The organism is Amycolatopsis sp. A133 (assembly GCF_031082405.1).
Taxonomy (GTDB): Bacteria; Actinomycetota; Actinomycetes; order Mycobacteriales; family Pseudonocardiaceae; genus Amycolatopsis.
On sequence record NZ_JAVHJU010000066.1, the window covers coordinates 56,756 to 112,956 of the forward strand.

Annotated in this window: 53 protein-coding genes (1 of these 53 cut by a window edge); 26 read left to right on the forward strand and 27 right to left on the reverse strand. The window is 71.2% G+C overall.

Annotated elements, in window-relative coordinates; genetic code table 11:
* Together Q5425_RS38735 and Q5425_RS38740 are read right to left on the reverse strand one after the other, a co-directional pair.
* Positions 1–810: the 5' portion of a homoserine O-acetyltransferase gene (locus Q5425_RS38735; protein WP_308677392.1), read on the reverse strand. It extends 309 nt beyond the left edge of the window; the window shows 810 of its 1,119 coding nt (coding positions 1–810); the start codon lies at positions 808–810; its stop codon lies off the left edge, out of view.
* The gene (locus Q5425_RS38740) at positions 807–2,111 is read right to left on the reverse strand and encodes a bifunctional o-acetylhomoserine/o-acetylserine sulfhydrylase (RefSeq protein WP_308677393.1); all 1,305 of its coding nucleotides are present in this window, start codon (positions 2,109–2,111) and stop codon (positions 807–809) included. The genes Q5425_RS38735 and Q5425_RS38740 overlap by 4 nt, the downstream gene beginning before the upstream one ends.
* Before the next feature lie 160 nt (positions 2,112–2,271).
* On the opposite strand from Q5425_RS38740, the gene rdmE reads away from it, so the two are divergent.
* The 3 genes from rdmE to Q5425_RS38755 all read left to right on the forward strand — a co-directional run bounded on the left by rdmE (position 2,272) and on the right by Q5425_RS38755 (position 6,530).
* A complete protein-coding gene (gene rdmE / locus Q5425_RS38745) occupies positions 2,272–3,834 on the forward strand; it encodes an aklavinone 12-hydroxylase RdmE (protein ID WP_308677394.1) in 1,563 nt (520 codons plus the stop codon).
* A gap of 54 nt (positions 3,835–3,888) precedes the next feature.
* The gene (locus Q5425_RS38750) at positions 3,889–5,445 is read left to right on the forward strand and encodes a helix-turn-helix domain-containing protein (protein WP_308677395.1); all 1,557 of its coding nucleotides are present in this window, start codon (positions 3,889–3,891) and stop codon (positions 5,443–5,445) included.
* A gap of 164 nt (positions 5,446–5,609) precedes the next feature.
* The gene (locus Q5425_RS38755; protein WP_308677396.1) at positions 5,610–6,530 is read left to right on the forward strand and encodes a zinc metalloprotease; all 921 of its coding nucleotides are present in this window, start codon (positions 5,610–5,612) and stop codon (positions 6,528–6,530) included.
* 58 nt (positions 6,531–6,588) lie between these two features.
* Here the strand turns inward: Q5425_RS38755 and Q5425_RS38760 are convergent, their stop codons facing one another.
* Positions 6,589–6,996: a pyridoxamine 5'-phosphate oxidase family protein gene (locus tag Q5425_RS38760; protein WP_308677397.1), complete on the reverse strand. Its 408-nt coding sequence runs from the start codon at positions 6,994–6,996 to the stop codon at positions 6,589–6,591.
* Positions 6,993–7,928: a zinc-binding dehydrogenase gene (locus Q5425_RS38765; RefSeq protein ID WP_308677398.1), complete on the reverse strand. Its 936-nt coding sequence runs from the start codon at positions 7,926–7,928 to the stop codon at positions 6,993–6,995. Before Q5425_RS38765 ends, Q5425_RS38760 begins: the two co-directional genes overlap by 4 nt.
* Before the next feature lie 172 nt (positions 7,929–8,100).
* Between Q5425_RS38765 and ald the strand changes: the two genes are divergently transcribed.
* Entirely contained in the window at positions 8,101–9,216 is a 1,116-nt protein-coding gene (ald, locus tag Q5425_RS38770) for an alanine dehydrogenase (RefSeq protein ID WP_308677399.1), read from the forward strand.
* A 1-nt stretch (position 9,217) separates the two neighbouring features.
* Here ald and Q5425_RS38775 read toward each other — a convergent pair whose 3' ends face one another.
* Genes Q5425_RS38775 through Q5425_RS38785 form a run of 3 tightly spaced genes read right to left on the reverse strand, consistent with a single transcriptional unit; the run spans position 9,218 to position 12,422 of the window.
* A complete protein-coding gene (locus tag Q5425_RS38775; RefSeq protein ID WP_308677400.1) occupies positions 9,218–10,348 on the reverse strand; it encodes an acyltransferase in 1,131 nt (376 codons plus the stop codon).
* A gap of 45 nt (positions 10,349–10,393) precedes the next feature.
* Positions 10,394–11,752 carry an ATP-binding protein gene (locus Q5425_RS38780; protein ID WP_308677401.1) on the reverse strand — a complete coding sequence of 453 codons (1,359 nt, stop codon included), beginning with the start codon at positions 11,750–11,752 and terminating at the stop codon, positions 10,394–10,396.
* Complete coding sequence (locus Q5425_RS38785; protein ID WP_308677402.1) at positions 11,745–12,422, reverse strand: response regulator transcription factor; 678 nt, start codon at positions 12,420–12,422, stop codon at positions 11,745–11,747. The genes Q5425_RS38780 and Q5425_RS38785 overlap by 8 nt, the downstream gene beginning before the upstream one ends.
* Positions 12,423–12,841: 419 nt before the next feature.
* Between Q5425_RS38785 and Q5425_RS38790 the strand changes: the two genes are divergently transcribed.
* The 5 genes from Q5425_RS38790 to Q5425_RS38810 all read left to right on the forward strand — a co-directional run bounded on the left by Q5425_RS38790 (position 12,842) and on the right by Q5425_RS38810 (position 23,251).
* A complete protein-coding gene (locus tag Q5425_RS38790; protein ID WP_308677403.1) occupies positions 12,842–13,897 on the forward strand; it encodes an ABC transporter ATP-binding protein in 1,056 nt (351 codons plus the stop codon).
* A complete protein-coding gene (locus Q5425_RS38795) occupies positions 13,897–14,778 on the forward strand; it encodes an ABC transporter permease subunit (RefSeq protein WP_308677404.1) in 882 nt (293 codons plus the stop codon). Before Q5425_RS38790 ends, Q5425_RS38795 begins: the two co-directional genes overlap by 1 nt.
* Before the next feature lie 98 nt (positions 14,779–14,876).
* Entirely contained in the window at positions 14,877–18,623 is a 3,747-nt protein-coding gene (locus Q5425_RS38800; protein WP_308677405.1) for an ABC transporter ATP-binding protein, read from the forward strand.
* A 169-nt stretch (positions 18,624–18,792) separates the two neighbouring features.
* A complete protein-coding gene (locus Q5425_RS38805) occupies positions 18,793–19,326 on the forward strand; it encodes a DUF4291 family protein (protein WP_308677406.1) in 534 nt (177 codons plus the stop codon).
* A gap of 190 nt (positions 19,327–19,516) precedes the next feature.
* Positions 19,517–23,251, forward strand: a complete 3,735-nt coding sequence (locus Q5425_RS38810) for a multifunctional oxoglutarate decarboxylase/oxoglutarate dehydrogenase thiamine pyrophosphate-binding subunit/dihydrolipoyllysine-residue succinyltransferase subunit (RefSeq protein WP_308677407.1) — start codon at positions 19,517–19,519, stop codon at positions 23,249–23,251.
* A 61-nt stretch (positions 23,252–23,312) separates the two neighbouring features.
* Here Q5425_RS38810 and Q5425_RS38815 read toward each other — a convergent pair whose 3' ends face one another.
* Positions 23,313–24,008, reverse strand: a complete 696-nt coding sequence (locus Q5425_RS38815; RefSeq protein WP_308677408.1) for a hypothetical protein — start codon at positions 24,006–24,008, stop codon at positions 23,313–23,315.
* Between the two features lie 92 nt (positions 24,009–24,100).
* On the opposite strand from Q5425_RS38815, the gene Q5425_RS38820 reads away from it, so the two are divergent.
* From Q5425_RS38820 to Q5425_RS38830, 3 genes are read left to right on the forward strand one after another with little or no spacing between them, the layout of a single operon-like run.
* Positions 24,101–24,619, forward strand: coding sequence for an N-acetyltransferase (locus Q5425_RS38820; protein WP_308677409.1), 519 nt, complete (start codon positions 24,101–24,103; stop codon positions 24,617–24,619).
* 15 nt (positions 24,620–24,634) lie between these two features.
* Positions 24,635–25,615: an LLM class flavin-dependent oxidoreductase gene (locus Q5425_RS38825; protein ID WP_308677410.1), complete on the forward strand. Its 981-nt coding sequence runs from the start codon at positions 24,635–24,637 to the stop codon at positions 25,613–25,615.
* Positions 25,616–25,673: 58 nt separating this feature from the next.
* Positions 25,674–26,276 carry a LysE family translocator gene (locus tag Q5425_RS38830; protein WP_308677411.1) on the forward strand — a complete coding sequence of 201 codons (603 nt, stop codon included), beginning with the start codon at positions 25,674–25,676 and terminating at the stop codon, positions 26,274–26,276.
* Here the strand turns inward: Q5425_RS38830 and Q5425_RS38835 are convergent.
* From Q5425_RS38835 to Q5425_RS38850, 4 genes are read right to left on the reverse strand one after another with little or no spacing between them, the layout of a single operon-like run.
* A complete protein-coding gene (locus tag Q5425_RS38835; RefSeq protein ID WP_308677412.1) occupies positions 26,273–27,145 on the reverse strand; it encodes an ABC transporter substrate-binding protein in 873 nt (290 codons plus the stop codon). The two genes, Q5425_RS38830 and Q5425_RS38835, sit on opposite strands and share 4 nt — an antisense overlap.
* Complete coding sequence (locus tag Q5425_RS38840; protein WP_308677413.1) at positions 27,142–27,825, reverse strand: ABC transporter permease subunit; 684 nt, start codon at positions 27,823–27,825, stop codon at positions 27,142–27,144. Before Q5425_RS38840 ends, Q5425_RS38835 begins: the two co-directional genes overlap by 4 nt.
* Positions 27,822–28,490, reverse strand: coding sequence for an ABC transporter permease subunit (locus Q5425_RS38845; protein ID WP_308677414.1), 669 nt, complete (start codon positions 28,488–28,490; stop codon positions 27,822–27,824). The genes Q5425_RS38840 and Q5425_RS38845 overlap by 4 nt, the downstream gene beginning before the upstream one ends.
* A complete protein-coding gene (locus Q5425_RS38850; RefSeq protein ID WP_308677415.1) occupies positions 28,487–29,572 on the reverse strand; it encodes an ATP-binding cassette domain-containing protein in 1,086 nt (361 codons plus the stop codon). The genes Q5425_RS38845 and Q5425_RS38850 overlap by 4 nt, the downstream gene beginning before the upstream one ends.
* A 92-nt stretch (positions 29,573–29,664) precedes the next feature.
* Here Q5425_RS38850 and Q5425_RS38855 point away from each other — a divergent pair, with 92 nt between their 5' ends.
* Positions 29,665–31,074 carry a bis-aminopropyl spermidine synthase family protein gene (locus Q5425_RS38855; protein WP_308677416.1) on the forward strand — a complete coding sequence of 470 codons (1,410 nt, stop codon included), beginning with the start codon at positions 29,665–29,667 and terminating at the stop codon, positions 31,072–31,074.
* 84 nt (positions 31,075–31,158) lie between these two features.
* Here Q5425_RS38855 and Q5425_RS38860 read toward each other — a convergent pair whose 3' ends face one another.
* The gene (locus tag Q5425_RS38860; RefSeq protein ID WP_308677417.1) at positions 31,159–32,340 is read right to left on the reverse strand and encodes an NADP-dependent malic enzyme; all 1,182 of its coding nucleotides are present in this window, start codon (positions 32,338–32,340) and stop codon (positions 31,159–31,161) included.
* A gap of 359 nt (positions 32,341–32,699) precedes the next feature.
* On the opposite strand from Q5425_RS38860, the gene rfbC reads away from it, so the two are divergent.
* Positions 32,700–33,305: a dTDP-4-dehydrorhamnose 3,5-epimerase gene (gene rfbC, locus Q5425_RS38865; RefSeq protein WP_308677418.1), complete on the forward strand. Its 606-nt coding sequence runs from the start codon at positions 32,700–32,702 to the stop codon at positions 33,303–33,305.
* Between the two features lie 81 nt (positions 33,306–33,386).
* Positions 33,387–34,055, forward strand: coding sequence for a hypothetical protein (locus tag Q5425_RS38870; RefSeq protein ID WP_308677419.1), 669 nt, complete (start codon positions 33,387–33,389; stop codon positions 34,053–34,055).
* On the opposite strand, the gene Q5425_RS38875 is transcribed toward Q5425_RS38870, so the two are convergent.
* Positions 34,052–34,525 (reverse strand): hotdog fold domain-containing protein, encoded by a 474-nt coding sequence (locus tag Q5425_RS38875; RefSeq protein WP_308677420.1) that lies wholly within the window; start codon positions 34,523–34,525, stop codon positions 34,052–34,054. The two genes, Q5425_RS38870 and Q5425_RS38875, sit on opposite strands and share 4 nt — an antisense overlap.
* Before the next feature lie 83 nt (positions 34,526–34,608).
* On the opposite strand from Q5425_RS38875, the gene Q5425_RS38880 reads away from it, so the two are divergent.
* Both Q5425_RS38880 and Q5425_RS38885 read left to right on the forward strand, forming a co-directional pair.
* Positions 34,609–35,196, forward strand: coding sequence for an acid phosphatase (locus tag Q5425_RS38880; RefSeq protein ID WP_308677421.1), 588 nt, complete (start codon positions 34,609–34,611; stop codon positions 35,194–35,196).
* 1 nt (position 35,197) lies between these two features.
* The gene (locus tag Q5425_RS38885; protein WP_308677422.1) at positions 35,198–35,680 is read left to right on the forward strand and encodes a GNAT family N-acetyltransferase; all 483 of its coding nucleotides are present in this window, start codon (positions 35,198–35,200) and stop codon (positions 35,678–35,680) included.
* Positions 35,681–35,822: 142 nt separating this feature from the next.
* Here Q5425_RS38885 and Q5425_RS38890 read toward each other — a convergent pair whose 3' ends face one another.
* On the reverse strand, positions 35,823–36,293 hold the full coding sequence (locus Q5425_RS38890) for a hypothetical protein (RefSeq protein ID WP_308677423.1): 471 nt from the start codon (positions 36,291–36,293) through the stop codon (positions 35,823–35,825).
* 312 nt (positions 36,294–36,605) lie between these two features.
* Between Q5425_RS38890 and Q5425_RS38895 the strand changes: the two genes are divergently transcribed.
* Together Q5425_RS38895 and Q5425_RS38900 are read left to right on the forward strand one after the other, a co-directional pair.
* Complete coding sequence (locus Q5425_RS38895; protein ID WP_308677456.1) at positions 36,606–37,586, forward strand: diacylglycerol kinase family protein; 981 nt, start codon at positions 36,606–36,608, stop codon at positions 37,584–37,586.
* A 274-nt stretch (positions 37,587–37,860) separates the two neighbouring features.
* The gene (locus tag Q5425_RS38900; protein ID WP_072481920.1) at positions 37,861–38,115 is read left to right on the forward strand and encodes a WhiB family transcriptional regulator; all 255 of its coding nucleotides are present in this window, start codon (positions 37,861–37,863) and stop codon (positions 38,113–38,115) included.
* 377 nt (positions 38,116–38,492) lie between these two features.
* Here Q5425_RS38900 and Q5425_RS38905 read toward each other — a convergent pair whose 3' ends face one another.
* On the reverse strand, positions 38,493–40,013 hold the full coding sequence (locus Q5425_RS38905) for a histidine kinase N-terminal domain-containing protein (RefSeq protein WP_308677424.1): 1,521 nt from the start codon (positions 40,011–40,013) through the stop codon (positions 38,493–38,495).
* 4 nt (positions 40,014–40,017) lie between these two features.
* Positions 40,018–40,230 (reverse strand): biotin/lipoyl-binding carrier protein, encoded by a 213-nt coding sequence (locus Q5425_RS38910; protein WP_308677425.1) that lies wholly within the window; start codon positions 40,228–40,230, stop codon positions 40,018–40,020.
* A gap of 99 nt (positions 40,231–40,329) precedes the next feature.
* On the opposite strand from Q5425_RS38910, the gene Q5425_RS45935 reads away from it, so the two are divergent.
* Complete coding sequence (locus Q5425_RS45935) at positions 40,330–40,404, forward strand: 50S ribosomal protein bL37 (RefSeq protein WP_098515123.1); 75 nt, start codon at positions 40,330–40,332, stop codon at positions 40,402–40,404.
* A gap of 63 nt (positions 40,405–40,467) precedes the next feature.
* Here the strand turns inward: Q5425_RS45935 and rsrA are convergent, their stop codons facing one another.
* Both rsrA and Q5425_RS38920 read right to left on the reverse strand, forming a co-directional pair.
* Positions 40,468–40,788 (reverse strand): mycothiol system anti-sigma-R factor, encoded by a 321-nt coding sequence (gene rsrA / locus Q5425_RS38915; RefSeq protein WP_308677426.1) that lies wholly within the window; start codon positions 40,786–40,788, stop codon positions 40,468–40,470.
* Positions 40,785–41,408 (reverse strand): sigma-70 family RNA polymerase sigma factor, encoded by a 624-nt coding sequence (locus Q5425_RS38920; protein ID WP_308677427.1) that lies wholly within the window; start codon positions 41,406–41,408, stop codon positions 40,785–40,787. The genes rsrA and Q5425_RS38920 overlap by 4 nt, the downstream gene beginning before the upstream one ends.
* Positions 41,409–41,600: 192 nt before the next feature.
* On the opposite strand from Q5425_RS38920, the gene ybaK reads away from it, so the two are divergent.
* Complete coding sequence (gene ybaK, locus Q5425_RS38925; protein WP_308677428.1) at positions 41,601–42,077, forward strand: Cys-tRNA(Pro) deacylase; 477 nt, start codon at positions 41,601–41,603, stop codon at positions 42,075–42,077.
* Positions 42,078–42,215: 138 nt separating this feature from the next.
* Here the strand turns inward: ybaK and Q5425_RS38930 are convergent, their stop codons facing one another.
* Together Q5425_RS38930 and Q5425_RS38935 are read right to left on the reverse strand one after the other, a co-directional pair.
* A complete protein-coding gene (locus tag Q5425_RS38930; protein WP_308677429.1) occupies positions 42,216–42,824 on the reverse strand; it encodes an alpha/beta family hydrolase in 609 nt (202 codons plus the stop codon).
* Entirely contained in the window at positions 42,821–43,579 is a 759-nt protein-coding gene (locus Q5425_RS38935) for an SOS response-associated peptidase (protein ID WP_308677430.1), read from the reverse strand. The genes Q5425_RS38930 and Q5425_RS38935 overlap by 4 nt, the downstream gene beginning before the upstream one ends.
* Positions 43,580–43,696: 117 nt before the next feature.
* Here Q5425_RS38935 and rsgA point away from each other — a divergent pair, with 117 nt between their 5' ends.
* The 3 genes from rsgA to Q5425_RS38950 all read left to right on the forward strand — a co-directional run bounded on the left by rsgA (position 43,697) and on the right by Q5425_RS38950 (position 46,523).
* Complete coding sequence (rsgA, locus tag Q5425_RS38940) at positions 43,697–44,719, forward strand: ribosome small subunit-dependent GTPase A (RefSeq protein WP_308677431.1); 1,023 nt, start codon at positions 43,697–43,699, stop codon at positions 44,717–44,719.
* Between the two features lie 101 nt (positions 44,720–44,820).
* Complete coding sequence (locus Q5425_RS38945; RefSeq protein ID WP_308677432.1) at positions 44,821–45,705, forward strand: hypothetical protein; 885 nt, start codon at positions 44,821–44,823, stop codon at positions 45,703–45,705.
* Positions 45,706–45,776: 71 nt separating this feature from the next.
* Entirely contained in the window at positions 45,777–46,523 is a 747-nt protein-coding gene (locus tag Q5425_RS38950; protein ID WP_308677433.1) for a hypothetical protein, read from the forward strand.
* A gap of 12 nt (positions 46,524–46,535) precedes the next feature.
* On the opposite strand, the gene Q5425_RS38955 is transcribed toward Q5425_RS38950, so the two are convergent.
* On the reverse strand, positions 46,536–47,027 hold the full coding sequence (locus tag Q5425_RS38955) for a DUF6912 family protein (RefSeq protein ID WP_308677434.1): 492 nt from the start codon (positions 47,025–47,027) through the stop codon (positions 46,536–46,538).
* Positions 47,024–48,430, reverse strand: coding sequence for a wax ester/triacylglycerol synthase family O-acyltransferase (locus Q5425_RS38960; protein WP_308677435.1), 1,407 nt, complete (start codon positions 48,428–48,430; stop codon positions 47,024–47,026). The genes Q5425_RS38955 and Q5425_RS38960 overlap by 4 nt, the downstream gene beginning before the upstream one ends.
* Before the next feature lie 34 nt (positions 48,431–48,464).
* Here Q5425_RS38960 and Q5425_RS38965 point away from each other — a divergent pair, with 34 nt between their 5' ends.
* Positions 48,465–49,226, forward strand: coding sequence for an RNA methyltransferase (locus tag Q5425_RS38965; RefSeq protein ID WP_308677436.1), 762 nt, complete (start codon positions 48,465–48,467; stop codon positions 49,224–49,226).
* Between the two features lie 2 nt (positions 49,227–49,228).
* On the opposite strand, the gene Q5425_RS38970 is transcribed toward Q5425_RS38965, so the two are convergent.
* Positions 49,229–49,603, reverse strand: coding sequence for an HAD-IA family hydrolase (locus Q5425_RS38970; RefSeq protein WP_308677457.1), 375 nt, complete (start codon positions 49,601–49,603; stop codon positions 49,229–49,231).
* A 210-nt stretch (positions 49,604–49,813) separates the two neighbouring features.
* Here Q5425_RS38970 and Q5425_RS38975 point away from each other — a divergent pair, with 210 nt between their 5' ends.
* On the forward strand, positions 49,814–50,266 hold the full coding sequence (locus Q5425_RS38975) for an Rv3235 family protein (protein ID WP_308677437.1): 453 nt from the start codon (positions 49,814–49,816) through the stop codon (positions 50,264–50,266).
* Between the two features lie 298 nt (positions 50,267–50,564).
* On the opposite strand, the gene Q5425_RS38980 is transcribed toward Q5425_RS38975, so the two are convergent.
* The 3 genes from Q5425_RS38980 to hpf form a co-directional block, all read right to left on the reverse strand.
* Entirely contained in the window at positions 50,565–51,779 is a 1,215-nt protein-coding gene (locus Q5425_RS38980; RefSeq protein WP_308677438.1) for a cytochrome P450, read from the reverse strand.
* 57 nt (positions 51,780–51,836) lie between these two features.
* Positions 51,837–54,719: a preprotein translocase subunit SecA gene (secA, locus tag Q5425_RS38985; RefSeq protein ID WP_308677439.1), complete on the reverse strand. Its 2,883-nt coding sequence runs from the start codon at positions 54,717–54,719 to the stop codon at positions 51,837–51,839.
* A gap of 206 nt (positions 54,720–54,925) precedes the next feature.
* Entirely contained in the window at positions 54,926–55,612 is a 687-nt protein-coding gene (gene hpf / locus Q5425_RS38990) for a ribosome hibernation-promoting factor, HPF/YfiA family (protein WP_003085632.1), read from the reverse strand.
* Positions 55,613–56,201 lie beyond the last annotated feature (589 nt).

Here is a 56,201-nt window from a genome sequence, read left to right on the forward strand (position 1 = left end):
GTCCAAATAGGACTCGACGGCGAACCGGCCGCCGCGCAGGGGATCTTCGCCGTCCTGCGCGGAACGACCGAACCGCTGGGCCAGCTCGGGCTCGCTGCGGTAGGTGACGTGCGCGATCCGGCGGGCGATGCCGAGTCCGGCCACGGGCCCCGAAGGCGCCGAGTAGTAGTCGCCGCCGTGGAAGAACGGGTCGCTGCGGATCGCGTGCAGCTGCGGGGAGGCCCAGGCGATCTGCTCGGCGGACGCCCGCGCGGTCGACGCCAGCACCAGCACCGACGCCACCCGCGAGGGCAGCGACACCGCCCACTCCAGCGCGCGCATCCCGCCCATCGACCCGCCGACCACGGCCGCCCACCGCGCGACGCCGAGCGCGTCCGCCAGTACCGCCTCGGCCGCGACCTGGTCCCGCACCGTCACCACCGGGAACCGGCTGCCCCACGGCCGCCCGTCGGGCGAAGGCGACGACGGCCCGGTCGAGCCCTGGCAGCCGCCCAGCACGTTCGGGGCCACAACGAAGAACTCGTTCGTGTCCACCGCCTTGCCCGGCCCGATCAGCCCGTCCCACCAGCCCGTGCTCGGGTGCCCCGGCCCGGCGGGCCCGGCCGCGTGGCTGTCCCCGGTCAGCGCGTGCTCGACGAGGATCGCGTTGGACGCGTCGGAATCCAGCGTCCCCCACGTCTCGTACGCGAGCGAAAAGGCGGGTAGCACGCCACCGGCCTCCAGCGCGAGCGCGCCGGGGCCGGTGACGAACTTCCGGCGGCCCGGCGGATCACCGATCCGCCAGGCGCCGGTGACGGGCCCAGCCGTCACAGTTCCGCCTTGGCCGCCCGGAATCCGGCCTCCAGGTCGGCCTTGAGGTCCTCGATGCCTTCCAGCCCGACGGCGAGCCGGACCAGCCCCGGCGTGACGCCGCTGGAGAGCTGCTCCGCCGGCGTCAGCTGGCTGTGCGTGGTCGACGCCGGGTGCACGATCAGGCTGCGGACGTCGCCGATGTTCACCAGCTGGCTGTGCAGCTCGGTGCCGTCGACGAACTTGCGGCCCGCCTCGACGCCGCCGCGCAGGTCGAAGGACAGGACCGCGCCCGCGCCGCGCGGGAGGTACTTCTGCGCGTTGGCGTAGTGCGGGCTCGACGGGAGGCCGGCGTAGTAGACCTTCTCGACCTCGTCGCGCTGTTCGAGCCACGTGGCCAGCGCCTGCGCGTTCGCCACGTGCCGCTCGAGACGCAGTGACAGCGTCTCGATGCCCTGCAGGATCAGGAAGCTGTTCAACGGCGCGATCGCCGCGCCGGTGTCGCGGAGGATCTGGACGCGCGCCTTCGCCGCGTAGGCACCCGGCCCGAGCGCTTCCCAGTACTTCAGGCCGTGGTAGCTCGGGTCCGGCTCGTTGAAGCCGGGGAACTTCGCCGGGTCCTGGCCGAAGTCGAACGTGCCGCCGTCGACCAGCACGCCGGCCACCGTCGTCCCGTGGCCGCCGAGGTACTTCGTCGCCGAGTGCACGACGACGTCGGCGCCGTGCTCGATCGGGCGCAGCAGGTACGGCGTCGGCACGGTGTTGTCGACGACGAGCGGGACGCCGGCCTCGTGCGCGACGTCGGCGACGCCCCGGATGTCGAGGACGTTGCTGCCCGGGTTGGCCAGCGTCTCGGCGAAGAACAGCTTGGTGTTCGGCCGGACCGCGGCGCGCCACTGCTCCAGGTCGTCCTGGTCCTCGATGAAGGTGACCTCGACGCCGAGCTTCGGCAGCGTGTAGTGGAAGAGGTTGTAGGTGCCGCCGTAGAGCGAGGGGCTCGAGACGAAGTGGTCGCCCGCGCCGGCGAGGTTCAGGATCGCCGCCGTGGTCGCGGCCGAGCCGGACGCGAACGCGAGCGCCGCGACACCGCCTTCGAGCGCGGCGAGCCGCTGCTCCAGCACGTCCTGGGTGGGGTTCATGATCCGCGTGTAGATGTTGCCGGGCTCGGCCAGGCTGAACAGGTCGGCGCCGTGCTGGCTGTCGCGGAAGACGTACGACGTCGTCTGGTAGATCGGCGTCGCCCGCGCTCCCGTGGCCGGGTCCGGCGCGGCACCCGCGTGGATCTGCTTGGTCTCGAAGGACCACGCCGAATTCTCGGCCATCGGTTTTCTCCTTGCGGCTCAAGGGCTTCGTGAGGGCTGCCGGGACGAAGCTACTTGCGCCGAACGGCCTACCCAACCCGTCCCACCTCCTGGGAGCGGAGTCGCCTTGTCAAGTAAATCTCTCTGTGTCTAAGATATTCGCACACGGAGATTCACAGATATGGAGGTAGTCGTGGTGGAGCGGGTGCAGGTGCTGGTCGTCGGCGCTGGGCTGGGTGGACTGTCGGCGGCGTTGTTCCTGGCGCAGGCGGGGGTGGACGTGCTGGCCGTCGAGCGGCACGCGGGGACGTCGGTCCACCCGCGCGCCGCCGGGCAGAACTGGCGCACGATGGAGTTGTTCCACTGGGCGGGAATCGACCGCGAGGTGCGGGCGGCGAGCCCGCGGGCGTCGCAGGGGCTGCGGATCACCGTCGCGACCAGCCTGGCCGGCCGGGTGCTGCACCGGCTCGTCGAGGACGGCAGCGAGTTCGACGTCTCGGCCTCGACGACGCTGCCCGCCGCCATGGCCGGCCAGGACGTCGTGGAGCCGATCCTGCTGGCGCACGCGGAAAAGGCCGGCGCGCGGGTGGCGTTCCGGACCGAACTGACCGGCCTCACCCAGGACGACGACGGCGTCACCGCGACGCTGCGCCACCGCGAGTCCGGCGAGGAAACCGTGGTGCACGCGGACTACGTCGTCGCCGCCGACGGCGGGCGCAGCGGGATCCGGGAGCGGCTCGGCATCGGGACCACCGGGGTGGACGCGCTGAGCCACTGCCTCGGCGTGGTGTTCGACGCCGACCTCGGCGACCGCGTCCAGGCGGGGGTGGCCGACCTGTTCTACCTGCAGCACCCGGACTTCACCGCCGGGTTCGTCACCACCGACGTGCCGAACCGGTACGTCTTCGCCCCGGACTACTTCCCCGACCGCGGCGAACGCCCGGCCGACTTCACACACGACCGGCTCGTGGCGATGATCCGCGCCGCCACCGACCTGCCGGAACTGGACCCGGAGATCGTCTGGACCGGCTCGTGGGAAGTTGCCGCGCGGCTCTCCGACCGGTTCCGCTCCGGGCGGGTCTTCCTGGTCGGCGACGCGGCGAAGGTGACCCCGCCGACCGGCGGGATGGGCGGCAACACGGCGGTCGGCGACGCCGCGGACATCGCGTGGAAGCTCGCCGCGGTGCTGCGCGGCGAAGCGGGGCCGGCGCTGCTCGACACCTACGAAGCCGAGCGGAAGCCGATCGCGCGGATGGTCGTCGACACGTCGCTGCACAACATGAAGCAGCGCATGCACCCCGATCTCGACGTCTCCGGGCTGACGAAGGCCGAAGACCAGCTCGCGATCCTCCTCGGGTTCCGCTACCGCTCGACGGCGGTGCTCCCGGAGGAGCCGGACGACGGCGAGCGCGTCGAGGACGTGGCGTCCCCGACCGGGCGGCCCGGCTTCCGGGCGCCGAGCCTGGAGTCCACTGTGGACCTCTTCGGGCACTCGTGGGTGCTGCTGTGCGCCACCGACGGCACGCGGTGGCAGCCGGCCGCGGCGGACATCGCGGCGGAGCTGGGCGTCCGCCTCGACAGCCACGTGCTCGACGACGACGTCTTCGCCGCTCGTTACGGCCTGTCGGCGGGCGGCGCTTCGCTGGTGCGGCCCGACGGCATCGTCGCGTGGCGGTCCCCGGAACCGGCCGGGGACCCCGCCGGCGAGCTGTGGCGGGTCCTGACGGCGGTGTTGTCCCGTTAGCCGCCCTGACGACCCTACCGAGCCATTCCCCGGTTCCTCGGCGAGAATGCTCCCGTGGTTTCGGTGCGCAACGTGGTCGACCGGGTGGGGCCGACGCTGCTCCACGCGCTCCAGGTGCCCGAAGACTCGCCCGCGGTCGCCGACGTCGTCATCGCCGAACCCGGCGGTGCCCTCACCCTGGCCGCCGGCGACCTCGTCCTCGGCGTTGCCACGACCGGGCCCGAAGACGCCGCCGAACTGGTGAAGCAGAGCGCCGCACAGGGCGCCGCCGCCGTCCTGCTCAAGCCGCCGCTGGCCGCAAAACCGGCGGTGAAGCGGGCCGCGAAGGCCAGCGGGATCGCGCTGATCCAGGTGCACGCCGCGACGTCGTGGGCACAGCTGGTCTGGCTGCTGCGGACCGTCCTCGACGCCCTCGCCGACGAGTCGGAGGACCTCGACCCCGGGTCCGGCGACCTGTTCCGGCTCGCCGACGCCGTCGCAAGCGTCGTCGACGCGCCGGTGACCATCGAGGACACCAACTCGCGCGTGCTCGCCTACTCCGCGCGCCAGGACCTGACCGACCCCGCCCGCGTCGCCACGATCATGGGCCGCCGCATCCCCGACGACGTGCTCGCGCGGTTCCGGTCGCGCGGGGTGTTCCGGGAGCTCTCCCGCGGCCGGCAGACGATCTTCGTCCCGGCGCAGCGCGACGGCACGCTGCCGCGGCTGATCGTGCCGATCCGGATGGGCGGCGAGCTGCTCGGGTCGATGTGGGCGGTGGTCGCCGGGCCCGTGTCCGACGAGCGCGCGGCCGCGTTCGCCGACGCCGCCCCCGTCGTCGCGCTGCACCTGCTGCGGCGCCGCGCGCACACCGACGCGCAGCGCCGCGCGTCGGCCGAGCTGCTGCGCACGGTGCTCGAAGGCCGCGCGAACCCGCGCAAGGCGATGGCGGAGCTGGACCTGTCCGACGAGCCGCACCGCGTGGTCGTCATCGAGGTCACCGGCGGCGACGGGCGCGACGCCGAAGGGCTGCGGCTCGCCCTGCTCGAACGGATCTCCCAGGGCATCGGCAGCCGTCCGGTGGCGACCGAGCTCGCCGGGCTGCTCTACGCCGTGGTGCCCGACCGGCCGGGGCCGGGCGGCTGGGCCGAGCTGCGGCAGGCCCTGGAAGCGCAGCCGGCGTCCCGGCGCGGTGGCGCCCCGCGCGCGGCGGCGGGCGCACCCGCCGAGATCGGCGACCTCTCGGTGTCCCGCGCCCAGGCCGACGAAGCCCTCGGCCTGCTGCGCGCCGAAATCCTCGGCGAGCGCGTGATCGCCTTCGACGAGGCCTGGACGGCGTTGACGCTGCACCGCGGCGCGACGGCGGCGGCCGCGGCCAAGGTCGCCGACCTCGGTCCGCTGAGCACGCTGCGCGCGCACGACGAAGCGGGCAAAGCGGGCTACGTCGAGACGCTCTACGAGTGGCTGCGGCACCCCGGCGACCCGCGGGCGGCGGCGCGGGAGCTGCGGATCCACCCGAACACCCTGCGGTACCGGATGCGGAAGCTGCTCGAGCTGGTGCCGCTGGACCTCGACGACCCCGACGTCCGGCTGGCGCTGCTCACCCAGCTGGTCGCCATCCGCTGGAGCTGATGGGCCGTTCGGCCCAGCGTCCGGCTTATGCGTTACTCCGCATGGATCGCGCCGATCGTTCGGATTGTCTTTTCCAGCCGAAAGATGGTGGATTCGGGGGGTCGTGTGCCGCATTTTCTCTTCACCACCCCGGGTAGCCGGGTCGTTGCAAGAGGAGTTCCGCCATGAGCAGTGCGAAGCGGTTCGGCAAGGCCGTCAAGCTGGGTGCGGTGTCCGCGCTCTCCCTGGTCGCCTTGACCGTCCCGGCCGCAGGAGCCGGGAGCGCCGTCGCGGCGCCCAGCGGCGACTGCTTCACCCCCGCCCACGCCGCGGACCGCAGCAAGGACGGCCACGCCGGCACGGTGTCCCCGGCGGAGGCGGCCCGCATCGAGGCGGACATGCAGAGCAAGCTCGCCGGCAAGCGCACGGCGCGGTCGGCCGAGGTCGCCGCCGCGGTCTCGATCCCGGTGTACTTCCACGTGATCACCAGCGGCTCGGCCGGCAACCTGCCGGCGTCGGCGATCACCAAGCAGATCTCGGTCCTGAACAGCGCGTACGCGTCGAGCGGCTTCAGCTTCTCGCTCGTGAGCACGGACTACACGAACAACTCCACCTGGTACAACGGCATCACCGACGGCACCTCGGCCGAGCGCAACATGAAGAACGCGCTGCGCAAGGGCGGCAAGAACGCGCTGAACGTCTACACCGCCAGCCTCGGCGACGACCTGCTCGGCTGGGCGACGTTCCCGTCCAGCTACAACTCCCAGCCGAAGCTGGACGGCGTGGTCCTCCTCGACGAGTCCCTCCCGGGCCGGTCGGCCGCGAACTACAACGAGGGCGACACGGCCACGCACGAGGTCGGCCACTGGATGGGCCTGTACCACACGTTCCAGGGCGGCTGCTCCGGTTCGGGCGACTACGTGTCGGACACGCCGGCCGAAGCGACGGCGACGTCCGGCTGCCCGACGGGCAAGGACACCTGCACGTCGACGGGCAAGGACCCGGTGCACAACTTCATGGACTACAGCTACGACAGCTGCATGTACGAGTTCACCGCGGGCCAGACGACGCGGATGAAGAACGCTTGGTCGGCGTACCGCGCCTGACGCTCCGCTTCCCGCGGCGGAATCCGTGAAGGCCTCCTCGAGCTCTTCGAGGAGGCCTTCACGGCACCCGGTAGCTCAGGTCGTGCGCGACCAGCCGTGACGGCCGCAGGTACACCCAAACCGCGCCGACGTCCCCGTGCAGGTACTCGCGGAACCGCGGATCCCACCGCTGCTCATCGGCCCCCAGGTACCGCACCAGCTTCCGGCGACCACGCGCCACGTCGAACGGGACCAGCTCCGCGTCACCACTCGCCAAAACCTGCACCACCACGCCGGTGTCAAGCTCACAGACATCGACCGTCAGCGCAATCCGCGGCCGCTCGCGAAGAAGCGCCGGCAGGCGGGACCACGGGCCGCTGAGGATCCAGAACGCGCCGTCCTCCCAGAGGTACCACGTGGGCCGGACCGTGGGTCCGTCCGTCGCCACCCGGGCCGTGAGCGGCCGGGCCAGGAAGTCGTCGATCACGGCACCAGCAGCGTCTTTCCCACCGCCGCGCGCGACTCGATCGCCGCGTGCGCGTCCGCCGCCTTCTCCAGCGGGAACCGCTGCCCGATCACCGGCACCAACCGCCCCTCCGCCGCCGCGGCCAGTGCCGACTCCGTGAACGCACGCAGTTCCGCCGGTCCCCCGATCGACCGCACCAGCGAAACTCCGCGCGCCGCAGCGTCCTCTTCGGACACTTCGGCCCACGATCCGCCCGCCAGCCCGTACACCGCCATCCGGCCGCCCGGGCGCAGCAGCCCGAACGCCGCCGTGCCGATCTCGCCACCCACGCCGTCGAACACGATGTCCACGGAACCCACCGAGGACGTCCAGTCCGGCCGCAAGTAGTCGACCACCAGGTCGGCCCCGGGAACCCGGGCCACCTTCGCCGGCCCGCCCGCCGCGCCGATCACGAACGCGCCCGCCGCCTTCGCCAGCTGCACCAGCAGGCCGCCGACGCCGCCCGCCGCCGCCTCGACCAGGACTCGATCGCCCGGGCGCACCCTGGTCGCATGCACCAAGCCGGTCGCGGTCCGGCCGTCCGCGAGCACCGCCACCGCCGCGTCGAGCGACAGCGCGGGTGGCACCTCGAACACCGCCGCCGCGTCGACCGCGACGCGCTCGGCGTACCCACCCGACCCGCCGGTCGACGTGACCACCCGCTGCCCCGCCAGCCCGGGGTCCACCCCCGCGCCGACCGCGCTGATCACGCCGCCGACGCCGTTGCCGGGGATCAGCGGCAACGCCGCCCGGAACGGCCCCGGAGCACCCGCCCGGAACTGCGTCTCCACGAACGTGGTGTTGACGAACACCACCTCCACGAGCACCTGGCCCGGCCCCGCGACCGGGTCCGGCGCCTCCCCCGGTACCAGGACTTCCGGACCGCCGAACTCCCGCAACCACACCGCACGCATACCGACACGCTGCAACCTCAAGTGAAGTCGAAGTCAAGCGTCTTGTCCCAACAGCACTACGAATGCGGCGGAGAACTGTCCGGTCAGCACGATGACACCGCCGTCCGGGTGGTTCACCGTGAGTGGTAACACCGCACCGATTCCGGACGCAGACCGACCCAGGAGGCCGACCGTGCGTATCGCCGTTCCCCGTGAAATCAAGAAGCACGAATACCGGGTCGCGCTGACTCCGGCGGGGGTGCACGAGCTGGTCGGCCGCGGGCACGACGTCTTCGTCGAGACCGGTGCCGGGGTGGGTTCGTCGATCACCGACGAGGAGTACGTCGCCGCCGGTGCGAAGGTCCTCGCCACCGCCGACGAGACCTGGGCCGAGGGTGAGCTCGTCCTCAAGGTCAAGGAACCGATCGCCGAGGAGTACCCCCGGCTGCGGGCGGACCAGGTCCTCTTCACCTACCTGCACATCGCCGCCGACCGCCCGCTGACCGACGCGCTCCTGGCCGCCGGCACCACCGCGATCGCCTACGAGACGGTGCAGACCGCGAGCGGCGCCCTGCCGCTGCTCGCCCCGATGTCCGAGGTCGCGGGCCGGCTGGCCCCGCAGGTCGGTGCGTTCTCGCTGATGAAGCCGAGCGGTGGCCGCGGCGTGCTGCCCGGCGGCATCCCCGGCGTGCACCCGGCGCGCGTCGTTGTCATCGGCGGCGGGGTCGCGGGCCTGAACGCCGCCCGCGTCGCGCTGGGCCTCGGTTCGGACGTCGAAATCCTCGACACCAACGTCGACCGCCTCCGCCAGATCGACCACGACTTCGGCCCCGGCATCCGCACGGTGACGTCGACCCGGTTCTCGGTCGAGGAGGCCGTGCTGCAGGCCGACCTGGTGATCGGTGCGGTCCTCGTCCCGGGCGCGAAGGCGCCGAAGCTGGTCTCGAACGAGCTCGTCGCCCGCATGAAGCCGGGCAGCGTGCTCGTCGACATCGCGATCGACCAGGGCGGCTGCTTCGCCGACTCGCGTCCGACCACGCACGACGACCCGACCTACACCGTGCACGAGTCCGTCTTCTACTGCGTCGCGAACATGCCGGGCGCGGTGCCCCGGACGTCGACCTACGGCCTCACGAACGTCACGCTGCCCTACGCGGTCCAGCTGGCCGAGCACGGCTGGAAGGCCGCGCTGCAGGCGGACGCCGCGCTGGCGAAGGGTCTCAACACCCACGCCGGCGCCCTGACGAACGGCCCGGTCGCGGTGGCCCACGACCTGCCGCACACGCCGCTGGACACCGTCCTCGCCTGACCTACCTCACCCGAGCGGGTTCCTGTCGCACCGCGGCAGGAGCCCGCTCCCCTTTCTTCCGGCGAACCCCGCCCAGCAGCCGCCGCCCGAAGGCGATCGCGGGCAGCTCGACCCACCGCCGCAGCCCGCACGCGAAGAGCAGCGCGACGGCCGACGTCGCCACGGCCTTGCCCAGCCCGGTCGGGAACAGCAGGCCGGTCACGCCCGCGGCCCCGGTCTGGGTGAGGTACAGCGCGTACGACCGGTCGCCGAGGTAGGTCAGCGGACGGCTCGACAGCACCCGCCGGACCGGCCCCTGCGCGATCACCGCCACCAGCAGCAGCGCCGACCCGGCCGCGTAGATCGGCACGACGAACTGCCAGTGGCCGCCGAGCTGCTGCCCGAGCGGCTTGACCGACAGCTGCAGCACGCCGAACCCGAGCGCGACCAGCACCGCCGCGGCCGGGCTGGTCAGCGGCCGGAACACGGCGAACCCGCGCGGGTGGTGCAGCGCCAGCGCGAGCAGGCAGCCGACGACCAGCGAGCAGTAGTGCACGCTGAGCTCGGCCCACCGCTGCGACGGCGCGAGCGGCAACGCTCCGAAGAGGACACCGGTCACCACGCCCGCGGCGATCAGCAGGCGCAGCGCGGTCTTGCCGGTGCGAGCGAACGACGTCAGCACGAGCAGCGCGGGCCAGACGAGGTAGAACTTCTCCTCCACCCCCAGCGACCACGAGGTCGGGTACGGCGTGTTGTAGCCGACGAGCTCGTTGCCGAAGACCAGGTAGAACGGCATCGCGTCGGCCAGCCGGCTGCTCTGGTACGACCCGGCGAGCGTGACGGCCAGCGCCGTCAGGCCGAGCAGCAGGAAGTACACCGGCATGATCCGGAAGACGCGGCGGACGTAGAAGCCGCGCAGCGAAACGACGCCGGTGCGGTCCTCTTCGCGCAGCGCCAGCGTGGTGATCAGGAAGCCGGACAGCACGAAGAACAGCTGGACGGCGATCCAGCCCTGCAGCCGGTCGGCGACCGGGCCGCCGTAGTGGAAGAACACGACGGCCAGCGCGGCGAGCGCGCGCAGGCCGGTCAGGCCGGGGAACCACGACGAAGCCCGGTATTCGGCGTGGTCGAGGGGCCGCCAGGAGAGGGTCATGCCCGCAGCGTCGATCTTGGCCGCTGAACGGAGCCTGAAGCGCGCTTAAGACGTCTTCAGCTCCGGGAACCGGACGACGAACCGGCTCCGGTCCTCGACCGCGGCCGTGCCGCCGTGGGCCCGGGCGATGTCGGCGACGATGGCCAGGCCCAGGCCCGAACCGCCGTCGTCGCGGTCGCGGGCGTCGTCCAGCCGGACGAAGCGGTCGAAGACGCGCTCGCGGTCCGCTTCGGGGACACCCGGTCCGTCGTCCTCGACCGCCAGGACCACCTGTCCGTCCACTGCGGACACCGTGACGGCGACGCGGGAGACGGCGTGCCGCTGCGCGTTGTCGACGAGGTTGCGGACGAGCCGCTCCAGCCGCGACCGGTGGCCGCGCACCGACGGCGTCCCGGTGATCTCGACGTCGATCCCGTTCCGGCCGTCCACCACGGCACCGACCACTTCGGACAGTGCGACGGGCCGCTGCCGGTCCGGGCCTGCGTGGTCGAGCTTGCCGAGCAGGACGAGGTCGGCGACGAGGTCCTGCAGCCGGATGACGTCGAGCAGCGCGTTCCCGCAGGCCTGCTGCCAATCGATCCGGCCGGGGTGGGCCAAGAGCACTTCGAGCTGGGTCCGCAGCGAAGCGAGCGGGGTGCGCAGTTCGTGCGACGCGTCCGAGGTGAACCGGCTCTGCCGCGTGACGGCCTCGTCGAGCCGGGCGAGCATGGTGTTCATCGTCCCGGCCAGCCGCGCGATCTCGTCGCCGGTGCGCGGGTCCGGGACCCGGCGGCCCAAGTCCTGCGCGCCGATCCCGGCGACCTCGCCGCGGATGGCCTCGACCGGGCGCAGCGACCGGCGCACGGCGAGCCACGCGATGACGCCGATGAGCAGCGCGACCGCGGGCACCCCGGCCGCGAGCACGGTTTGGACGGAATCGGCCGCTGCCTGCCCCTCGGGGTCGATCTCCGCGCCGGCGAACACGTCGTACTCGCTGTCGCCGCTGTCGGCGTGCACGACGTGCAGGGTGAGGTCGTCGTCGAGCCCGCGCAGCTCGGGCGCGCAGCCGACGGACCCCTGCGCGGACCGGTCGTACTGGTAGGGCCGCAGGATGACTTCGGTGTCGTAGGCGGCCAGCGTCGCTTCCCGCAGGACCGGGCAGGACGCGACCGACACGCCCCGCTGGTCCTTGACCTCGTAGATCGAGTCGCGGACGAGCAGCGCGAGGTCGGCGGGCCGGGCGCCGGTGTTCAGCAGCTGGACGACGGCGTCGGCGTGGGCGTCGGCGAGCTGGGTGGCAGCGGTCTCGAGGCGGCTGCGCGTCTGCAGGACGAACCACACCGACACGGCGCCGAGCGCCACGGCGGAGGCGGCGAAAGCCGTGACGGCGACGCGGAACCGGGTGGAGCGCCAGAAATCAGGCACCCGCGGTCACCACGCGGTAACCGGCACCGCGGACCGTCCGGATGGTCTCGGCGCCGAACGGAACGTCGATCTTCCGCCGCAGCGCGCTCACGTGCACCTCCACCAGGTTGGCGGTCGCGGAAGCGGCGAAGTCCCACAGGTTGTCGAGCAGTTCGGCCTTGGTGACGACCTGCCCCGGCCGCTGCATGAGGTAAGCGAGCAAGGCGAATTCCTTGCCGGTGAGCGTGATGTCGGTGCTGCCGCGCCGGCAGGTCCGGCCGGCCTGGTCGAGTTCGAGGTCCCCCAGTTTGAGGACGCCCGCCCGGGTGGCTCCTCCGCGCCGGATGAGGGCACGCAGCCGCGAGAGCAGTACGCCGTAGGAGAAGGGCTTGGGCAGGAAGTCGTCGGCCCCGGTGTCGAGGGCCTCGATCTCGTCGTCTTCGCCGTCCTTGGCGGTGAGCATGAGGATGGGGGTGCTGTTGCCCTGGTCCCGCAGCCGGCGGCAGACGCGGTAGCCGTTCAGCCCGGGCAGCATGATGTCGAGGATGATGGCGGAGTAGGGATGTTCGGTGGCGTGCCACAGCGCATCCCGCCCGTTGTGGGCAACATCGACGGCGTACCCCTCGGCCGTGAGCCCGGCCCGCAGCGCCTCGGCCAGCCGCCGTTCATCCTCGACGAGCAAGATCCGCACCCACGCAACGATGCCACAGCACGCGGACACCCACAGCACGCCCGGCAGACCCCAAAGCCGCGACGAAGGCACCGTGGGGGGGTCCGGGGGGCTCGGCCCCCCGGGTAACACGACGGAGTCGAAGCGAAGCGAAGACGAAGGGGCGACCCGCTCAACCAGCCTGGGGGTCACTGGGAGCGGGCCGCCGAGTCCTAGCTTAGAGGGCTTCCGGCGAGTTGGCTGCACCGGGTCGGAAAGTCGCACGAATTCTTTACCAAGTTGATCTGACCGGAGATCAAGAATCCTCTGGTCAGCGGCCTCGGAGGCGGCACCGGCCGGTAGCGGAAAGTGACGAAAGTCGCTCTGGCGCGTTCCGTGCGCGCGAGCGACGCCGGTAGGGCAGGATGACGCCGCATCAGCGGGGAACGTTAGGGGACGGTATGCACGACGGCAGTGGCCGGATTGTGGTGCAGAACCTGAGCAAGCGGTTCGGCGCGGTGAACGCCGTGCAGAACCTCAGCTTCACGGTCGAACCCGGTTCGGTGACGGGCTTCCTCGGCCCGAACGGCGCCGGCAAGACGACGACGTTGCGCATGTTGCTCGGGTTGGTGACACCCACTTCGGGGACGGCGACGATCAACGGGCGGCCGCACTCGCAGCTGGGGAACCCGGCGCGGGTGGTCGGCTCGGTGCTCGAGAACGAGGGCTTCCACCCGGGCCGGACGGCGCGCAACCACCTCCGGGTGTACGCCGCCGCGATCGGGGTGCCGGACCAGCGGGCGGACGAGGTGCTCGGCCTGGTGGGCCTGGGCAGTGCCGCCGACCGGAAGGCGGGCGGGTTCTCCCTCGGCATGCGGCAGCGGCTGGCGCTGGCGACGGCGCTGCTGGGCGACCCGCAGGTGCTGGTGCTGGACGAGCCGACGAACGGCCTCGACCCCGAGGGCATCCTGTGGCTGCGCAACTTCCTGCGGTCGTACGCGCGCGAGCAGCGGCGGACCGTGCTGGTTTCGAGCCACCTGCTCAACGAGGTCGAGCAGCTGATCGACCAGGTCGTGATCATCAGCCAGGGCGTGACGCGGTACTACGGCCCGCTCGAGCAGCTGCGCAAGGGCCAGCAGTCGCGGGTGCTGGTGCAGCCGGCGGACCCGTCGGCGCTCGTGAAGGCGTTGCAGGAGAACGGTATCCAGCAGGTGTCGCCGACGCCGGACGGCCGGGTCGCGGTCGCCGGGTCCAGCGTCCAGCAGATCGGCGACCTGGCTGCGAAGGCCGGGATCGCGGTCTACGGGATGCAGGAGGAGCACGCCGACCTGGAGCGGATGTTCTTCCAGCTGACGCAGGGTCAGTACACCGGCGCGCCGGGCTACCCGCCGCCGCAGCCGCCGTACCAGCAGGGCCCGCCGCCCGGTTCCCCGCCGCCGCAGCACTACCAGCAGGGCCCGCCGTCGGGCCCGCAGCAGCAACAGCAGCAGCAGTACTGGGGAGGGCCGCAGCAGTGATGGGCAACCTGATCAAGGCGGAGTTCCGCAAGACGCTCTCGCTGAACACGTGGTGGGTGCTGCTGATCCCGCTGGCTCTGGTGGCGTTCTGGCTGACGTTCGTGTGGGGCAAGATCACGAACGACTTCGCGGACTTCATCGGCTCCAGCGACGCTCGCGAGGTCGCGGGCGCGGTCGGCTTGGACGCGAGCAAGCTGCCGGTCGGGCTGCTGGCGTTCGCGCACGGCGTGAACATCGCGCAGCTGATCCCCGGCCTGTTCGGCGTTTTCGCGCTGGCCGGCGAGTACCGCAGCAAGACGATCACGACGACGTTCCTGACGGCGCCGAACCGGGTCACGGCGCTGACCGCGAAGATGCTGACGTACGTGGCGTGGGGCGCGATCTACGGCCTGGTGAGCTTCGGCGTCTCGGCGGTCGCGGTGATGGCGTCGGTCGATTCCGGGCGGTGGCCCAGTGCCGGCCAGTGGCTGGCCGCGCTCGGCGGGACGATCCTGGCCTCGGTGCTGGTGACGCTGTTCGGCATCGGGTTCGGCGCGGTGCTGCGCAACGTGCCGCTGGCCGTGGTGCTGTTCCTGGTGTGGTTCCTGATCGTGGAGAACGTGCTCGTCATCGCGCTCTGGGGACCGGCCGACATCCTGGGCGGCCTGCTGCCGAACGGCACCGCCAACGGGATCGTGGGCGGGATCGCCGCGGACGCGTTCGGCATCAACTCGCTCAACCTGCCGGGCGGTGTCGACCACTGGTCGGCGCTCGGCCTGCAGCTCGCGGCGGGCGCGCCGGGCGTGATCTCGTGGTGGGCTTCGGCGCTGATCTTCTTCGCGTGGACGATGCTCTTCTTCGGCCTCGGCTGGGCGGGCAACCAGAAGCGCGACATCACGTAGTCCCTTCGCTGCCCGTGAAGGCCACCTCGAGCAGCTCGAGGTGGCCTTCTCGGCATTCAGGGAAATATTTTGTCGGTGGTGGCGCTTAGTGTGACAACGTGACCGTCGCTCCGCCCCGCTCCCGTCAAGAGCTCCCACCCACCGAGACCGCCGGCTGGATCCGCCGGCTGTCCGCCGCGGCGTGGGAGCACCGCGCACTCGTCGTGCTGTCGCTGCTCGCCGCCGCGTTCGGCGTCGGCGTGCAGGCCGCCACCCCGCTGCTGGTGCGCACCGCGGTGGACGACGCGGTGGCCGGGCAGACCGGCGGGCTGCCCGGGATCGCCGTTTTCCTGATCGCGCTGCAGCTGGTCGCCTTCGGCACCGCGTTCGCGCGCCGCTACCTCGGCGGGAAGCTCGCCCTCGACGTCCAGCACGACCTGCGCCAGCGCGTCTTCAACGCCGTTTCGCGGCTGGACGGCGGCAAGCAGGACGCCCTGCGCACCGGCCAGGTTGCCTCGCGCGCGATCTCCGACCTGCAGCTGGTGACCGGGATCCTGATGCAGGTCCCGCTGTCGTTCGGCTCGGTGGTCTTCGCGCTGCTGTCGTTCGTCGCGATGCTGTGGCTGTCCCCGGTGCTGACGCTGATCGCGCTGGTCGTCACGCCCGCGGTCGGCATCATCGTCACGCGCAGCCGCAAGCGCCTGTTCCCGGCCACCTGGTCGGCGCAGCAGCGCGCGGCGGACGTCGCGCAGCAGGTCGAGGAGACCGTCACCGGCGTCCGGGTGGTCAAGGGCTTCGGCCAGGAGACGCGGGAAGTCTCGAAGCTGGAAGGCACCGCGCGCAAGTTGTTCGGGGAGCGGCTGCGCGCGGCGAAGCTGTCGGCGATCCCGACGGCGACCACCGCCGCCCTGCCCGCCGCCGGCCAGGTCGCCGTGCTCGGCATCGGCGGTGTCCTGGCGCTGAACGGTTCCATCACCCTCGGCACGTTCCTGGCCTTCGCGACCTACCTCGCGACGCTGATCGGTCCCGCCCGGATGCTGTCCGGGCTGGTCGTGCAGGCCCAGCTGACCCGCGCCGGCGCCGAGCGGGTGTACGAGCTGATCGACGCGCAGCCGGAGGTCGCCGACGCGCCGGACGCGCGGCCGCTGCCGGACGGCCCGCTGGGCGTGGAGCTCGACGGCGTCCGGTTCGGCTACACCCGCAGCGATCCGGTGCTGGACGGCCTTTCGGTCACCGCGAACCCGGGCGAAACCCTCGCGCTGGTCGGCACCGCGGGCTCCGGGAAGTCGACGATCTCGCTGCTGCTGCCCCGCTTCTACGACGTGCACGAGGGCGCGGTGCGGGTCGGCGGCCTCGACATCCGCGGCGTGCCGCTGCGGCAGCTGCGGCAGGCGATCGGCGTGGTGTTCGAAGAGGCGTTCCTGTTCTCCTCGTCGATCCGGGACAACATCGCCTACGGCCGCCCGGACGCGAGCGAGGAGGAGATCGTCGCGGCGGCCAAGGCCGCGGAGGCGGACGGCTTCATCCGCGCTCTCCCGGACGGCTACGACACGCTGGTCGGCGAGCGCGGGCTCACGCTCTCGGGCGGGCAGCGGCAGCGGCTCGGGCTGGCCCGGGCCCTGATCACCGACCCGCGGATCCTCGTCCTCGACGACGCGACCTCGGCCATCGACACCGTCACCGAAGCGGCGATCCACGACACCCTGCGGTCGGTCACCGCGAGCCGGACCACCCTGCTGATCGCGCACCGGCGGTCCACCCTGGCGCTGGCCGACCGGATCGCGGTGCTGGACGAAGGCCGTGTCGTCGACGTCGGCACCGAGGCCGAGCTGATGGCGCGCTGCCCGCTGTTCCGCGAACTGGTGGCGGGCCCGGGCGACGACGTCGAAGAGAAGCACCGCTGCGAAGGCCTCGACTGCGGGCCGGGCGGGGTCACGCCGTCGCTGTGGCCGCGCGACGAGAGCCGCGACGAGGTCGACGCGCTGGCCGAAGCCGCGCGGATGCGCAGCGGCGATCCGAACAGCAGCGGGTTCGTCGGCGGGGGCGGCGGCCTCGACGTGCCGCCGACGCCGGAGCTGATCGAGGGCGTGCGCAAGCTCCCGGCCGCGGTCGACGAGCCGCAGCTGCCGGGCGTGGACGTCACCGCGCCCGACCCGAAGTTCCGGCTGGCGGGGCTGCTGCGGCCGGTCCGCGGGCCGCTGGCCCTGGTGATCGGGCTGGTGGCGGCGGACGCGCTGGCGTCGATCGCGCTGCCGGGGCTGTACCAGTTCGGCGTCGACCACGGCGTCCGCACCGGCGTCGAGTGGGTGATCTGGCTGGCCGCCGGCATCGGCGCGGTCGTGATCGCGGCCGACTGGCTGGTGGTGTTCGCGCAGACGCGGCTGACGTCGCGGGTGGGCGAAACGGTGCTGTACGCGCTGCGCGTCCGCAGCTACGCACACCTGCAGCGGCTCGGGCTCGACTACTACGAGCGGGAGCTGTCGGGGAAGATCATGACCCGGATGACGACGGACGTCGACGCGCTGTCGACGTTCCTGCAGACCGGGCTCGCCACCGCGGTGGTGAGCGCGCTGACGCTGGCCGGGATCACGGCCGCGCTGCTGGTCACCGACGCCGGGCTGGCACTGTACGCGCTGGCGATGGTGCCGGTGCTGGCGGTGGCCACGGTGATCTTCCGGCGGTCGGCGTCGAAGGCCTACAACGAGGCCCGCGAGCGGGTCAGCGTCGTGAACGCGGACATGCAGGAGAACGTCAGCGGGTTGCGCGTCGCGCAGGCGTACACGCGCGAAGACCGCTCCGCGGAGGCGTTCGCTTCGCGCAGCGACGACTACCGGCGCTCGCGGCTGCGGGCCCAGCGGTATGTGGCGACGTACTTCCCGCTGGTGGCGCTGCTGTCGGACCTGGCGACGACGACGGTGCTGGTGGCGGGCGCGGACCGCGTCGCGGCGGGCACGCTGTCGGCCGGTGTGCTGCTCGCGTTCCTGCTGTACCTGCAGCAGTTCTTCTCGCCGATCCAGCAGCTGTCGGCGGTGTTCGACGGCTACCAGCAGGCGAGCGTCGGCTTGAACCGGATCGGCGACCTGCTGCGGACGCCGACGTCGGTGCCGGCGGCCGAGCACCCGGTGGCGGTGCCGCCCCGGCTGCGCGGCGAGGTGTCGTTCAAGGAAGTCGACTTCGCCTACACCGGCACCGAGGGCAAAGCGCTGGAGCAGTTTTCGCTGGACGTCGCGGCGGGCGAGACGGTCGCGCTGGTCGGCGCGACCGGCGCCGGGAAGTCGACGGCGGTGAAGCTGGTGGCGCGCTACTACGACGTCACGGGCGGCGAGGTCCGGATCGACGGCACGGACGTCCGCGAGTACGAGCTGGCCGGCCTGCGGCGCCGGATGGGCGTGGTGCCGCAGGAGGCCCACCTGTTCTCGGGCACGGTGGCCGACAACGTCCGCTACGGCCGCCCGTCGGCCTCCGACGCGGAGGTCGAGGCGGCGATCCGCGCGGTGGGCGCGCTCGACGGCGTCGCGGCCCTGCCGGCGGGCTTCCTGCAGCCGGTGGGCGAACGCGGCCGGTCGCTGTCGGCGGGCCAGCGCCAGCTGGTGGCCCTGGCCCGGGCGGAACTGGTGGACCCGGACGTCCTGCTGCTCGACGAGGCGACGGCGGCCCTGGATCCGTCGACGGAGGCCGCGGTCCTGCGCGCAACGGAGACGGTCGCCCGCCGCCGCACGACGTTCGTGGTCGCCCACCGCCTGGCCACAGCGGCCCGCGCGGACCGCATCGTGGTCCTGGACCACGCCCGCATCGTCGAAACGGGAACCCACGACGAGCTCCTGGCCGCCAAAGGCCACTACGCCCGCCTCTGGGCCCTCGGCTGACGTGCGCAAAGAGGCATCACCCGTGATCAGGAAGGCATCACGCGTGATTGAGGAGGCATCACGCGAGATGCCCCTCCAATCACGGGTGATGCCCCTCCAGACACGCGTGATGCCCTCTTGCGCACGAAGTTCGTGGCCCGGCGTGGCGGGCGCTGGGAGCATGGTGGGCATGTTCGAAGAGAAGCGGGTTCCCGACCGGCAGGTCCGCGCGGCGCAGACGGAGACGACCGTCCGGGTCTACCAGGCCTGTTCGCCCGCCGTCGCCGACGTGGCGCTCGAGAAGCAGGCCTTCGAGCGGGGCGGGACGGTGCCGGTCGTACCGTCGTTCCGCTTGGCCGCCTACGGCAGCGACAACGGGCGCAAGCTCGGCCACGAGCGCGTCCTGGCGGTCGACCTCACCCGCGAAGGCTTCGAGTGGGCGCTGGCCCACCCCGGCCCGGTGCTCATCCAGTGGGACGCCGAGCGAGACCTCGACCACACCGCGCTGAACTTCCAGGCGATCCGGCTCACCCTCAGTGGCGAGGCCGTCGACCATTACGTCGGCGAGTGGATCACCGCCATCACCGATGTGACGCCGATCGTGCGCGACATCGCCGGGCTCCTGGCCACCGATCAGCTCCACCTGGCGGTCAAGCTCGTGCCGTACGAGCCGCCGTACCCGCTCGGCGAAGACCTGGCCCAGGCGATCGGGGCCACGGGTTAGGGACCCTGTACCGGGTCCGGCGCTTAAGGTTCCCTTAGCACATCTTGATCGAGTCAGTGACCGATACCCTAGTGCGCCTCGCCTCACACAGGCCGGTTCCATCACATCGCGGTCACCGAGGGGGTTAGCCTGGTAGGCGCATCATCGGATTCAAGATCGAGATCGAGACGGATAGAGGCGAGCCCCAGCCGTGTCCAGCAGCAGCCCTGCGTCACAGTTCGGCCCCAATGAGTGGCTGGTCGAAGAGATGTACGACCAGTTCCTCGCCGACCCTTCCTCAGTCGATGCCGCATGGCACGACTTCTTCGCGGACTTCAAGCCGACGCAGAGCGCGCAGGCCAAGGCGGACACCGCCCGGCAGAAGCAGGCCGAAGCCAAGCCGGCGGCGAACGGCCAGGCGGCGCAGCCCTCGGCCAAGGCCGTGCAGAACGCGGAGTCGGCGGCCAAGCAGTCGGCGACGGCGTCGGCCGCCAAGCCGGCCCCCGAGAAGGCGGCCCCGGCCAAGGCGGCCCCGGCGAAGGCCGCGCCGAAGCCGGCCGCGAAGGCCGAGCCCAAGGCCGACGCCAAGCCGCAGGCCAAGGACGAGCCGGAGTCGAAGCAGCTGCGCGGTGCCGCGGCGGCCATCGCCAAGAACATGGACGCCTCGCTGAGCGTCCCCACCGCAACCAGCGTGCGCGCGGTCCCGGCGAAGCTGATGGCGGACAACCGCATCGTCATCAACAACCACCTCAAGCGCACCCGCGGTGGCAAGATCTCCTTCACGCACCTCATCGGCTACGCCATGGTGCGGGCGCTGAAGAACTACCCGAACATGAACCGGCACTACCAGCAGATCGACGGGAAGCCGTTCGCGATCACGCCGGACCACGTGAACTTCGGGCTCGCGATCGACATGAAGGGCAAGGACGGGTCCCGCAACCTCGTCGTGGCCTCGGTCAAGTCGGTCGAGGACATGTCGTTCCTGCAGTTCTGGCAGGCCTACGAGGACATCGTCAAGAAGGCCCGCAACAACAAGCTCACCGCGGACGACTTCGCCGGCACCACGATCTCGCTGACCAACCCGGGCGGCATCGGCACCAACCACTCGGTGCCGCGCCTGCAGGCCGGCCAGGGCGCCATCATCGGCGTCGGCGCCATGCAGTACCCGGCCGCCTTCGAGGGCACCAGCGAGAAGACGCTGGTCGACCTCGGCATCAGCAAGATCATGACGCTGACCTCGACGTACGACCACCGCATCATCCAGGGTGCGGAGTCGGGCGAGTTCCTCAAGCGCATCCACCAGCTGCTGCTCGGCGAGGACGGCTTCTACGACGACGTCTTCACCAGCCTGCGCCTGCCGTACGAGCCGATCCGCTGGGTCGCCGACATCCCGGACGGCCCGGTCGACAAGACCGCCCGCGTCATCGAGCTGATCGACGCGTTCCGGATGCGCGGCCACCTGATGGCCGACACCGACCCGCTGAACTACCGCCAGCGCAGCCACGCGGACCTGGACGTCCTGTCCCACGGTCTCACCCTCTGGGACCTCGACCGCGAGTTCCCGGTCGGCGGCTTCGCCGGCCAGGAGCGGATGAAGCTGCGCGACATCCTGGGCGTGCTGCGCAACTCGTACTGCCGCACGGTCGGCATCGAGTACACCCACATCCTCGACCCCGAGGAGCGCCGCTGGATCCAGGAACGCGTCGAGATCCCGCACGAGAAGCCGGACCCCGCGGTCCAGAAGTACGTGCTCTCGAAGCTGAACGCCGCCGAGGCGTTCGAGACGTTCCTGCAGACCAAGTACGTCGGCCAGAAGCGGTTCTCCCTCGAAGGCGGCGAGACGGCGATCCCGCTGCTCGACACCATCCTCGACAAGGCCGCCGAGCACGAGCTCGACGAGGTCGTCATCGGCATGCCGCACCGCGGCCGCCTGAACGTGCTGGCCAACATCGTCGGCAAGCCGATCAGCCAGATCTTCCAGGAGTTCGAGGGCAACCTCGACCCGGGCCAGGCGCACGGCTCCGGCGACGTGAAGTACCACCTCGGCGCCGAGGGCAAGTACTTCCGGATGTTCGGCGACGGCGAGACGAAGGTGTCGCTGACCGCGAACCCGTCCCACCTGGAGACGGTCGACCCGGTGCTCGAGGGCATCGTCCGCGCGAAGCAGGACATCCTCGACAAGGGCGGCGAGGGCTACACCGTGCTGCCGGTCCTGATGCACGGCGACGCGGCCTTCGCGGGCCAGGGCGTCGTCGCCGAGACGCTGAACCTGTCGCTGCTGCGCGGGTACCGCACCGGCGGCACCGTGCACGTGATCGTCAACAACCAGGTCGGCTTCACGACCGCGCCGGAGCACTCGCGTTCGTCGCAGTACGCCACCGACGTCGCGAAGATGATCGGCTCGCCGATCTTCCACGTGAACGGCGACGACCCGGAGGCCGCGCACTGGGTGGCCAAGCTGGCCGTCGAGTACCGGCAGGCGTTCCACAAGGACGTCGTCATCGACCTGATCTGCTACCGCCGCCGCGGCCACAACGAGGGCGACGACCCGTCGATGACGCAGCCGGCGATGTACGACATCATCGACACCAAGCGTTCGGTGCGGAAGACCTACACCGAGTCGCTGATCGGCCGGGGTGACATCTCCGTCGAAGAGGCCGAGGCCGCGTTGCGCGACTTCTCGAGCCAGCTGGAGCACGTCTTCAACGAGGTCCGGGAGCTGGAGAAGCACCCGGCGAAGGCGAGCCCCTCGGTCGAGGAGGAGCAGCAGGTCCCGGCCAAGGTCGCGACGGCGATCACCAGCGAGACGCTGGAGCACATCGGCGACGCGTTCGTGAACGTGCCGGACGGCTTCACCCCGCACCCGCGCGTCAAGCCGGTCATGGAGCGCCGCCACAAGATGTCCCGCGAAGGCGACATCGACTGGGCGTTCGGCGAGCTGCTGGCGTTCGGGTCGCTGGCGATGGAGGGCCGGCTGGTCCGGCTGTCCGGCCAGGACTCGCGGCGCGGCACCTTCACCCAGCGGCACTCGGTGTTCATCGACCGCAAGACGGGCCAGGAGTACTCGCCGCTGCAGAACCTGGCCGACGGCCAGGGCCGCGTGATGATCTACGACTCGGCCCTGTCGGAGTACGCGGCCGTCGGCTTCGAGTACGGCTACTCGGTGGCCAACCCCGAGTCGCTGGTGATGTGGGAAGCGCAGTTCGGCGACTTCGTCAACGGCGCGCAGACCGTCATCGACGAGTACATCTCCTCGGGCGAGGCCAAGTGGGGCCAGCGCTCGGACGTCGTGCTGCTGCTGCCGCACGGCCACGAGGGCCAGGGCCCGGACCACACGTCCGGCCGCATCGAGCGCTTCCTCTCGCTGTGCGCGGAGGGCTCGATGACGGTGGCGGTGCCGTCCACCCCGGCGAACTACTTCCACCTGCTGCGCCGCCACGCCCTCGACGGCATCCAGCGCCCGCTGGTCGTCTTCACGCCGAAGTCGATGCTGCGCAACAAGGCTGCGACGTCGGCGACCGAGGACTTCACCGGCGAGAGCCGGTTCATGTCCGTCATCGACGACGTCACGCCGGACCCGGCGAAGATCCGCAAGGTGCTGCTGACCTCCGGGAAGCTGTACTGGGAGCTCGTGGCGGAGCGGACGAAGCGCGAGGCCGACGACGTCGCGATCGTGCGGATCGAGCAGTACTACCCGCTGCCGAAGAAGAAGCTGCTGGCGGCGCTGGAGCGGTACACGAACGCGACGCAGGTCGCGTGGGTCCAGGAGGAGCCGGAGAACCAGGGTGCGTGGCCGTTCTTCGGCCTGAACCTGCCCCGGAAGTTCCCGGAGGTGCTCTCGGGCCTGCAGGTGGTGTCGCGCCGCCCGATGGCGGCTCCGTCGGCCGGTTCGTCGAAGGTGCACGAGGTCGAGCAGAAGGCGCTGATCTCGAAGGCGTTCGACTGATCGCTTGAAGCATGACGAAGGCCTCCTCCCGGTTCGCCGGTGAGGAGGCCTTCGTCGTGTTTCAGCTGAGGGATTCCGAGGCCGCTTTGGCCAGGCTGTGCGCGTTGCGCCGGCACCGTTCGATGTTCCGGTCCGTCTTCTCGGCCGCCGTGACGATCACGGTCACGTCGACGTTGCCCTGGTAGAACCGCACGCCGCACTGCATCGTGCCGCTCTGGTCGTAGTCGACGTCCGCCGCCTTCGCCGCCCGGCCGATCTTCTCGGTGATCGGCTTGGCGCCGCGGTCGACTTCGATGTCGTAGCCCGCCTTCGCGTACCCCGGCCCCGCTCCCGAGCCGGGCTGCAGCGACTTCGCCAGCATCATCGACACCGTGCCGGACGACGAACCGGACTGCGTCCACGAGCAGCTCAGCTGGGACAGCTGGATCTTGTCGTCCGAGGTGCTCGCCGGCTCCGCCGGGGCGTCGCTCGACAGGGGCGGCAGGTTGTTCATCCGGCTGCCGACTTCGCTGCACCGCGGCAGCGAGGTGTACTTGTCCGGCTCACCCGCCACCAACGTCGAAGGCGGCGCGGCCGTGGACCGCTGGTGGTCCGCCGTCAGCAGGAAGAAGGCGCCGACGCCCGCCCCGGCCAGCACGAGCACCCCGGCCACGACGAGCACGACGATCAACGCCGTCTTCCCGCCGGGCTTCGGCGGCGGGTAGCCCGGGTACTGCTGCTGGTACGGCGGATACGGGTACTGGGGTCCTTGCTGCACGAACCGGACACTAGGCCATTCGCGCGGCGAGGGCGGGCGGTTCACCCGAAATCGATTGCCGACCGCCACCGGTTCACGGCAAGGTGACGATCATGCTGATCCGCCGCGAGACGGCCGCCGACCGGACCGCGATCCACGCCGTCCACAGCGCGGCGTTCCGGCGCGAAGAGGGCGTGACCCCGATCGAGGCGCCGCTCGTGGACGAACTGCGGGCCGAAGGCGACCTGATCAACGCGCTGTCACTCGTGGCGGTCCGCGACGGGAACGTCGTGGGGCACGTGTGCTGCAGCCGGGCCCGCCTCGGCGACGACACGACGGCCGCGGTCGGCCTCGGCCCGCTCGGCGTGCGGCCCGAGCACCAGGCCGCCGGCGCCGGCTCGGCGCTGATGCACGCCGTGGTCGCCGCGGCGGACGCCCTGGGCTACGGCCTGGTCGTCCTGCTCGGCGAGCCCGCCTACTACTCGCGGTTCGGGTTCGTCACGGCGTCGGACCTGTCGATCACCGCCCCGGACCCGCAGTGGGGCCGGTACTTCCAGGCGCGGACGCTGGCCGCGTACGAACCCACCCAGGCCGGCGCGTTCGAATACGCGCCGGCGTTCTCACGGATCTGAACAGGGAGACTGCGCATGTACGAGCCCCAGGCGTCCGTGGGTGTCCGGATCAACCGCGAGCAGCCGCCGGCCAAGCTGCGCGACCTCGCGCGCCAGGCCGAAGACGCGGGCCTCGACGAGGTTTGGCTGGTCGAGGACTGTTTCTGGGCGGCCGGCATCACCACGACCGCGACGGCGCTGGCGGTGACGTCGACGATCAAGGTGGGCATCGGCGTGCTGCCGGCGGTGGCGCGCAACCCGGCGGTCGCGGCGATGGAGATCGCGGCGCTGGCCGAGCTGCACCCGGACCGGCTGATCGCCGGGTTCGGGCACGGCGTGGCGTCCTGGATGCGCCAGATCGGCGCGTACCCGGAGTCGCCGCTGGCGGCGCTGGAGGAGACGCTGCTGGCGGTCCGCCGGCTGCTGGCCGGCGAGCGGGTCTCGATGAACGGCAGGCACGTCCACCTGGACGAGGTCGAGCTGGTGTTCCCGCCGGCATCGCCGCCCCCGCTGGTGGCGGGCGTCCGCCGCCCGAAGTCCCTGGCGGTGGCGGGCGCGGCGGCGGACGGGACGATCCTGGCCGAGCCGGCCCCGCCGGAGTTCGTCCGCACGGCGCTGGCAGGCATCGCCCCGGGCCGGGCGGCCGAGGGAGCGCCGCCGCACCACGCGGTGGTGACGTACAACTGGCTGGCCCTCGGCGACCGCGAGCGAGCGCGCCGGACGGTCGCGGAATCCCTGAACCCCGGGTCGCGGGTGCAGGTGGAGGGCCTGCCGTTCGCGTCCGAGCTCCTGGCGCTGATGGATTCGACGTCCACGGTGGACGAGCTGGCGGCGGGTCTGCGCCCGGAGTGGATCGACCGCCTGGCCATCTGCGGCGACGTCGACGAATGCGCGGCGGCGGTCCGGGCGCTGCACGAGGCGGGCAGCGGCTCGGTGGTGCTGCTGCCGTTACCGGAGGAGTCCCCGGAGCAGGCGATCGAGGACGCGGCTCGGGTGGCGGCGGCCGTGCGCGGCTGAGACCCCGGGAGCCGAAAAGGAGTTCGCGCACCGCGACCGGCGTGCCAGGATCGAGGCCATGCCGGTCGACCAGCACCTCCTTCTGGCCTTCCTCGTCACCACCGCCATCGCGATGGTGACGCCGGGCCCGGACATGCTCTTCATCCTCGGCTGCGGCATGCGCGGCGGCCCGAAGGCCGGGCTGCTCGCCACCGCCGGGGTCGCCACCAGCGAGGCCATCCACGTCGCCGTCGCCGCGGCCGGGCTGGCCGCGCTCTTCGCCGCCGTGCCCGTTGCCTTCACCGTCGTCCGCGTCGCCGGTGCCGCCTACCTCGTCTACCTCGGCGTTCAAGCCATCCGGAACCGCAAGCCGCTCGTCGAACGGAAAAGCGACCGGGCCTACCTGAGCGGCCTGCTGACCAACCTGCTCAACCCGAAGATGGTCACCTTCACCATCGCCTTCCTGCCGCAGTTCATCGACCCGGCCAAAGGCCACGTCTGGCTGCAGTTCGCCGTGCTCGGCGCGATCATGATCGTGTTCGAGTTCCTCGTCGACGGCACCGTCGGCGTCCTCGCCGGCCGCATCGGCGGGTGGGTCCGCCGCAAGAAGAACCAGCGCCGGATCGAGGTGGCCACCGGCGGCATCTTCATCGGCCTCGGCGTGAAACTGGCCCTCGACTAGGACCGGGCCAGGAAGTCCTCGGCGATGTCCAGCGGGTTGCGCTTTTCCTCGGTGAACTCGACGTTGAGGCGCGTGAGTTCCGAAGTCGTCAGCGCCGCCGACACGCGGTTCAACGCCGCCACCTCGGCCGGGGACAGCGTTCCCCGCGCCACCAGCGGCACGATGTTCTGCGCCGGGAACATGTTCTTGTCGTCGACCAGCGGCACGAACCCGTTCGCCGCGATCGTCGACGACGTGCTGAACAGGTCCGCCACCTGCACGTCACCGGACTTCAACGCGGCCACCGTCACCGGGCCGCCCGTGTCGGTCGTGCGGATCTCCTTGAACTCGCAGCCGTACAGCGACTTGATCTTGCCCTTCCAGCGGCTGCTCCACTGGCCGGGGCCGCCGAACACCAGGTCGCGGCAGCGCCGCCCCAGGTCCGAGAACGTCTTCACCCCCGAGGCGGCCAGCTGCGGGCCGACGACGAGCAGGTCCTTGTCCTCGGCCGGCGCCTGGTCCAGCACCTCGAACCCGGGCGGGACCTGCTGCCGCAGCTGCGCGTAGACGTCTTGCGACGTCGTCGCGGTGGTGTCCTTGTCGAAGTACCGCAACAGGTTCCCGCTGTAGTCCGGCACCACCGACAGCGACTTGTCCTGCAGCGCCTTGACGACAACCTCGCGGCTGCCGACCGGCGGCCGCACGGTCACGTTCGTGGCACCGGCGTTGCGCAGCGCCCCGGCGTAGATCTGCGCCAGGAGCAGGCTTTCGCCGACGTCGGACGCGCCGATGATGATGTCCCCCGACGTGCCGCCTTCGCCGCCGCCCGCGAGCGGGTTGCCGCAGCCGGCCGCCACCACCAGAACCACCAGCAAGACCAGGCGTTTCACGCCGCCACCTTCTTCACGGCCGCCGCGAGCCGGACGCCCCGGGGCACCAGTGCCCGGTTCAGCACCGCGAACAGCAGGTCGAGGACGATGGCCAGCAACGTCGTCAGCAGCGCGCCGGCGATGACCTCGGTGTAGTCCAAAATGGCCAGTCCGTCGAGCAGGAACCGGCCCAGGCCCCCGAGTCCGACGTACGCGGCCACCGCGGCGGTCGCCACGAGCTGCAGCACGGCGTTGCGGATGCCGCCGAGCACGAGCGGCAACGAGATCGGCACCTCCACCTGCCACAGCCGCTGCCAGCCGGTCATCCCGACGCCTTCCGCGGCGTCGACCACGCCGTGGTCGGTGGCCTGCAGCCCGGCGTACGTGCCGGCCAGGACCGGTGGCACGGCCAGCACGACGAGCCCGATGATCGTCGAGGTGACGCTCTCGGTGAAGAGCAGGAACAGGAACGTGACGAGCCCCAGCGTCGGCAGCGCGCGGATGGCGTTGCCCGCGCTCACCAGCGCGACGCCGCCGCGGCCGGTGTGGCCGACGAACAGGCCAAGCGGCACCGCGATGATCAGGGCGATGACCAGCGACAACGCCGTGTAGCCGAGGTGTTCCAGCAGCCGTTGCGGGACGCCGTCGGGCCCGGACCAGTGCGCCGGGTCGCCGAACCAGCGGACGAGATCGGTGATCATGCGGCTCCCGCCCGGGTCCACGGCGTCAGCAGGTTTCGCGAGCCCACCAGCACCAGGTCGACGACCAGCGCCAGCAGCAGCGTCAGCACGATGCCGACCACGATCGGGGAGAAGTACTCGCGCTGGAAGCCGTCGGTGAACAGCACGCCGAGCCCGCCGGTGCCGATCAGCGCGCCGACGCTGACCAGGCTGATGTTGCTGACCGCCGCGACCCGCACGCCGGCCGCCAGCACCGGCACCGACAGCGGCAGCTCGACGGCGAAGAACCGGCGCACCGGCTTGTACCCGACGGCGGTGGCGGCCGCGATCACCGGCGGCGGCACCGCGTCGAGTGCGTCGAGCACGGGCCGGACCAGCAGCGCCGTCGTGTAGACGGTCAGCGCGACGACGACGTTGACGCTGTCGAGGATCTTCGACCCGATCAGGCCGGGGATGACCACGAACAGGGCGAGCGACGGGATCGTGTAGAGCAGGTTGGCCAGCACCGTCAGCACCTGCCGGGCGGGCCGCCACCGGTGGCCGAGCCAGCCCGCCGCGATCGCCAGCACGATGCCCAGCACCAGCGGGAGCAGCGCCAGGTAGACGTGGTCGCCCAGATCACCGAGGATCTGACCGCGGTTGTTCCCGCTGCCCAGGTAGCGCCCGAGCTCGTCGAAGAAGCTCATGACGCCTGCGGGGACGCCTCGATCACGTCCAGCACCTGCCGCGCGACCACGGCGCCGAGCACCCGGTGGTCTTCGTCGACGACAACGCCGAGGCTGGCGGGCGAGGACAGCGCCGCGTCCAGCGCACCGCGGATCGGCGTTCCCCGCACCCACAGCGAACCGCCGGCCACGAGGTCGTCTTCGCCGAGCGGACCGTCCACAGTGGAGTTCGGCGGCAGCCAGCCGCGCGGTTGCTTCTCGGTGTTGACCGCCAGCCGCCAGCCGTCGCTCGCGGGGACGGTGGAGCCGACCTCGACCAGCTCCAGCTCCTTGACCTCGACCCCGTCGGCGGAGAGGAACGACAGGCCGCGGTAGCCGCGGTCCCGGCCGACGAACGACGCGACGAAGTCGTCCACCGGGTGCCGCAGGACGTCGGCGGGCGTGCCGTACTGGGCGAGCTTGCCGCCGACCCGCATCACCGCCACCTTGTCGCCGAGCCGGACGGCTTCGTCGATGTCGTGGGTGACGAACACGATCGTCTTGCCCAGCTGCGACTGCAGCCGCAGCAGCTCGTTCTGCAGGTCTTCGCGGACGATCGGGTCCACGGCGGAGAACGGCTCGTCCATCAGCAGCACCGGGGAATCCGCGGCGAGCGCGCGGGCGACGCCGACGCGCTGCTGCTGGCCGCCGGAGAGCTGGGCCGGGTACCGCTTGCCGAGCTCGACCGGCAGGCCGATGATCTCCAGCAGCTCGGCGGCCCGCTTGCGCGCCTTTCCCTTGTCCCAGCCGGACAGCAGCGGCACGGTGGCGATGTTGTCCAGCACCGTCCGATGTGGAAAGAGCCCGGCGTGCTGGATGACGTAGCCGATGCCCCGGCGCAGCAGGGCCGGGTCGCCCTCGGCGACGTCCTTGCCGTCGAGCAGCACCTGCCCGGCGGTCGGCTCGACCATCCGGTTGATCATCCGCAGCGACGTCGTCTTGCCGCAGCCGGACGGGCCGACGAACACGGTGATCGTGCCGTCTTCGACCGTGAGGTTCAGCTTGTCGACGGCGACCGTCCCATCCGGATACTGCTTGGTCACGTCGCGGAATTCGATGGTCACTGCCACTCCCCATGTCCCGGTGCAACCGACCGTAGCCGAGTCCGTGGTGGTTGGCACGCTGTTCCGGCAGGTGGCCACTAGGCTCAGGGCCTGTGAAGGCACTCGACGACGTCCTCGCCGCGCACGGCGTCGGCGTCCGCCCGCTGTACCGCGTCCTCGACCTGCTGCGCACCGGCGACCACGACCTCGGCGAGCTGGTGCGGCTCTCGACCGCCCCGCGGCGCAGCGTGGAGGCCGTCCTCGCCGCCCTCGGCGACGACCTGGACCGCAGCGGCGACCGCCTGCGGATCGCCCCCGGCGTCGCGGCGTCGTACCTGCAGTACCACGCGCCGCGCTACGCCGACCCGCTCGACGAAGCCGTGGCCACGCACGACTCGCTGCCGAAGGTCGCCGAGTGGGTCGCCGAGGTGCCCTCGCCGCTGGCCGCGCTCGACCACGTGCAGGCGACGCCGGAGACCGTGCTGCGCCGCGCGCTCTGGCTCGACGCGCAGTACGACCTCACCTCGGCGCGGCTGCTGTTCCTCGGGGACCACGACCTGACGTCGCTGGCGGTGCGGGCGGTCTGCCCGTCGGCGTCGCTCACGGTCGTCGACCTGGACGAGCGGGTGCTCGCCTACCTCGACGAGCGCGGCGGCCGCGAGATCCGGACCGTGCACGCGGACCTGCGCGTCGGCCTGCCGCCGTCACTCGGGGGTGGCTTCGACCTGGTGTTCAGCGACCCGCCGTACACGCCCGAAGGCATGGGGCTGTTCGCCGCGCGCGGGGTGCAGGCGCTGCGGGAGCCGAGCGAGGGACGGCTGCTGCTGGCCTACGGCTACAGCCCGCGCCACCCGGCGCTGGGTGCGCAGGTGCAGCGGTCGCTGGCGACGCTCGGGCTGACGTTCGAGGCGATCCTGCCGGGCTTCAACCGCTACTTCGGGGCGCAGGCGATCGGCAGCGCGGCGGACCTGTACGTCTGCCAGCCGACGGCGAAGGCCAAGAAGATGCGCAGCGGCAAGGCGATCTACACGCACGGGCCGCAGTCGGTGGAGGCCGCCGGGACGAAGCCGGCGCTGCTGGAGAAGCTGCGGGAGATCGCCGCGGCGGGCGGGCTTTCGCCGGAGTCGCGGCCGGTGGACTGGTCGATCTCCGGGCCGGAGGGCGACGCGGTCGCGATGGACCTTTCGGCCGACCCGGGCCCGTGGCTGCTGCGGACGCTGCTGGGCACGAACGCCCGCCGCCTGGCCCTGCTGGTGCCCAACGCCCACCCGGACCTGGCGGATCAGGTCTCCCAGGAGGCGCTCGCGTCACTCGTCCGGGGCAAGTACACCCTGCGGTACCTGCGGAGCACCCCGGACAACCGGCACGCGGTGGTGGTCGCGGAGGCGATCGAGCACCAGGACGAGGTCCTGACCCGAGCCCACGCCCGCCTGGCGAACGTCTCCCTCGACGTCCCCGAAGACCTCACGAACCTCCGCCTGGTGGACGTCCCCCGCCACCGCCTCCCCGACCTCCTGCCCTGAACCCGAGCTTTCACGTGAAAGCTCGGGTTTGCAGCACAAAGCGGAGCTTTCACGTGAAAGCTCCGCTTCGGCGGTGAGGATGGGTCAGTCGGTGACGCCGTCGGCTTCTGCGGCCTTGGCGACCGCGGCCGCGACTTCGGGGGCCACGCGCGGGTCGAGCGGGGACGGGACGATGCGGTCCGGGCCCAGGTCGTCCATCGCCACCGAGACGATCGCCTCGGCCGCCGCCAGCTTCATGTTCTCTGTGATCGCCCGCGCGCCGGAGTCCAGCGCACCGCGGAAGACGCCGGGGAACGCCAGCACGTTGTTGATCTGGTTCGGGAAGTCGCTGCGGCCGGTGGCCACGATCGACGCGTAACGCGACGCCACAGCCGGGTGAACTTCCGGGTCCGGGTTGGACAGTGCGAACACGATGCCGCCGCCCGCCATCCGGGCCAGCAGCGACTCGTCGATCGTCGCGCCCGACAGGCCGAGGAACACGTCCGCGCCTTCCAGCGCCTCCGCCAGGCCGCCCCGCAGGCCCGCCTTGTTCGTCGACGCGGCCAGCCGCTCCTTGACCGGGTTCAAGCCGCCGCGGCCGGAGTGGATGATGCCGCGCGAGTCGAGCACGGTGACGTCGCCGATGCCGGCTTCCTGGAGGATCTTCGCGCAGGCCACGCCCGCCGCGCCGGCCCCGGAGACGACCACGCGCTGGTCGGCGATCGCCCGGTCGAGCACCAGGTTGGCCCCGCGCAGCGCGGCCAGCGTGACGATCGCCGTGCCGTGCTGGTCGTCGTGCATGACCGGGCAGTCCAGCGCTTCCTTGAGCTTGTCCTCCAGCTCGAAGCACCGCGGCGCGGAGACGTCCTCCAGGTTGACGGCCCCGAACGACGGCCGCAGCCGCACCAGCGTCTCGACGATCTCGTCCACGTCGGTCGTGTCGAGCACCAGCGGGATCGAGTCGAGCCCACCGAAGGTTTTGAAGAGCACCGACTTGCCCTCCATGACCGGCAGCGACGCGCTGGCGCCGATGTCGCCGAGGCCGAGCACCGCCGTCCCGTCGCTGACCACGACGACCAGCCGGTCCGCCCACGTGTAGCGCTTGGCCTTGGCCGCGTCCTCGGCGATCGCGCGGCTCACCTTCGCCACACCCGGGGTGTACGCGATCGAAAGGTCACGCGGGCTGGAAATCGGGCGGGTGGCCGCCACCGAGAGCTTGCCGCCCTCGTGCCCGGTGAAGATCTCTTCGTCGGTGACCGGCGCGACGGCGCCGGTGGGGTCGCTCATGGGGTTTCCTGTCGTCGTTTCCGTCATTCCCCCAGTGGGAATGACGGAACTCGCGGTTCGAACGTGTGTCACTGGAATTTCTCCTGGGCCTGCGGGCTGGGACCACGGACTGCAGGGGGAATCCGTGGTGGTTCCCGGCACGGCAGCCCAGCGCGGTAGCGCCGGCCTGTCGGCGAGGCGTCACGTCGGCCATCGGTGCCGTGGGTCTGGCGATGGCCGCGGACGCGGCGGTTCGGTCATTGTGACAGGTCCCCGGCGGCCGCGGACCCCTCGGTGCGGTTGATGTCACACCAATGCCGATTTTCCGGCAATTCCCAAGACGTCCGTCCGGTTTTGTTGGCGCCCGATAAGGTGACGCCATGCAATTCCGCCGGCTGAGCGTCCCGGACGCCTACGAGTTCTCCCCCCGGGCGTTCCCCGACGACCGGGGCCTGTTCGTCGCCCCGTTCCAGGAGGACGTCTTCCGCGAAGCGGCCGGCCACCCGCTGCGGCTCGGCCAGTCGAACCACAGCGTGTCCCGCCGCGGCACGATCCGCGGCATCCACTTCGCCGACACGCCGCCCGGCCAGGCCAAGTACATCTACTGCCCGCGCGGTTCGCTGCTCGACGTCGTCATCGACGTCCGCGCCGGGTCGCCGACCTTCGGCCAGTGGGACGCGGTCAAGCTCGACTCGCGGGAGTTCCGCGCGATGTACCTCGCCGAAGGCCTCGGCCACGGCTTCGTCGCCCTCGAAGACGACACCGTGATGACGTACTTCTGCTCGGAGCCGTACAACCCGTCGGGCGAGCACGGCATCACCCCGCTGGACCCCGCGCTGGGCCTGCCCTGGCCCGCGGAGATCGAGCCGGTCCTCTCCGAGAAGGACCGCGAAGCGCCGACCCTGGCCGAGGCCCTCGAGCAGGGCCTTCTCCCGGTGTACGCCGACTGCGTCGCCTATTACGACAAGCTGCGCTCGGCCGGCTGACCCCCGTCACGACGAATTCCGGGGTTCCCCTTGGGGCGATCCCGGATGTCCCGGCCGCGTGATCCGAGCAGGCTCACCGCCATGAAACTTCTTGCACTGGGGGCGGCCGCGGTCGCCGCGGCCGCACTGGCGCTGACGCCCGGGACCGCGTCCGCCGACGAACTGCCGACGTTCGACTTCTCCGCTTGCCCGGCACCGCCCGCGAACGCCGACCCGGGCACCTGGCGCTGCGAAGCCTTTGTCTCACAAGGAAAGCTGACGATCGGAGACCAGGAGATCCCGCTCGGGGAGATGCGGCTGACGTTCAGCGAAGGCCGGGTGAACGGGCAGTACGCGCAGGTCTTCGGCGCGCTGCGGCACGAGCCGGTGCGGGTGCCCGGCCTGGCCGGCACGACGCTCCAGCTGCGTTACGGGGGCTATTCGGACTTCCAGAGCAACGACGCTCGCCGCGGCGAGCTCGACGTCTACGCCGTGCTGCGGCATCCGTTGCTGCGCCGGGAATGCAGCATCGGCACGGCGTCCGCGCCGCTGCACACCGTCGTCCACGACGACCCGGCGTGGCCGCCGACGGTGCTCTCCAAGAACCCGCCGACCTTCCACTTCGGCGTCGTCGACCCGGACCTCGCGCTGCCCGCGACGCAGGGTTGCGGCCCGCTCGGCAAGCTCGTCGACCGGAAGCTGGGGCTGCCGTCGCCGACTGGGCAGAACACGTTCCACCAGACGACGTACGTGCAGTACAAGCAGCTCTAACGCTTCTTCGGCGTTACCCAGATGGTGATGGTCCCGGTGACCACGGGCCGGCCGTTCGCGTCCGAAATGGTCACCGGGACGTCGAGGTCGAAGCCGTCGGCGCCGAACTCCGGCAGCTCGGGCAGCGCCGCCACCGCGCGCAGGCCCGTCTCGGCCTTCGCGACGTACCGGACGTTCATGCCCTTCGGCAGCCAGCGGTGCGTCGTCGGGACGGTCGCCTCGGCGAGCATGCCCATCGCGATCTCGGCGAGGTTGCAGGCCGCGATCGCATGGAACGTGCGGATGTGGTTGTAAACACCCCACCACTTCGGCGCGGTCACTTCGCAGTGGCCCGGACGCAGCTCGCGCACCGAGGGCAGCACCGTGCGGAAGTAGGGCACCCGGAGGCACATCGCGGCGCTGAACAGCTGTTTCCCCCCGGGTTTGCCGGCCAGCTTGTGCCACATCGCGAACGTCGGCGTCTGGGACATGGAGATCTCCTCGAGCTAAGCTACCGTTCAGTAGCTAAGCAGACGGCCAGCCACCGCGCAAACCGCCCGATATATTCGGGCGGGTGACCAACCGTCTCTTCCTCCTCCGGCACGGACAGACCGAATGGTCGCTGAACGGGCGGCACACCGGTCGCACGGACATCCCGCTGACACCGGCGGGCGAGGGCCAGGCGCGCGCCGCGGGCGGCACCCTCCGCAGCCTGGTGGGCGGCCCGTCGCTGGTGCTCTCGAGCCCGCGCGCCCGTGCGCTGCGCACGGCCGCGCTGGCCGGGCTGCGCGTGGACGAAGTCACCGAAGACCTCGTCGAGTGGGACTACGGCGACTACGAAGGCATCACCACGCCGCAGATCCGCGAAACCGTGCCGGGCTGGACGGTGTGGAGCCACCCGATCCCCGGCGGCGAAAGCGCTTCGGACGTATCCGCCCGCGCGGACCGCGTGCTGGAGCGCGCCCGGCGTGCCTGCGAAGCCGGCGACGTCATCCTCGTGGGACACGGGCACTTCAGCCGCGTGCTGGTGGCCCGCTGGCTCGACCTCCCCGCCACCGCCGGCGTCCACTTCGGATTGGACGCGGCCGGCATCGCGGTGCTCGGCGACGAGCGCGGTAAACCCCAGATCGAACACCTCAACCTGCTGCCCGCGGAGGACTGACGTGCCCGACGACCGCATCCGCCGGATCCGCCCCGACGACGTCGAGGCCGCCGTCCGCCTGGCGTACGACCTCGCGGAGTACGAGCGCGCGCCCGACGAGTGCCACCTGACGCCCGAGCAGCTGCACACCGCGCTGTTCGGCGCAGAGCCGAAGCTGTTCGGGCACGTGGCCGAAGTGGACGGCGAAGTGGTCGGCTTCGCGGTCTGGTTCCTCAACTTCTCGACCTGGCGCGGCGTGCACGGGATCTACCTGGAGGACCTGTACGTCCGCTCGTCCCACCGCGGTTCCGGCCTGGGCAAGGCCCTGCTGGCGGCCCTGGCGGCCGAGTGCGTCGCGAACGGCTACGCGCGGCTCGAGTGGTCGGTGCTGGACTGGAACCCGGCAACGGAGTTCTACAAGGCCCTCGGCGCGGTCCCGATGGACGAGTGGACGGTCAACCGCCTCACCGACGCTCCCCTGCAGGCGTTGGCCGCCCAGGCGTAACTCGCGTGATCCAGCCCGGATCTCGCGTGATCAAAGCCGGATCTCGCGTGATTGAAGCCGGATCTCGCGAGTTACGGCTTCAATCACGCGAGTTACGGCCTCAATCACGCCGGTTACGGGCCTGATCACGCCGGATCCGGGTTCAGTCCTCTTCGTGGCCTTCGCGCTCGGCGCGGCGGCCGGCCATCCCGCCGCGCTCGGCGGCCTCCGTCTCGGTCTCGCCTTCGCGCAGGTCCAGCGCCCAGGCCCGGGACGGGCGCCGGAACAGCAGGACCAGGGCCGCGATGCCCAGCAGCGCGATCGGCACGCCCCACAGCGGCTCGCCGGACGGGCCCAGCAGGTACCAGCCGAGCCCGATCACGATCAGCGCGATCACCACACCCGGCGAGCGCGCCCACGTCTGGCCGATGACCAGCCCGGCCGATGCGGCCAGGAACGCCAGCGCCACCACGATGAACGTGCCCGACTCGACGAAGACGTTGTTGCCCGGCTGGGCCGGCGACCGCAGGCCGTTCACCAGCACGATCACCCCGAACACCAGCAGGGCGAGCGACGGCACCGCGGTGACGGCACCGGCCAGGCGGACCTCTCGGGGAGCGGGCGAGAGCTTCACTGCGGCGGCCTTCCGGGGGTCCTTTGCGGGAGCACAGTGGACTCCACCAGGGCGAGTCACCGTGCGTGAGCTCTTTTGATCGTATGCCACCCGGTCGGCCGTTTTCGCGGGACCGCCCGGGCGTCGAAAATCGAAGTGTCGTCGATGAGCGGGCGGTCGGCCCGGGTGCACTTGTCACGACGAGCGGACACTCGCGTGCGAAGGAGGACCGCCCGGCACAGGGTCTCGAAGGTGCTGTTCCCCGGGGTTGCGCCCGTCACCATGCGGCGCCGGAAGGTTCTCGGGCCGCCGGAAGTCACTTACTCTGCGGTAATGCGCGCAATCCTCGTGGTGAACCCCCAGGCCACCTCGACCACCGCGGGTGGCCGGGACGTGCTGGCGCACGCGCTCGCCAGCCAGGTCAAGCTCGACGTGGTCGAGACGGACTACCGCGGCCACGCCATGGCCGTCGCGCGCTCGGCCGCGCGGGACGGCATCGACCTGGTCGTGGCGCACGGCGGCGACGGCACGGTGAACGAGGTCGTCAACGGCCTGCTGGCCGACGCCGTGACACCCGGGGCTCCGCCCCAGGCCGGGGGCTCCGCCGCGCGGACCCCCGGAAGAGGCGGCCCTACCCAAATCGGACACGTCCCCGCGCTGGGTGTGGTGCCCGGCGGTTCGGCCAACGTGTTCGCGCGCGCCCTGGGTATCTCCGCGGACTCCTTCGAGGCCACCCACCAGCTGCTCAACGCGCTCGAGAACGACCGCTCGCGCCGGGTCGGGCTCGGGCTGGCCGACGGGCACTGGTTCACCTTCAACGCCGGCCTCGGCTGGGACGCCGACGTCGTCGGCCGGGTCGCCAAGCGCCGCGGCAAGCAGACGACGGCGGGTCTCTACCTGCGGGCCGCCGTCCGCTCCTACTTCCGGCCGCCGCTGGGCCGGCCGGACCTCACGATCCGCATCCCGGGCGAGGAACCCGCCGAGGCGTTGACCGCTTTCGTGTCGAACACCGATCCGTGGAGCTACCTGGGCCGGCGCGCCGTTCACCTCAATCCGGGTTGCTCGTTCGAGACGGGATTGGGTTTGTTCGCGTTGAACGGTCTGGGGTTGCCCACCGTGTTCAAGCATGTACGCCAAGCTTTGGTCACCAAGAGCAACCAGCGCGGCCGGCGTCTCGTGCGTCACGATGACCTGCCGATGATCCGCATCGACGCAGCTGAACCGGTAAACTTCCAGGTGGACGGCGACCTCGTCGGCCAGCGGACCGAAGTGGAATTCTTCAGCGTCCCGAACGCACTCACCGTAATCGCGTGACAACGATGCCGCTGATCGCCTGCGGCAAAGTGCCAGGTGCCGTTCGTCGACGGAGAAGCTCCACTCAGCGCATCAGCCTTCCCTTCGGGCGGCTGCTTCGGAGAGAAACCGCAGGTCAGAGGGGTCGCTCGGCCGGGTGACCTGACTCACCGATCTTCCGGAAACCCTTGTCGAATGCGGTGCTTCGTGAAAGCATTCACAAGCACCCAAGAACACGACCGCCATTGACGACTGTGGCGCGGCCCTCCCGCGCCATATGAAGGAGCTCACGAACATGGACTGGCGCCACGACGCGGCCTGCCGAGACGAGGACCCCGAGCTGTTCTTCCCGGTGGGAACCAGCGGTCCTGCTCTGTCGCAGGTAGCTCAGGCGAAGGCCGTGTGCCACCGCTGCACCGTCGCTTCCGACTGCTTGGCCTGGGCTTTGGCCAGCGGACAGGACGCGGGCGTGTGGGGCGGAATGAGCGAGGACGAGCGACGCGCGCTCAAGCGCCGCCGTACGCACATCGGCACGCGTACCAACGCCTGAAGTTCAACAGCTTAACCAACCGAATCGCTGAGGAAATCTCCCGGTAGGCACTGCTGTGCCACGCCGTCTGGGGTGATACCTCCTCGGTTCGAGCTTAACAAGTGAGGCGAAACCACCTGGCGACGGGTGCGGTGAAACCTCACCGGGACTCCAAGTCCTCCCACGAAACGCTGAACGGCCCGGCACCACGCACCTGGTGCCGGGCCTTCAACGTCTCGTCCCCCGATCACCCGTGATGCCCCGCCGATCACGAGTGATGCCCTCCCCATCACGCGAGATGCCTCCCCAGACACGCGTGATGCCCGTTGGCGCACGCGAGCGACAGCCTGGGCACGCGAGCCGGCCCTTCAGGAATGCGAGCCGACGCCAGAACCTCGTCAGAGGCGGCGCGAAAGCGGGATCCGCAGGGCGGCTTCCGTCCCCGTGGCCCGGGGCGACGACGCCTCCGTCCGCACCTTCCGCAGCGAAAGCGAGCCCCGCAGCTCGGACTCCACCAGCGTCCGCACGATCTGCAGCCCCAGCCCGTCCGAACGCTCCAGCGAGAACCCCGACGGCAGGCCACGCCCGTTGTCGCGGATCACGACGTCCAGCCAGCGGGCCGACCGCTCCACGACCAGCTCGACCTTGCCCGACCGGCCCGCCGGGAACGCGTGCTCGATCGCGTTCTGCACCAGCTCGGCCAGCACCATCACCAGCGGCGTCGCGATCTCCGCGACCACCACCCCGAACGAGCCCTTCCGCGACAGCCCGACCTGCGACTCCGCCGTGGCGACCTCGCCGACCATCGGCAGCACGTTGTCGAGCAGCTTGTCGAGGTCGACGCGCTCGTCCACCGAGATCGACAGCGCCTCGTGCACCAGCGCGATCGACGTCACCCGGCGCACGGACTCCGCCAGGGCGAGCCGCGCCTCCTCCGACGTCGTCCGCCGCGACTGCAGCCGCAGCAACGCGGCCACCGTCTGCAGGTTGTTCTTCACCCGATGGTGGATCTCCCGGATCGTCGCGTCCTTCGACAGCAACGCCCGGTCCCGGCGCTTCACCTCGGTGACGTCCCGGACGAGCACCAGCGCGCCCGCCGCCTGGCCGGCCGGCCGCAGCGGCAGCGCGCGGAACAGCACCACGGCGCCGCGCCGCGAGTCGGCCTCCGTGCGGCTCGACGGCTTCCCGTCGAGGGCCTCGATGATCCGGTGGGACACCTCGGTCGCGTCGAACGGGTCGCGGATCAGCGACCGCGTCAGCGGCGCCAAGCGCGTCCCCACCAGGTCGGACTCGTGCCCCATCCGGTGGTAGGCGGACAGCCCGTTCGGGCTGGCGAACACCACCGTGCCGCTCGAATCGAGCCGGATCAGCCCGTCGCCGACCCGGGGCGAGGTGTGGGTGTCGGTCGCGTTGGTGCCGTTCGGCGGGAACGTGCCGTCGACGATCATCTGGCACAGGTCGCCCGCGCTGCCCAGGTACGCGATCTCCAACGGCGACGGCACGCGCGGCGCCGCCAGGTTCGTCTCGCGGCTCATCACGGCAATGACGTCGTCGTGGAACCGCACCGGGATCGCTTCGCGCCGCATCGGCAGGTCCCGGTACCAGTGCGGGTCCTCCTCACGGCAGATCCGCACCTCGCGCATGGCCTTCGCCAGCTGCGGGTGCTCCTCCACCGTGAACCGCGTGCCGACGACGTCCTCGGGGTGCGCGGTCGGCGCCGTCGTCGGCCGCGCGTGCGCGACGCAGACGAAGTCGCCGCCGTCCGGCTGCAGCTCCTCGGTCACCGGGACCCAGAGCAGGAAGTCCGCGAAGGACAGGTCGGCCAGCAGCTGCCACTCGGCGACGACGGTCTGCAGGTGGTCTGCCGCCTCCCCGGGGAGGCCGGTGTTGTCGGCGAGCAGTTCGGCGAGCGTGGACACGGCGTTACTCGACCACCCCGAGCAGGTCGCCCTGCTGGACCCGGTCGCCCTTCGCCACGGCGAGGCTGGTCAGCCTGCCCGCCCGCTCGCTCACGGCGGGTAGCTCCATCTTCATCGACTCCAGGATCAGCACGGTGTCACCGGCGTTCAGCGCGGCGCCGGGCTCGGCGACGACCTCGAGCACGGTACCGACCATTTCGGCCCTGATCTCGGCCATCGTGACCCTCCTCGCGCTCGCCCGACCACCCCATCCAACCAGAACGGGACGTCATGACACACTTGAGAGGTTGACCAGCTTTGACGACGAGGAGTGAACATGTCGAAGCGCGCCCGCAAGCGTCGCGACCGCAAGAAGAACGGCGCGAACCACGGCAAGAAGCCCAACGCCTGATTCCCGGCGTCGGCATGACGAAGGCCCCCACACGTGTGCGGGGGCCTTCGTCGTGCTCGGGCGCTACTCGGAGCGCTGCTCGAGGGTGATCTCGGTGCGTTCCACGGTGACCCCGCCGCGCGTGGCGACGGTCTGGCGGATCGACGCGCGCAGCCGGCTCTTCAGCTCGGCCGGGGCGTGGTCGCCGCCGCACTTGCGGGCCAGCAGCTGCTTGATGTGCTCGTCGATGCCGTACTCCTCGAGGCACGGCGGGCAGTCCTCGATGTGGGCGCGCAACGCGGCGTCACGTTCGGGGCTGCACTCGCGGTCGAGCAGCAGGTAGATGTCGGAGAGCGCCTCTTCGCAGCGGACCTTGTCGGACGCGCCCTCGCACATGTCGCTCATCGCCCGGCCACCTCTTCGGTGGCGGCCCGGATGAAGCCACGCTCCCGCGCGACGTCGGCCAGCAGGTCACGCAGCTGGGCGCGGCCACGGTGCAGACGGGACATCACGGTGCCGATGGGGGTGTCCATGATCTCGGCGATCTCCTTGTACGCGAAGCCCTCGACGTCGGCCAGGTAGACGGCCAGCCGGAACTCCTCGGGCAGCTTCTGCAGGGCGGCCTTGACGTCGGTGTCGGGCAGGTTGTCCATCGCCTCGACCTCGGCCGACCGCAGCCCGCTCGAGGTGTGGTTCTCCGCCTTGGCGATCTGCCAGTCGGTGATCTCCTCGGTGGGCGCCTGCACCGGCTGCCGCTGGCGCTTGCGGTAGCCGTTGATGTAGGTGTTGGTCAGGATGCGGTACATCCAGGCCTTGAGGTTCGTGCCGGCCTTGAAGGACGCGAAGGCGGCGTACGCCTTCAGGTAGGTCTCCTGGACCAGGTCCTCGGCATCGGCGGGGTTGCGGGTCATCCGCATCGCGGCCGAGTACAGCTGGTCGAGCAGCGGCATCGCGTCCCGCTCGAAACGCTCGGCGCGCTCGGCCTCGGTCGCTTCTTCCGGCGCTGAGTTCTGCGTGCTCGGCAAACCGTTCCCTTCCCGCTCGGCGTCGATGCGCGTGCGCGCATACGGCGGACCCGAGTTTACGCGGGGACCGGGCACGCCGCGGTTCGCCGGTGCCTGGGAACTGCGGCGGCTGCGTGAGCGTGTGGTGGCGAGCGTTGTGGTCACGCCCCGTACAACCGATCAGGGGGATCACGCATTCCCTAGACTTCCGCCATGGCTGGCAAGGGCACCCCGGCGACCGCGGCTCTGACGAAGCAGAAGGTGGCGCACACGCTGCACGCGTACGACCACGACCCGCGGGCCGAGTCGTACGGGCTGGAGGCGGTGGAGGCACTGGGCCTGGACCGGGCGCGGGTGTTCAAGACGCTGGTGGCGGAGGTGGACGGCAGGTTGGTGGTGGGAGTGGTCCCGGTCACCGGCCAGCTGGACCTGAAGGCGCTGGCGGCCGCGTCGGGCGGGAAGAAGGCGAAGATGGCGGACCCGGCGGCGGCTCAGCGGGCGACGGGGTACGTGCTGGGCGGGATTTCGCCGCTGGGCCACCGGAGCCGGCTGCCGGTGGTGATCGATGCGTCGGCTGAGGGGTTCGAGACGGTTTTCTGCTCGGCCGGGCGGCGGGGGTTGGAGGTCGAGGTGGCTCCGGGGGATTTGATCCGGCTCACCGGGGCTGTGGTGGCTTCGATCGCGGCCTGAGCTGGGGGAATGTGCCCCAGGGGCGGCCGGGCAGCCCCCACCCGTCCCGGGGGGCGTCCCCTGTCCAGTCTATTGGCTGTGGGGTGCAAAAACGGGTCCGCCGCAAATCTGTGGACAGCCGAACCCGTTGTGGACAACTCAGGCCAGCGGCCGCAGCACCCGGGACAACCACTCGGTCGCCGCCCGTGAAACCGACTCCAGATCCGCCGACAAACTGTGGTCGCCGTCCACCACCACGATCTCGTGGTGCGGTCCCGCGGCCGGCCGGCCGAACGGGTCCCGCTCCCCCTGCACCACCAGCACCGGTACCTCGACCGCGTCCAGCTCCGGCTGGCGCGTCTTCTCCGGCTTGCCCGGCGGGTGCTCCGGGAACGCCAGGCACAGCACCGCCACCGCCTGGCCGGCCGCCGCCGTGCGGCAGGCCACGCGGGCGCCCGATGAGCGCCCGCCGAACACGAACGGCAGGCCGTCGAAGCGGGCGGACAGGTCGTCCGCCACCGTCAGCCACGCCGTGTCCAGCTGGTTCGCCGGGGCCGGCGCCCGGCGGCCCGCCACCCGGTACGGCTGCTCGACCAGTGCCACGTGCACGCCCGCGCCCTGTGCCGCCCGCGTCACCTCCACCAGGTCCTTCGCTCCGAGGCCGCCGCCCGCGCCGTGGCCCAGCATCAGCACCGCCACGCCCTCCTCGGCGCAGTGCAGGTACACCCGCGCCGGGCCGTAGGCCGTGTCGATCGGGATGGCCGTCATGACTTCGGCACGTCGAACAGGGCGCCCTCTTGGGCCGGGTCGACCCGCTCCAGCAGCTCGGGGCCGTTGTTGCGGACGTTGTTCACCCGGCTCGAGATCGGCCGCAGCTCCAGCGACGCCACGACGTCCTCGGGCGTCGGCACCAGCAGATCCGTGACGTCTTCGCGGTCCGGGTCCAGCCAGCCGTCCCAGTGGGAGCGGGGCACGATCAGCGGCATCCGGTGGTGGATGTCGGTGAGCTGCCCGGACGCGTCGGTCGTGATGATCGAGAACGTGATCAGCGGCGACGCGTTGTCGTCGTCCTTCGGCCGCCAGGTCTCCCAGATGCCGCCGAACGCGATCGACGAATCGTCCGGGGCCGTCATGTAGAACGGCTCCTTCTCCTTGCCGGTGCGGCGCCACTCGAACCAGCCGTCGGCCGGTACCAGGCAGCGGCGGGACACCAGCGCGCGGCGGAACGCCGGTTTCTCGGCCGCCGTCTCGGCGCGCGTGTTGATCATCCGCGAGCCGACCGACGGGTCCTTCGCCCAGAACGGCACCAGGCCCCACTTCATCATTCGCAGCGAACGCTCGGCGGGCTCGTCCTCGAGGACCTGGCCGTCTTCGTCGCGCGGGTGCCGCTGCACGACCGTGACCACGTTCTTCGTCGGCGCCACGTTGTGGTCCGCCCGTGCGTGCCCCTCGGTGAGGTCGATCGCCTCGAACTCCTCGATCAGCTTCGCCGGGTCCTTCGTGGCGGCGTAGCGGCCGCACATGAGCGCCTCCTCGCATGCCGGATACGTCCGGGACGCCATCGTTACACGCAGGCCAGGGCCGTGGCGAGCGACGTGGGATCATTCGGGTGGGCACCGGTACACGAGAGGACGACGGGGTTGGCGCGCAACGACTGGAGCAAGCTGGACGAGTCCGACGTCCGCGTGCGCCCGGGCAAGGGCACCCGGCCCCGCAGCAAGCGCCGTCCCGAGCACGCCGACGCCGTCACGGCCATGGTCGTCGGCAAGGACCGCGGCCGCTGGACCTGCGCGATCGACGCCGATCCGGGCCGGCTGATCACCGCGATGCGGGCCCGCGAGATGGGCCGGACGCCGGTGGTCGTCGGCGATCGGGTCGGCATCGTCGGGGACGTCTCCGGCAAGCCGGACACCCTCGCGCGGATCATCCGGGTCGACGAGCGCACCAGCTCCCTGCTGCGCACGGCCGACGACACCGACCCGTTCGAGCGGCTCGTCGTCGCCAACGCCGAGCGCCTGCTGATCGTCACCGCATTGGCCGATCCGCCGCCGCGCACCGGCTTCATCGACCGCTGCGTCGTCGCCTGCTACGCGGGCGGCGTCGAGCCGGTGCTGTGCCTGACGAAGGCCGACCTGGCCAGCCCGGACGAGCTCTTGGCGGGCTACGCGGGCCTCGACATCCCGGTGATCGTCAGCCGGTACGACGAAGAGCCCGAAGGCCTCGACGAGCTGCTGAAAGACCGGGTGACGGCGCTGGTCGGCCACTCCGGTGTCGGCAAATCGACATTGGTCAACCGCCTGGTCCCGGACGCCGACCTGGCCGTCGGCGTGGTGAGCGGGGTCGGCAAGGGGCGCCACACGTCCGTCGCGGCCGTGGCACTGCCGCTGCCGGACGGCGGCTGGGTGATCGACACGCCGGGCGTGCGGTCGTTCGGGCTGGCCCACGTCACCGCCGACGACATCGTGGACGCCTTCGAGGAGTTCGCCGCGGCCGCCGAGGAATGCCCGTCGGGCTGCGGGCACCTGGGCCCGCCCGAGGACCCGGGCTGCGCGCTCGACGACGTCGTCACCGAAGGCAAGGCGAGCCCGGAGCGGCTCGGTTCCTTGCGGCGCCTGCTGGCCTCCCGCGGCGGCCACGATGTGACCCGCCCCACTGAGGACTGAGGCAACGGGGAACCGATCGCCGATCGTCACCGTCACATCGGTAACCAATCACCCGATCAGGCGATATGCCGAGCGGAAGATCCGACTCTGAGGGGATTTTAATGCGCAAGACCACCCTGGTCGCCGCGGGCGCCGCGCTGGTGCTCACGCTGACGGCGTGCAGCGGCAACTCCGCCACCGGCACCGCCGAACCGGCCGCCGCGAGCGGGCCGGCCCAGTCCGAGAGCCTCGCTTCGCCGTTCACCGACGCGGTCCAGCTGGCGTCGGCGTCCAAGCAGAACACCGTGAAGTCGAAGTCGGCGAAGTTCACCATGGAAGGCTCGGCCGCCGGCCAGGCCATGAACGCCACCGGCGCGATGGCCATGGACGAGACGGACACCCGGTTCTCGATGACGAGCACCTCGGCGGGTCAGACCACCGAGATGCGCCTGGTCGACAAGGTCATGTACATCAAGCTGCCCGCCGAAGAGCAGAAGCAGATGGGCACGGACAAGGCGTGGGCCAAGATTTCGGCCGACGGCAACGACCCCTTCTCGCAGGCGCTGGGCGGCGCGCTGTCGCAGTCGGCGGAGCAGAGCGACCCGAGCAAGATGCTCGACCAGATCGCCAAGACGGGCCGGATCATCTCGTCCGACCAGACCGAGCTGAACGGCCAGAAGGTCAACCACTACAAGGTGGAACTCGACGTCGCCAAGGCCGTTGACCAGTTCACCGGCCAGGTCCCGGCCGCGGCGCGCGAAAAGCTCACCGACATGCTCAAGGGCAAGGACATCAAGATCCCGGCCGAGCTGTGGCTGAACAAGGACAACCTGCCCGTGCAGGTGACCATGGACCAGGGCCCGATGATGCAGGCGCTGGGCGCGCCGGCCGGCGACGCGAAGTTCACGATGAAGTACAGCGACTGGGGCACCCAGGTCGACGTGACGGCCCCGCCGGCCGACCAGGTCGTCGACCTCGGCGAGCTGATGAAGAAGGCCGGTCGCTGACGCCGGCGACGCTGAGTGGCAGCGGCTCCCCCGAACGGGTTCGGGGGAGCCGCTGTGTTTTTGTTGGCGCCATGCGCAAAGCCGCCGTGGTGCTGCTGCTCGTCCTGTTCGCCGGCGCGTGCTCCGACCCGCCGCCACCGCCGTCGTTCGAAGACGCGCGGACGCTGGCCGACGCCGCCGCGGCCGCCACCACGAGCGGCGGCTCGGCGAAGTTCGGCACGGACGTCGCCGTCGGCTCGGTCCGTTCCCAGAGCCAGGGCCACGCCCGGTTCGGCGCCGGCGGGACGGCCCAGGTGATGACGACGGACTTCATCGGCGAGCCGATGGAGCTGCGGATGGTGGCCGGGAAGCTGTACGCGAAGGTGCCGGAAGGCTCGCGCGACGAGGTCGGCGCGGGAAAGCCGTGGGTCGTGGTCGCGGCGGACGGCACGGACCCGTTTTCCCAGGTCCTCGGGGGCAACCTGGCGCAGCTGGCCGCGCAGAACGACCCGGCGCACACGCTGGGCGAGATCCGGACCGCGGGCACGATCGTCGCGGCCGAGCGCACGGACGTGGCCGGGGTGGCGGCGGAGCACTACCGCGTCGACCTGGACCTGGCCCGCTTGGGCACCGATCTGCCCGCGGGCCTGCCGCCGGAATCGGCGGGCCGGCTCGGCAAGTTCCCGGTGGAGCTCTGGCTCGACGACGGGCACCGGCCGTTGCAGATCGTGCTGGACCTTTCCCCGATCCTGCAGGGCGAAGCGCGCATCACGACCCGGTACACGGAGTGGGGCGCGCCGGTGGACGTCCAGCCGCCGCCGCCGGGTGAGGTGGGGTAGCCCGGTGGACGATCAGAGCAGTTCCAGCAGGAACGGCAGTTCCTGCGGTGCATACCAAGCCAGCTCGTGGTCCTCGGCGTCCCCCAAAGTGAACTCCGCGTCCGGATCCCCCAGGTCCGCCGCGTCGATCACCGCCGCCGCGGCCGCTACCGCCTCGGCCGCCTCCGGGGCGTCCACGTGGATCGCCGCCACCGCCGACAGCGGGATCGGCCCGCCGATGCGGACCACCGGGGCGTCCAGGTCCGGCCGCAACGTCACGCCCGCAACGTCCGCCGACACCACCACCCGGCGGGGCTCGCCCTTCTCCTCCGCCGCGATCAGGCGCAACGATGCGCGGGCCGCGTCCAGGAGCGCCGCGTACTCCAGCTCCTCGTCCGAACCGCTCACGTACGCCTCGCGCAAGGCCGGCGTCAGCGCGAACGCCGTGCCGCTGCGGGCGCGGAACTCGCCCGAGGACTCGAGGTCGCGAAGCATCGCGATGGTCGCAGGCAGATAGACCCTCACCAGTGCGCACCCTTCAGCTCTTCCAGGGACTCTTCGATCATCCCGGCGACCAGATCGACGTCGAAGGCGGCCTTGCGGTCGCCGTTCAGTCCGAAGTAGACGCCACCGTGGTAGGACGTCACCCCGATCGCCAGCGCCTGGGTGCGCATCAGCGGCATCACCGGGAACATCTCGACCAGTCTGGCCTCTCCCGCGTACATCGGCACCTGCGGGCCCGGTGAATTGGTCACCATGACGTTGAAGATGCGCCCGGACAGCGACCCCGCCGCCCGTGCGCCGAGGGAGTGCAGGGTAGCCGGGGCGAAGCCACCGACCTTGAGCAGCCCGCGCGCGGCGACCGAACGGCCCGAATCGAGGTGCTCGGCCATCGCGTGGCCGATGTGCTGCAGCCGCAGCACCGGGTTCGGCTCGCCGACCGGCAGGTCGATCAGGTACGCCGCCACCTGGTTGCCGACCAGCGCCGGGGTCGAGTACTCGGCCGTCTCGGCGTCGCGCACCGCCAGCGGCACCAGCGCGCGGATCGTCGTGTCCGGCGTCAGCTGCTCCTGGCGCGAGAGCAGCCATTCGCGCAGCGCGCCCGTGATGGCGGCGAGGACGGCGTCGTTGACCGTGCCGCCGTGCGCCGCGCGGATCTTCCGGAAGTCCTCGAGCCGGGTGCGCACCACCGAGAACACGCGGCCGCCGGACACCCGGACGTTCAGCGGCCCGGGCGGCGCCGGGCTCACCAGCGTGCGCAGCGTCGAGGCCACCCCGCCGACGGTCTCGGCGAACTTGCCCGCCGCCGCGAACGCGTCGTTGGCCGCCGACCGGACGTTCTCCACCACCTCGCCCGGCCGCTGGACGCCCTCGCTGATCGCGTCCAGCACCAGCTGGGTGCGGCTCGGCTCGCGGCGCGGCGTCCAGATGTCCTCGAACGGCTCCGGCTCGGCCGGCGCCGGGTCGAGCACGATCTGGCCGAGGTCGATCGTACCGATACCGTCCACAACGGACTGGTGGGTCTTCGTGACCAGCGCCACCCGGTCGCCGGCCAGCCCCTCGATGAAGTACGCCTCCCAGAGCGGCCGCTCCGGCGCGAGCCGCCGCGACATCAGCCGCGCGACCAGGTCGAACAGCTGCTCGTCGCTGCCCGGCTGGGGCAGCGCCGAGCGGCGGACGTGGTAGTTGAGGTCGAAGTCGACGTCGTCCACCCACACCGGCCGCGCCAGGTGGCCCGGCACCTCCAGCACGCGCTGCCGGTACCGCGGCAGGTACGCCAGCCGCCCGCCGATGAGGTCGACCAGCTGCGCGTAGCCGAACCCGGAGCGCGGCCGCTCGAAGATCGCCACGCCGCCGACGTGCATCGGGGTCGCGTGGTCCTCGACGTAGAGGAACGAGGCGTCCAGCGCGGACAGGCGGTCGGGCATGGGCCGATCCTTACACAGTGCAAGACTGCCCGGTGTGGGTGATGACTCGACGATTTCGCCGAAGGACCGCTTCCTGACCGTGTACGGCCGGAAGCCGGTGCTCGAAGCACTGGCGGACGACGGCCTGCGGGTGGACAAGGTGATCCTCGCCGACACGGCGCGCGGCCCCGGCGCGGCGGAGATCCAGCGCGCGGCGAAGGAGGCAGGCGTGCCGGTGCAGCGCGCCAGCGCCCACCGGGTCAAGGTCCTCGCCGGCAACGGCAAGCAGGACCAGGGCGTGCTCGCCGACGTCGTCGCGCCGCGGATGCGAGCGCTTTCCGCGGCTCTGGCCGACCGGCAGCCGCCGTCGCGGGTGCTGCTGCTGGACGGCATCACCACCCCCGCGAACGTCGGCATGATCCTGCGCACGGCGACCGCGGCCGGGCTGGACGGCGTGATCGTGCCCCGCCGCGGGGTCGCGGCGCTCGATCCGCTGGTGGTCAAGGCGTCGGCCGGGGTGGCGTTCCGCGCGCCGGTGCTGCGCTGCGGGTCGGCGGGCGAGGCCGCGGAGATGCTCGCGGAAGCCGGCTACGGGCTGTACGCGCTGGGCGCGTCGGCGAAGACGACGGTGTTCGACGTCGACCTGCCGCAGCGCGCGGCGTTCGTCCTCGGCGGCGAGACGGCCGGCGTCGGGCCGGAGGTCGGCGAGCTCGTCACGGAGTGGCTGTCGATCCCGATGCCGGGTGAGGTCGAGTCGCTGAACGTCTCGGCCGCCGCCGCGGTGCTGTCGTTCGAGCTGGTCCGCCGCACGCGCTGACCTCAGCCGACCGGGAACAGCACGGCGAGCTCGTCCAGCGTCTCGCTGACCGACCGGTGCTGCACCCCGACCATGCCCGCCTGGACGGCGCCGCGGATGTTCGTCGCGGAGTCGTCGACGAACGCGCAGCGCGTGGCGGGCAGCCCGAGCCGTTCGGCCGCGATCAGGTAGACCGCCGGGTCCGGTTTGGCCACGCCGACCTCGCCGGAAAACACCAGTGCGTCGAAATAGGCGGACATCGTGTTCTTGACCTCGTCCGACGCCCCGGGGGCGTTGGACAGCAGCGCGGTGCGGACGCCGCGCTCGCGTGCGGCCGCCAGGTAGTCGTAGAACCGGCCGGCGTCGGGATCGGTGAGAACTCCGGCGAAATCGACCAATAGCCCTTTCAGCACCCGGCACACCATAGCCGGGGCGGCGACGCGGTGTCTCGCAGTGCGCAACAACGCCATCGACGTACCGCATCGGGTGACGGGAATCCACGGCTTCGGCGCTTCTCGCCCGGATCGGGCGATTCCCGTCTCCTTTTCGGCCGGTTCCGCCCTCTAAGCGGTGCAGACGGCGAAATGCCGAGTCAGGGAGGGGAGAAAATGATCGAGGAACACCGGTTGCGGACGCTGATCCACTACGAGGCGCCTCGCCGGTTGGACGGTCCGGAGGAGGTGGCACCCCGGGATCACCGGCGTTCGCGGTGCCCGGCGCCGAGGCAGCTCGAAGCGGACGAGGTGGGCCACCTGCTGAACATGCTGCTGGAGGCGTACGACGGCCGCCGCCCGGCGGCGCAGGTCCGCGCGCTGGTGGCACCGGAGGTGTACGCCGGGCTGACCGGGCCACGCCTGCCGCGGCCACGGCACCGGACGCAGACGATCCACACGTGCACCCCGGTGCCGGACGTGGTGGAGGCGTGCGCCCGCGTGGAGGCGGACGGCCGGTCGTTCGCACTGGCGGCCCGCTTCACCCGCACCCCGACGGGCTGGCGGTGCGAGCGGTTCGCGCTGTTGAAACCGCAGCAGCCGGGCAAGCCGGACCGGCGGGCGGCGTGAGACGGGGAGGTGGGGCCCGCTCACCGCCGAGGGCCGAGTGGGCGAGCTTCGTCGCCGCAGCCGGGCGTAACCGCGCCGCGCTGATCGCGTGGCGGTTTCCCTCCGCGGCCGAGCGAGCGACGCCACGAGCGGGCTCGCACCACATCGGTCACCGCGGCCCCGGGGATCCGCCGCACCAACCGGCGGGTTTCCGCGGGCGGCCGAGCGGGCCACGCCACAGTGGACTCGCCCGCCGGGTGCGCAGCCGGGACGGTGACAGCGATCGCCGTCCCGGTTGCGGCTCGGTCCGGGAAGCCCCTCAGCCGCCCGCCGGCAAGGTCGACAGCCCGCGCAGGGTGGTGGTCGGGTTCCACTCCGGGGTTCCCGCCGAGGCCAGCTCCGGGCGGCGGCGGGCCAGCTCGCGGAAGGCGATCCGGGCCTCCAGCCTCGCCAGGGGCGCGCCCAAGCAGAAGTGGATGCCCTGGCCGAACGCCAGGTGGCGGGCCGGCTCCCGGGCCGGGTCGAACGACTCCGCGTCCGGGCCCGTGGCCGGGTCGCGGTTGGCCGCTCCGATCAGGATGATCGCCTGGCTGCCCGCCGGCACCGGCAGCTCGCCCAGGACCGTGTCGCGCAGGGCTGTGCGGGCCGTCAGCTGGACCGGTGAGTCGTAGCGCAGCACCTCTTCCACCACCCGCGCCGCGTTTTCGCCGTCCGCGCCCAGCGGTTTCAGTCCGCCCGGGTGGCGCAGCAGGGCCAAGACGCCGTTGCCGATCAGGTTCGTCGTCGTCTCGTGGCCGGCGATGAGCAGGAGCGTGAGCGTCACCAGCAGCTCGCCCTCGCTGAGGACGTCACCCGCGTCGGACACCGCGACCAGCGCCGACAGCAGGTCGTCCCCCGGCTCGCGCCGCCGCCGGGCCGCCAGCTCGCGGAAGTAGCCGACGAACGACTGCCGGGCCTTGACCGCCGGTTCGACCGTCTCCGGGCGCTGCAGGAACGGGGGGTCCAGCGCCCGCGCCATCGCGTGCGACCACTCCGCGAACCGTTCGCGGTCGTCCAGCGGCACGCCGAGGAGCTCGGCGATCACCTCGACCGGCAACGGCTTCGCGAGCGCCGTCAGCACGTCGAATTCGGCCGGCGCGCGGTCGATGAGCGAGGCCGCGATCGCCTCGATCCGCGGCGCGAGCTGCTCGACCATCCTCGGCGTGAACGCCTTCGCCACCAGCCGCCGCAGCCGCGTGTGGTCGGGCGGGTTCAGCGACAGGAACGCCCGGACCACGCGTCCCGATTCGTCGACCGGCTGGTCCGGGAGCCGGTCCGCCGGATCCAGGTACTCGGGTTCGGGGTGCCCGAACGCCGGGTCGCGCAGCACCTGCGTGGCCTCGGCCAAGCCGCTGACCACGAACATCCGCTCCGCGAGCGCCGCCACCGGACGGCTCTCGCGCCACCGCCGGTAGTGCGGGTACGGGTCCGGCCGCCGCTCGGCGCCGAACAACGCGAAGAACTCCTGCGGATCCGCCGACGACGACACGCTCATCCCCCGTTCACGACACCGGGGCGCGCGGACCAGCCGCGCGCCCCGGTCACACCCGTGTCAGCGACGCGGGCCCTTCTTGCCCTTCTTGGCGGCGTCGCGCTGGGCGGCCCGGCGGTCCCGGCGGGTACCCCCGGCGCCACCGCCCGCGGCCTGCGCGCCACCTTCGGCGTGGGACTCGACCTCACCGTCCTCGCCCGGCCCGGACAGCGTCACGCCCGACGGCTGCCCACCGCCGCCGAGGCCCTTGCCGCGCAGCGCGGCCGGGACGGACTCGGTGTCGGTCGCCGGCGGCTGCGGCGGCGCCGGACGCGCGTGCCGGCCTTCCGCCTGGCCGTTGCCGGTCGCGACGCCCGTGGGCAGCGCGGCGGCGGCCTCGGCGGGCGGCGCTTCGGCGCGCTCGACCTGCAGGTTGAACAGGAAGCCGACGGCCTCCTCCTTCAGCGAGTCGAGCATCGCGCGGAACATGTCGAAGCCCTCGCGCTGGTACTCGATCAGCGGGTCGCGCTGCGCCAGCGCCCGCATGCCGATGCCCTGCTTGAGGTAGTCCATCTCGTACAGGTGCTCGCGCCACTTGCGGTCGAGGACCGTCAGCATCACCTGGTGCTCCAGGGTCCGCATGCCCTCCGGGCCGACGAGCGCGTTGATCTCCTCTTCGCGCTTGTCGTAGGCGTGGCGGGCGTCCTCGAGCAGCGCCTCGCGCAGGTGCTGCGCGTCGAGATCGCCGTCCTCGATCAGGTCGTCCCACTCGATGCTGACCGGGTAGAGCTGCCTCAGCGCCGACCACAGCTTCTCGTGGTCCCAGTCCTCGGCGTAGCCGTTGGCCGTCGCACCGTCCACGTAGGCGTTGACGACGTCCTCGAGCATGCCCTCGATCTGGTCGCGCAGGTTTTCGCCGGCGAGGACGCGGTGGCGCTCGGCGTAGATCACCTTGCGCTGCTCGTTCATGACCTCGTCGTACTTGAGGACGTCCTTGCGCTGCTCCATGTTGATCTGCTCGACCTGGGTCTGCGCGCTCTTGATGGCCTTGGAGACCATCTTGTGCTCGATCGGCACGTCGTCGGGCAGCCGCATGGTCGTCATGACGCGCTCGACCATCGTCGCGTTGAAGCGGCGCATGAGCTCGTCACCGAGCGACAGGTAGAAGCGGGACTCGCCCGGGTCGCCCTGACGGCCCGACCGGCCGCGCAGCTGGTTGTCGATGCGGCGCGACTCGTGCCGCTCGGTGCCCAGCACGTACAGCCCGCCCGCCTCGCGGACCTCCTCGGCCTCGGCCTTGGACTCCGCCTTGACCTGCTCCAGGACCGTGGGCCACGCGGCCTCGTACTCCTCGGAGTGCTCGACCGGGTCCAGGCCGCGCTCGCGCAGCACCTGGTCGGCGATGAGGTCGGGGTTGCCGCCCAGCACGATGTCGGTACCGCGGCCCGCCATGTTCGTGGCGACCGTGACAGCGCCCTTCTGGCCGGCGCGCGCGACGATCAGCGCCTCGCGGTCGTGGTGCTTCGCGTTCAGCACCTCGTGCGGGACGCTCAGCTTCACCAGCAGCTTCGACAGGTGCTCGGACTTCTCGACGCTCGTCGTGCCCACCAGGACCGGCTGGCCCTTCTCGTGCCGCTCGGCGATGTCCTCGGCGACGGCCTCGAACTTGGCCTGCTCGGTCTTGTAGATCAGGTCCGCCTGGTCGACGCGGACCATCGGCCGGTTCGTCGGGATCGGCACCACACCCAGCTTGTAGGTCTGGTGGAACTCCGCGGCCTCGGTCTCGGCCGTACCGGTCATCCCGGACAGCTTGTCGTAGAGCCGGAAGTAGTTCTGCAGCGTGATCGTCGCGAGGGTCTGGTTCTCGGCCTTGATCTCGACCTTTTCCTTGGCCTCGATCGCCTGGTGCATGCCCTCGTTGTAGCGGCGGCCGTGCAGGATGCGCCCGGTGAACTCGTCGACGATCATGACTTCGCCGTTGCGGACGATGTAGTCCTTGTCGCGGTGGAAGAGCTCCTGCACCTTGAGGGCGTTGTTCAGGTACCCGACCAGCGGCGTGTTGGCGGCCTCGTACAGGTTCTCGATGCCGAGCTGGTCCTCGACGAACCGGACGCCCTTCTCGGTGACCGCGACGGTCCGCTTCCGCTGGTCGACCTCGTAGTGGTACTTCGAGTTGATCAGGTTCGTCTTCTCGACGCGCTCGCGCGACCCCATCGTGGTCGTGTCGATGCCCTGCATCAGCGGGGCGAGCCGCGCGAACTCGACGTACCAGCGCGACGACTGGTCCGCCGGGCCGGAGATGATCAGCGGCGTGCGGGCCTCGTCGATGAGGATCGAGTCCACCTCGTCGACGATGGCGTAGTAGTGGCCGCGCTGGACGCAGTCGTCCAGGCTCCACGCCATGTTGTCGCGCAGGTAGTCGAAGCCGAACTCGTTGTTCGTGCCGTAGGTGATGTCGGCGTTGTACTGCGTGCGCCGGACCTCCGGCTGCTGCTCCGACAGGATGACGCCGACCTCGAGACCGAGGAAGCGGTGGATGCGGCCCATCCACTCGGAGTCGCGCTTGGCCAGGTAGTCGTTCGTCGTGACGACGTGGACACCCTTGCCGGGGATGGCGTTGAGGTAGGCGGGGAGGACGCACGTCAGCGTCTTGCCCTCACCGGTCTTCATTTCGGCGACCTGGCCGAGGTGCAGCGCCGCGCCGCCCATCAGCTGGACGTCGAAGTGGCGTTGGCCGAGCACCCGCTTGGCCGCTTCCCGGGCGACCGCGAAGGCCTCCGGCAGCAGCTCGTCGAGGGTTTCGCCGTCGCCGTTCCGCTTGCGGAACTCCTCGGTCTTGGCCCGCAGCTCGGCGTCGGTCAGGTCCTTGACGTCGTCTTCGAGGGTGTTGATGTGATCGGCGATGTTGCGCAGCCGCTTCACCATCTTGCCCTCACCCGCGCGGAGCAGGCGGTTCAGCACCATCCGGTCGACCTCACTAGCTGATCTTGAGCGCGCCCAGGCCGGTCCCGGGCAGGTTCTCCCGCGGTGGCGGCCGTGTTCGGCGCCACCTTCCCACCCCCATCGTAGGGAACGGTGGCCCTCGTGTGCACACGCCGTACGTCCTGACATGCGGAGGGCCCGCACGCGAGCGCGTGCGGACCCTCCGATCGGCCTCCTCGGAGCCCGGCTCAGCCGAGCCGGATCACGCCGTAGTCGAAGCCTTTCCGCCGGTAGACCACGCTGGGCCGGCCCGCGTCGGAGTCGTTGAAGAGGTAGAAGTCGTGGCCGACCAGCTCCATCTCGTAGAGAGCCTGGTCCACCGTCATGGGCTCCGCGGTGTGCTGCTTCTCGCGAACGACGCGGCCGGGCTGGTGACCCAGGTCGTCGTCGGCCCAGCTCTGCTGCTGGGGCAGGTGGAATTCTTCGGCACTCGCGAAGCCGTTCGTCTGCGGCTCGGCTTCGGGTGCGTCCAACACCGCGGTACGCGCGGCGGGACTGGCTGCGGCCGGGGATCCACCACCCGGCAGTGCCGAGGTCGCCTCGGCGACCGATTCCGGGCGGCTGCGGCCGTAGTGCACGCGCCTCCGGTCGTGTGTCCTCCGCAGCCGGTTTTCCAGCTTGGTGACTGCGGAATCGAGCGCCGCGTAGAAGTCGGCGGCACACGCTTCAGCGCGTACGGCCGGGCCTCGTCCCTTTCCGGTGATTTCGACGCGCTGGCAGCTCTTGGCCTGGCGCCGGTTGGGTTCGTGGAACAGCTCCACGTCGTACCGGATGACTTTCCTGTCGTAGCGCTCGAGGCGGGCCAGCTTTTCGCTGACAAGTGCCCGATAGTGGTCGGGCACCTCCACGTTGCGGCCCTTAACGACGATGTCCATACACGACCTCCCTCGCTGAGATGACTGCGAGCTGATGTGTTCACACACGGCGCCGGTATTGCGGGGACGGAAGCCCGGATCGCGGGCCGAGAAGGAACTCGGAAACGGTGGACGACGTCTCGTTCCGGTGACCGAGCGCGGACTCAGCGCACCTCCGGCGCCAGGGACATGGGCTCGTCACCTCCCTGCCTGCGGGGATTGCTGATTGCGGAGCACGTTAGCTTCCTCACGCCCATAGCAACAGCCCCCGAGCCGGGGGATGTCAGGGGGTGGGAACCGGTCACCCCGCGCAGTGATCGCGGAGCAGGCACCACAAAACACCCGCTGGTCGGGCGCGACGCGGTGACCGTGCTTTCACACGGACGGCGCATCGCTGCCGGACGGTGGACCCCGAGGGTGACAGCCCGGTCTCCCGCAGCCGCCACTCCGGTGGAGTGGTGTGGCGGCCGAGTGATCGTGATCGGCACCCTCATGCCCGGACAACGGGCACCGGTCCGTCCGCGTTCCCGAGTTGATGTCACTCGTGTAGGTGACGGTGGGTTCACCCGGGCGCTGGGGGTGGTCGGAGTGGGGCTTTCGTGGAATCTTT

Bases quoted from the DNA above. Each gene is read 5' to 3' on its own strand.
- Q5425_RS38825 (WP_308677410.1), top strand. From the start codon at position 24,635: ATGTACGAGCCCCAGGCGTCCGTGGGTGTCCGGATCAACCGCGAGCAG.
- Q5425_RS38930 (WP_308677429.1), bottom strand. From the start codon at position 42,824: ATGACGGCCATCCCGATCGACACGGCCTACGGCCCGGCGCGGGTGTAC.
- Q5425_RS38980 (WP_308677438.1), bottom strand. From the start codon at position 51,779: ATGAGCGTGTCGTCGTCGGCGGATCCGCAGGAGTTCTTCGCGTTGTTC.
- Q5425_RS38740 (WP_308677393.1), bottom strand. From the start codon at position 2,111: ATGGCCGAGAATTCGGCGTGGTCCTTCGAGACCAAGCAGATCCACGCG.
- Q5425_RS38910 (WP_308677425.1), bottom strand. From the start codon at position 40,230: ATGGCCGAGATCAGGGCCGAAATGGTCGGTACCGTGCTCGAGGTCGTC.
- Q5425_RS38765 (WP_308677398.1), bottom strand. From the start codon at position 7,928: ATGCGTGCGGTGTGGTTGCGGGAGTTCGGCGGTCCGGAAGTCCTGGTA.
- Q5425_RS38860 (WP_308677417.1), bottom strand. From the start codon at position 32,340: ATGAGCGACCCCACCGGCGCCGTCGCGCCGGTCACCGACGAAGAGATC.
- Q5425_RS38820 (WP_308677409.1), top strand. From the start codon at position 24,101: ATGCTGATCCGCCGCGAGACGGCCGCCGACCGGACCGCGATCCACGCC.
- Q5425_RS38875 (WP_308677420.1), bottom strand. From the start codon at position 34,525: ATGTCCCAGACGCCGACGTTCGCGATGTGGCACAAGCTGGCCGGCAAA.
- Q5425_RS38845 (WP_308677414.1), bottom strand. From the start codon at position 28,490: ATGAGCTTCTTCGACGAGCTCGGGCGCTACCTGGGCAGCGGGAACAAC.
- Q5425_RS38870 (WP_308677419.1), top strand. From the start codon at position 33,387: ATGAAACTTCTTGCACTGGGGGCGGCCGCGGTCGCCGCGGCCGCACTG.
- Q5425_RS38950 (WP_308677433.1), top strand. From the start codon at position 45,777: ATGCGCAAAGCCGCCGTGGTGCTGCTGCTCGTCCTGTTCGCCGGCGCG.
- Q5425_RS38840 (WP_308677413.1), bottom strand. From the start codon at position 27,825: ATGATCACCGATCTCGTCCGCTGGTTCGGCGACCCGGCGCACTGGTCC.
- Q5425_RS38790 (WP_308677403.1), top strand. From the start codon at position 12,842: ATGCACGACGGCAGTGGCCGGATTGTGGTGCAGAACCTGAGCAAGCGG.
- hpf (WP_003085632.1), bottom strand. From the start codon at position 55,612: ATGGACATCGTCGTTAAGGGCCGCAACGTGGAGGTGCCCGACCACTAT.
- Q5425_RS38775 (WP_308677400.1), bottom strand. From the start codon at position 10,348: ATGACCCTCTCCTGGCGGCCCCTCGACCACGCCGAATACCGGGCTTCG.
- Q5425_RS38830 (WP_308677411.1), top strand. From the start codon at position 25,674: ATGCCGGTCGACCAGCACCTCCTTCTGGCCTTCCTCGTCACCACCGCC.
- Q5425_RS38945 (WP_308677432.1), top strand. From the start codon at position 44,821: ATGCGCAAGACCACCCTGGTCGCCGCGGGCGCCGCGCTGGTGCTCACG.
- Q5425_RS38935 (WP_308677430.1), bottom strand. From the start codon at position 43,579: ATGTGCGGCCGCTACGCCGCCACGAAGGACCCGGCGAAGCTGATCGAG.
- Q5425_RS38895 (WP_308677456.1), top strand. From the start codon at position 36,606: ATGCGCGCAATCCTCGTGGTGAACCCCCAGGCCACCTCGACCACCGCG.
- rfbC (WP_308677418.1), top strand. From the start codon at position 32,700: ATGCAATTCCGCCGGCTGAGCGTCCCGGACGCCTACGAGTTCTCCCCC.
- rsrA (WP_308677426.1), bottom strand. From the start codon at position 40,788: ATGAGCGACATGTGCGAGGGCGCGTCCGACAAGGTCCGCTGCGAAGAG.
- Q5425_RS38755 (WP_308677396.1), top strand. From the start codon at position 5,610: ATGAGCAGTGCGAAGCGGTTCGGCAAGGCCGTCAAGCTGGGTGCGGTG.
- Q5425_RS38960 (WP_308677435.1), bottom strand. From the start codon at position 48,430: ATGCCCGACCGCCTGTCCGCGCTGGACGCCTCGTTCCTCTACGTCGAG.
- Q5425_RS38805 (WP_308677406.1), top strand. From the start codon at position 18,793: ATGTTCGAAGAGAAGCGGGTTCCCGACCGGCAGGTCCGCGCGGCGCAG.
- Q5425_RS38975 (WP_308677437.1), top strand. From the start codon at position 49,814: ATGATCGAGGAACACCGGTTGCGGACGCTGATCCACTACGAGGCGCCT.
- rdmE (WP_308677394.1), top strand. From the start codon at position 2,272: ATGGAGGTAGTCGTGGTGGAGCGGGTGCAGGTGCTGGTCGTCGGCGCT.
- secA (WP_308677439.1), bottom strand. From the start codon at position 54,719: ATGGTGCTGAACCGCCTGCTCCGCGCGGGTGAGGGCAAGATGGTGAAG.
- Q5425_RS38795 (WP_308677404.1), top strand. From the start codon at position 13,897: ATGGGCAACCTGATCAAGGCGGAGTTCCGCAAGACGCTCTCGCTGAAC.
- ybaK (WP_308677428.1), top strand. From the start codon at position 41,601: ATGGCTGGCAAGGGCACCCCGGCGACCGCGGCTCTGACGAAGCAGAAG.
- Q5425_RS38900 (WP_072481920.1), top strand. From the start codon at position 37,861: ATGGACTGGCGCCACGACGCGGCCTGCCGAGACGAGGACCCCGAGCTG.